Origin of the sequence: Bordetella trematum, from assembly GCF_900078335.1 — a bacterium.
GTDB classification, from domain to species: Bacteria; Pseudomonadota; Gammaproteobacteria; order Burkholderiales; family Burkholderiaceae_B; genus Bordetella; species Bordetella trematum.
Genome location: NZ_FKBR01000035.1, coordinates 154148 through 211818, shown reverse-complemented (window position 1 = coordinate 211818; position 57671 = coordinate 154148). Strand labels below are relative to the sequence as shown.

The following is a 57671-nucleotide window of genomic DNA, read 5'->3' as shown; positions in this document are numbered from 1 at the left end:
AGTGCCTGCGCACGTGATCGCCCAGATTGCGCCAATCGGTGCCGACCACGAAACGCAGCTGGCACCAGGCCGACGCCTGGCCCGGAATCGCATTGACCGGCTTGGCCGGATCGCCGGCGCCGAAGGTCAGGACATCCAGGCTGTTCCAGCCGAACACCTTCTGCGGGCCGCTCAGGCCCGGCTCGCCCCAGCCGGCGTCGATCGCCGGATCATCTTCGCCGCCGCCGACCTCCAGGCTCTCCAGGGCCTGCAATACCGGCCCCGGAATGGGTGGCGGGCGCAGGCCTTCGACCTGGATGCGCCCGCGCGCATCGACCAGGCTGGCGATGGCATGCGACAGCACGATGGCCGGATTGGACAGCAGACCGCCCCAATTGCCCGAATGATAGGCACGCTCGCGCGCGTGCAGGCGCAGCTCGAAATTGACCGCCCCGCGCGACCCCATGAACAGGGTCGGACGCCTCGCGTTCAGGCGCGGGCCGTCGCTGGCCAGAAAGACATCGGCGGCCAGCAGGTCACGCTGCGCCTCGCAGAAGGAGGCCAAGCCCGGCGAACCGGCCTCTTCGCCGGTTTCGATGAGCCAGGTGGCATTGAAGCCGAGCCGGCCTTGCCGGGCGCGCAGCACCTGGGCCAGCGCCATCAGGTTGATCGTGTGCTGCCCCTTGTTGTCGGCCGTGCCACGGCCATACCAGCGGTCGCCCTCGATCTGCAGCCGCCAGGGATCGCGTCCCCCGGCCCAGCGCTCGGCATTGCCGCGCACCACGTCGCCATGCCCGTACAGCAGCACCGTCGGCAAGGCCGGATCTTCGATGCGGCGCGCCACCAGGATGGGCAGGTCGACGCCGGCAGGATTGGCATGGATGTCACAGGAGAACCCCATCTCGCGCAACGCCGGGACCAGTTCCTGGTTCAGGTAGGCGTGCTGGGCCGGCGCCTGGGCAGGCACTTCGCTTTCGGTGGGATGGGCCACGCGGCGGGCCAGCACTGCCTGCAGCCCGCCGTTGTCGAATTCACTGGCGGCATAGGCCAGGGCTTGTTCTCGGGTCACGTCTGTCTCAAGGGGGAAAAGAAACAGGCACAACAGTATTACGCCCCATGCATTGCCACAATTAGCAAATTGACATACAACCATTGCCTATTTGGCACACCCTTGAAGAACCCGGATGCTGTCGCTGAGCCTGAAGTACTTCCTCGATGTCGCGCAACACGGATCGATCGCCTCGGCCGCGCAGGCCAGCCATGTCGCGGCCTCGGCCATCAGCCGCCAGATCGCCAAGCTGGAGGATGCCGTGGGCGCGCCGCTGTTCGAGCGCCAGGCGCGCGGCATGGTGCTCAGCCACGCCGGCCAGCAACTGGCCGCCTACGCCAACCTGGCCGCCCTGGAGGCCGAGCGCGTCATCGCCGCCATCCGGGAACGCCAGCAGCAGGGCGACGTGACCATCACGCTGGCCAGTACGGAGGGCTTTGCCCATCGTTTCCTGCCCGCCTGCATGGCCGACTTCCGACGTCGCCATCCCGAGGCGCGCTTTCATCTGAAAGTGCAGCATCCCGACGAGGTCAACCGCCTGGCGCTGGAAGGCCTGGTGCACCTGGCGCTGCGCTACACCACGGCCCAGGATGAGCGTCTGAAAACGGAGTTCCTGGGGCGGGCCCCTGTGTGCGCCATGATGTGCCGTCATCACCCGCTGGCCGGGCGCCGCAGCGTGGCCATGCGCGACCTGGCGCGCTGGCCGCTGTCGGTCAGCGACCCCGGCACGACCGCCCGACAACTGTTCGATGCCGCCTGCGCCAACGCCGGCTTGCATATCGAACCGGCCTACGTAGCCAACCAGTCGGCCGTCTTCCTGCCCATGCTGCCCGGCAGCGACATCGTGCTGCTGTCAGGCTACCTGGCCGTGATGGACCTGTTGGAGGGCGCCGGCCTGACCCTGCTGCCGATCACCAACCCCGAGATGCGCCAGCGCAGCATGCAGGTGGTGACGCTGCAGGGCCGCACCCTGCCGCCGCTGGCGCGCGAGTTCGTCGAATTCGTCTGTGAGCGGCTGTCGCAGGTGGCGCGCCTGCCGCCAGCCTGAGGCGCTCAGGCCGCGAGAATGGCCTGCACCGCCTGATTGGCGGCCGCCAGCCCCATGGCCGCCGTCACGGTCACGACCGAACCGTAACCGGCGCAGGACAGGCCTTGCGGTGCGCTGCCGTCACCGCCCCCGGCCCAGGCGGCCGGCAGGATGGCCGGCTGATCGAACCACAGGGCCTGCACGCCCATGCGCGGCACGCGCTTGAGCGCCCGGCCATGGGCATCGCTGGCGCGCGGGAAGCCGTGCTCGCGGCGCAGGATATTGCGCAATTTGGACAGCAGCGCATCATTGTGGGACTGCGACAGATCGCCCGCGCGCAGGGTCAGAGGATCCGTTTTCCCGCCCGCCCCCCCGCACAGCAGCATGGGAATGCCGCGCGCCCGCGCATGCAGCACCATGGCGATCTTGGCGGCGGCCTGGTCGGTGCAATCCAGCACCATGGCATAGCCATCGCCCAGCACGTCGGCCACGTTCTCGGGCGACACGAAGTCATCGACGCAATGCAGGCGACACGCCGGATTGATCGCCGCCACGCGTTGCGCCATGGCCTCGACCTTGGCCTGGCCCAGCGTCGGCGTCAGGGCGTGGATCTGGCGATTGATATTGGACTCGGCAATGTGATCCAGGTCGATCAGGGTCAGCGCACCAACGCCGCAGCGCGCCAGCGCCTCGGCCGCCCACGAGCCCACCCCGCCCAAGCCCGCCACCGCCACGTGGGCGTTGCGCAGGCGCTCGGGTCCTTGCGGGCCGTACAGGCGGGACAGGCCGCCGAAACGGCGATCCGCATCGATATCACAGGCGAGAGAAGCAGTCATGGGCGTTATTGTCCCACGACCGCATCGCCGCCCAGCGCCTGATAGACCTGGACCTGGTTGCGCAATCGCGCGAGCTGGTTCTCGTCGAGCGCCACTTCGGCCTGCCGGCGCCGCTCCTGGGCATCCAGCCAGACCCGCAATGCCACCGCACCGGCGCGATAACGGGTTTCATAGAGTTGCTCGGCCTGCCGCGCCGCCGCCAGCGCCTGCTGCAGCAAGGATGCCTGCTCGGCCAGGTACTGGCGGGCCGACAGGGCATTCTCGACATCGGCCATGGCCTGATAGAGCGTCTGGCGGAACTCGGTGACCAGGATCTCGTAGTCCTTGCGCGAAATACGGATATTGAGCGCCATCTGCTGCCATTGCAGAAAGGGCAGCGCCAGCCCCGCGCCGAGGGTGGCCACCGGATTGGCCAGCAGATTGCCCAGCGACTGGCTGGCGGTGCCCAGCGCGCCGGTCAGGGTCAAGGGCGGGTAATAGCTGGCGCGCGTGGCGTCGCTGCGGGCCAGGGCCGCGCGCAGGCGGGCCTCGGCTGCGCGCAGATCGGGGCGACGCGCCAGCAACTGCGCCGGCAGCCCGGCCTGTACGCCCGGAATGGGACCGTCCGGCAGACGCGGCGGGTCCGCCATGATGCGATCGGGCGGGCCGTCGAACAGGATGGCAAGGCCATTGATGGCCTCGACCCGCTGCTGCGCCAGATCGGTGCGTGCCGCCTGCTGGCTGGCCAGATTCTGGCGCGCTTCGGCAACCTCCAGGCCCGAGACGGCGCCGGCGGCATACTGCACCTCGACCAGCTCCAGCGTGCGGCGGGCGTAGGCCGTGCTCTCGTCGCTGTTGCGCAGGCGCTGATTAAGATACCCCGTCTGCCAATACAGCGTGGCGGTCGTGCCGATCAGGCTTAGGGCGGCAGCCTCGCGATCCTGCCCGGTGGCCTCGGCCTCCCATTGGGCGGCATCGCGAGTGCGCGCCAGCTTGCCCCACAGGTCGACCTCCCAGCTGGCGGCCAGCTCGGTCGTATTGTTGCGGGTGTGGCGGCGCTCGCCGCTCAGGTTGCGACTGCGGCTGGCCGAGACGTTGCCGGACAGCGTCGGATACAGATCGGCCTGGGCCAGGCCGGCCTGCAGACGGGCGCGCTGGACCCGCAGCGCGGCGGCAGCCAGATCATTGTTGCGGGCCAGCGCCGCTTCGATCAGACCATCGAGCACCGGATCCTGGAAGTTGCGCCACCAGGCCACGCCCTGCGGCGCGGCCGCCGGCTCGGGCGCCTGCCAACGCGACGGCGTACGCACCTCTGGCGCCTCATAGGGCGTGGTCAACAGACCGCAGCCCGCCAGCAGCGCCGGCAACAGCAGGGAGAAACGAAACAGGACCGACATCATTCGCGCGCCAGGGATTCGACCGGATCCAGCCGGGCGGCGTTGCGCGCCGGCAGGTAACCGAAGGCCACGCCGATGAGCGTGGAGCAGACAAAGGCGGCCACCATGGACGCCCCCGAGAACACCATCTGGAATGCGCCGCCTGTCAGCTGGGCGAAGGCCGCGCCGATGGCCAGCGACAGGCCGATGCCCAGCGCCCCGCCGATCAGGCACACCAGCACCGCCTCGATCAGGAACTGCTGCATGATGTCGCTGCGACGCGCGCCCACGGCCATGCGCACGCCGATCTCCCGGGTGCGTTCGGTCACGGACACCAGCATGATGTTCATCACGCCGATGCCGCCGACCACCAGCGAGATCACGGCGATCATGGAGACCAGCAGCGTCATGGTGCCCGTGGTGCGCTCGACGGTCTGGCGGATGGTATCGGTATTGAAGAGGAAGTAATCCTTGATGCCATGGCGCTGGCGCATCAGTTTTTCGATCGCCGCCTCGGCGGCCTTGATCGGCATGCCATCGTTGACCCGCACAGAGATCGAACGCAGGTGTTGCTGGCCCAGCAGGCGGCTCAGCACGGTGGTGTACGGCAGCCAGACCTGCAAGGCCTCGGAATTGCCGAAAAGCGAGCTCTTGGGCTGCGTCACGCCGATCACCCGCAGCGGCACGGACCCCAGAAAGATCACCTGCCCGATGGGGTCGGTATGGTTGCCGAACAGGGCCTTGCGCGCGTTGGGATCGATCACGGCATCCTGGCTGCGCCGCGCCACCGCCGTGGCATCGAAGAACTGCCCCTGCGCGATCTGCACACCGCGCACGCGGAAATACTGCTCTCCCACGCCCAGCACCGTTGCGTTGACCGACACATTGCGATAGCGCAGCGTGGTCGAGGTCGAGACTTCCGGCGACACACTGTCGGCGTAGGGCTGGCGCGCCAGGGCCTCGGCATCGGCCGGCACCAGCGTCCGGATGGAGGCCGCCTTTTCGTCGCCGAAATCCTTGCCGGGATAGATATCCACGGTATTGGTCCCCATCGCGCTGATGTCTTCGAGGATTTTCTGCCGCGAGCCGGTGCCCAGCGCCACCACCGACACCACCGCGGCGATGCCGATCACGATGCCCAGCATGGTGAGAAAGGTGCGCAGGCGATGCGCCTGCATAGCCAGCAAGGCCATGCGCAGAGCCTCGCTGCCGCGATCCAGCCAGGCACGCCAGGCCGGCGCCCCGGCGGGCTCGGCCATCTCGCCGGCGGCGGCTGGCTCCGCCTGACGCGGCGCGTCGGGATTCTCGCGATCGGCCACGATGCGCCCATCGCTGATCTCGATGATGCGGCGCGCATGGCGCGCCACATTCATGTCGTGCGTGACCAGCACCACGGTATGACCGGCCGCGTTCAGTTCTTCGAGGATGCGCAGCACCTCCTGGCCGGTCTGGGTGTCCAGCGCACCGGTGGGCTCGTCGGCCAGGATGATGCGCCCGCCATTCATCAGCGCCCGCGCAATACTCACGCGCTGCTGCTGGCCGCCGGACAGCTGCCCGGGCCGGTAATCCAGGCGCTCGCCCAGCCCCAGCCGGCGCAGCAGCGCCTCGGCCCGCATCCGGCGTGGCGCACGCGCCACCCCCGCATACACCGCGGGCATCTCGACATTGCCGCGCGCCGTCAGGTCGGCCAGCAAGTGGTAGCGCTGGAAAATGAAACCGAAGTGTTCGCGCCGCAGTTCTGCCAGCTCGTCCGGCCCCATGGCGGCCGTCTCGCGGCCATCGACGCGATAGACGCCGCGCGTGGGTCGATCCAGGCAACCCAGCAGGTTCATCAGCGTGGACTTGCCCGAGCCGGAGGCGCCGACGATGGCCACCATTTCGCCGGCCTGGATGCGCAGATTGACTTCGCGCAGCACGGCGACGACCTGGTCGCCCGCGCTGAATTCGCGCCAGACGTCCCGGAGTTCGATCAGCGGACCGTTCACGCCGGCTCCGCAGGGGTGTAGGCCGTATCGGCGGAAATCACTTGCTCGCCTTCCTGCAGGCCTTCGAGGACCTGGGCCATGACGTTGTTGTTCATGCCGATACGTACCTCGCGCGACTCGACCTTGCCGTCCGCGCTCACCACCCGCACCGTATAGCGCCCATCCCCCGCGCGTGCCCCCAGCGCCGAAGACGGGATCTGCAACACCTGGCTGGCCTCTCCCAGCACGATGAAGACCTGGGCCGTCATCGAGATGCGCAGCACGCCGTCCGGATTGGGCACGTCGAACAGGCCGTTGTAGTAGACCGCCGCCGAATTCGAGGCCGAGTTGCTCCCGCTCAGGGCGGCCGTGTTCTCGTCGCGCTGAATTGAATCGGGCGCCGGCTCGACGGCGCGCAGCGTGCCGTAATGACGCGCATCCGGCTCGGCGAGGATGGTGAAATAGACTTTCTGGCCGGGCCGCACGCGGGTCACGTCAGCCTCCGAAATCTGCGCCTTGACCGTCATGGTATCCATCTGCGCGACCTTGATGATGGTCGGCGCGCTCTGGATGGAGTTGACCGTCTGCCCCTCTTTGGTCACCACCGCCACCACCATCCCGTCCATGGGCGACAAGATACGGGTGTAGCCCAGGTTGACGCGCGCCTTGTCGACCTCGATTTCGGCCTGGGCGATCTGCGCCTGCAGGGCGCCGATCTCGGCCCGCGTGACCAGCAGCGTCGCCTCGGCATTGTCAAAGGCCTCGCGCGAACTGGCTTGCGCGGCAAGCATGCGGCGCTCGCGCGCGTAGGCCTGCTCGGCCTGGCGCAACGTCGCCTGGCGCGCCCGCAGCTCGGCGCGACGCGCATCCAGCACGGCCTGGGCATTGCGCAGGTCATTCTGCTGGGTCATGTCATCGATCTCGGCCACCAGCTGGTTCTGGTGCACCGTATCGCCCAGAGCCACCTTGAGCGACTTGAGCTGACCCGAGACCTGGGCGCCCACGCTGACCTGGCGCACGGCCTCCAGCGTCCCGCTGGCCAGCACGCTGTCTTCCATGTCGGCCCGCTTGACCGCCGTGGTGACATAGGTGGGCGCAGGCGCGGCCGGAAAGAACAGCCATTTGATCAACAGGACGGCAGCCAGCAGGGCGAGCGCCAGCCAGATGAAGCGTTTGATGCGGCCGGATTTGGTTTTCATGGACATCCTGCAGCCGGAGGCCGACAGATAAGAAACGTTTGCATTCAGGGCCTGGGCATTCTACGCGGACGCCCGCGCAAAGCGGAACCGGATCGCTCAGGACGCACTCAGGGAAAAATAGGGCTGCTCGCCCAGCACCTGCCGGGCAATGCGCAGCACGGCATCCAGCCCCGCCATCTCGGCCACGCGCGGATAGGCCGCGCACAGCCGCAGTGGCGTGAACGGTCGTTCCTGCTCGTAGCGCTGCACCCGGCCGCTGGCCAGGGCATCGGCCATCACGCTGACCGGCAGCGCGCTGATGCCCACGCCGGCGGCCACCATGCCGGCGATGATGGCCACGCTGGTGCAGGTATTGAACTCGGGCAGCGGCGCGCGCTCCTGGGCATACCAGGCCGACACCACCTCATGCAGCGGCGACGGCGCCGGCACCACGAAAAGTTTTTGCGCGGCCAGATCGGCGGCGCGCAGACGCCCACGCGGCGCCTGCCCCATCCAGGCAACCTCGGCCCAGGCCAGCGGCTCGACCTGGACATGGTGGCTCACCCCGGCATCGATGAGAAAGGCGATATCCAGCTGATTGGTGTTCAGGCGCTCGCTCAGCACCAGGCTGTTGGCGATCGTGAGCTCGATATGCAGACGCGGGTAGCGCTGCTCCAGCTGCTGCACGATGGCCGGCAGACAGACCATGGCGATGGTTTCCGACGAGCCGACCCGCAAGGTGCCCTGCAGGGGATCGCCGGTGCGCAGCCGCGTTTCCAGCTCATCCAGAACGCCGATGGCCTGCTCGGCATAGCGGCGCGCCAGCACGCCCTCCGCCGTCAGCGCAGCGCGCCGTCCTTCGCGCTCGAAGAGCGCCACCCCCAGCGCCGCCTCCAGCTCCCGGATACGCAGGGACACCGTTGGCTGGGTCACGTTCAGGTGTTCGGCGGCGGCCTGGAAAGAGCCCAGGCGGGCGATCGCCAGCAGGGCTTCCATTTGGGGGATGGAAAATCGTCTCATCAGTAAATTTTATATTAATAACGCCAAATGTTTAATTAGATAGCAAAAATTCTTATTGATACGATGGCTCCCATGAATACGCCATTCGATCTCCCCGCCGGTGCGGCCGACTGCCACGCCCATGTCCTGCGCACCGGTCTGCCCTTGATGCCCGGGCGCCACTCCGCCCCCTTGCGCGACGCCGAGGTCGCCGACTACCTGGGTGTGCTGGACGCCCACGGCGTGCGCTATGGCGTGCTGACCGCGCCGAGCTTCTACGGCGCCGACAATCAGCTGCTGCTGCAAGCCCTGGATGCCAGCGGCGGCCGCCTGCGAGGCACTGCCATCGTGGAGCCGGATATCGGAGATGCGGCGCTCGACGCCCTGCATGCCCGCGGCGTGCGGGGCATTCGTCTGAACTGGTTGCGCCGCGCCCCCCTGCCCGATAGCGGCACGCCCGCCTACCGCCGTCTGTATGCCCGGCTGCGCGAGCGCGACATGCATGTCGAGGTCTATACCGAAAGTGAGCAATTGGCCCAGGTCCTGCCCCCCATCCTGGACAGCGGCGTCAGGCTGGTGCTGGACCATTTCGCCAGCCTGACCCAGGGCGCGGCCTCGCCCGCGCTGGGGCTGCTGCGCCAGGCCCTGGATCAGGGCCGGACCTGGATCAAGCTGTCCGCCCCCTATCGCCTGGCCGGCCAGGATCCGGTAGCCCTGAGCGCGCTGCTGCTGCGCGAAGCCGGCCCGCAACGCCTGCTGTGGGGCACCGACTGGCCCTGGGTATCACATGAAGACCGCTTCCATTACGCACTGTGCCTGCGCTGGCTGCACCAATGGGTACCCGACGCGGCGCAACGCAACACCATTCTCAGCGACACCCCGCAGCAATTGTTCGGCTTTCAGGGCTGAACCCCTTCCGATATAAACCGAGGACCTGTGGCGTCCCGCCTGGGTCCCGATTCCACCACAGGAGACTGTCATGCCCCGTTCCCACCTTCTTGCCCGGGCTGCCGCCCTCGTTCTGGGGGCCGGCCTGCTGGCCGGCGCCCAGGCTGCCGACCCCCTGCGCCTGATCGTGCCCACCACTGCCGGCGGAGGCACCGACGGTTTCTTCCGCATGCTGGGCAAGGATGCCGAGCCGCATCTGGGCGCCCCTGTCGTGGTCGTCAACGTCGGGGGCGCAGGCGGCAGCATCGGCGTGACGCAGATGCTGCGCTCCACCGATGGCAACACCGTGGCCGGCGTCTGGCTGGGCCCGGTGACCGTGGCGCCGCACACCATGCCGGTAAGCTATACGCCGCAGGACTACATCCCAATCGCCCAGCTGACCAGCGCACCCTACGTCATGTGCGTGCAGAACGACTTCCCGGCCGCCGATGGCAAACAGCTGATGGAAGTCCTGCGCGCCCGGCCCAATCATTACGCCTTCGGCACCGATGGCGCAGGCGGGCCGGGCCAGCTGGCGACCCAGCGCATCTTCAACCGCCTGGGCATCAGCCAGCGCGACATCCCGTACAAGGGGGCAGGCGACACCCTGCTGGCGCTGCTGGGCGGCCACATCGATATCTACGTGGGCTCCATCCCGCCCGTGCTGCCTTACGTGAAGAACGACAAGGTGAAATGCCTGCAGCTGACGTCGGCCGAAAAGGTCGCGGCGCTGCCCACGGCCACCAGCCTGAATGAACTGGGCCTGGGCGAGGAACAGACGCTGTTGTGGCGCGGCATCCTGGCCCCCAAGAACACCCCGCCCGAGCGGGTCAAGGCGCTGGAGGCAGCTTTCACCGCCGCCGCCCGGTCACCGGCCACGCGCCGCTTCGTCGAAGACGCAGGTGAAGCCGTCAGCATCGTGACCGGCGAAGCCTTGCGCCAGCAGATCGACCAGGAGTATGCCGCCCTGGGCAAGGTGGCCCAGGGGCTGAATCTGTCCAAGTAAGGAAACCTCGCCGCGCCCAAGGGGCGCGGCAGCGTTGCAGCGGGGACACAAACCCGCCGCGCGCGCCCCGGCTGCAATTTCATCCCACACCACCAACTTACCCCCAATTACGCGCAATTGTCTGACAACCGGCCCCTTAAGGTCGCTATCTCCTCTCATCGTCCGAGAGAAAAAATACAGAAAATTCAAGACGTTGAACGCGCCTGCTCGACATTGGCAGAAGTTAAGGACAGAATCATTACTGTTACGCCGTGTCCAAGCCCTCCCCTGCCCCCTCGCCTTCATCGTCTGACCCTGGATTTAACGGGGCCATCTGGCTGTGCCTGCTGGCCATGCTCAACCATGTGGCGCTCACCGGCGGGCGCATCACCGTCTCCCTGACGGCGTTGCAGATCGGGCTGTCCACCTTCAAGGTCGGGACCCTCGTCGCCGTCTTCGCGGTGCTGCCGATGCTGTTCTCGGTTCATGCTGGACGCTGGGTCGACAAGGTCGGCATCCTGCGGCCCCTGGTGATCGGCACATCGCTGGTGACCTTCGGCACGCTGCTGCCCTTCGCCTCGCAGACCCAGGCGGCGCTGCTGGTGGCCTCCTGTTGCATCGGCATCGGCTTCATGCTGCATCAGGTCGCCACCCAGGACCTGCTGGGCCATGCCGAACCCAAGACGCGGCTGCGCAATTTCTCCTGGATGTCGCTGGCGATGGCCGGCTCGGGATTTTCCGGGCCCCTGATCGCCGGGTTGGCCATCGACCACCTGGGCAACCAGGCGGCCTTCGGCCTGCTCGCGCTGGCCCCGTTGTTCTCGGCCGTGGGCCTGTATCTCCTGCGCCATCGCCTGAAGGCCGTCAGCCAGCGGCTGGCCGGCGCCATCGCGCGCAGCGCCGAAAAACGCCGGGTCACGGAGTTGCTGGCCGTGCCGCCGCTGCGGCGCATTCTGATGGTCAACACCATCCTGTCCGGCGCCTGGGACACCCATCTGTTCGTGGTGCCGATCTACGGAGTGGCCATCGGCCTGTCGGCCACCACCATCGGTTTCATCCTGGCCGCCTTCGCCGCTGCCACCTTTGTGATCCGGCTGCTGCTGCCGCTGATCCAGACCCGTGTGCGCGCCTGGACGCTGGTGCGCGTGGCCATCGTAACGGCCGCGCTGGACTTCATGCTATACCCCTTCTTCACCGACGTGACAGCCCTGGTTGTCCTGTCGTTCCTGCTCGGCCTGGCCCTGGGTTGCTGCCAACCGAGTATGCTGTCCCTGCTGCACCAGTATTCGCCTTCGGGCCGGGTGGCAGAAGCGGTTGGTGTGCGCATGGCCTTGATCAACGGCTCCCAGGTCACCCTGCCGCTGCTGTTCGGCGCGCTGGGCGGCGTCATCGGTGTGGCGCCGCTGTTCTGGGCCTATTCGCTGGCCGCGCTGGCCGCCGGGTGGTTCAACCGCAACCCGCCCCACGAATCCGAAGCATCACCGTGACCTCGCCTGCTCCCACCGCCGTCTCCGGCGCCACCACGCCTTTCCGCCTCTGGACCCCCGAAGAACGCCAGGCCTCGCTGCGCCAGGCCCTGGCGCACTGGCAGCCCGGCCAGGACCTCTGGGTCTACGGCTATGGCTCGCTCATCTGGCGCCCCGATTTCGACTTTCAGGAGCGTCGGCTGGCGCTGCTGCGCGGCCATCATCGTGCCCTGTGCCTGTGGTCGCGCATCAACCGCGGCACCCCCGAATGTCCCGGACTGGTGTTCGGCCTGGATCGCGGCGGTTCCTGCCGGGGCGTGGTGTACCGCCTGGCGGGCGCGCAGGTCCCGGAATATTTCCCGGCTCTCTGGGAGCGCGAGATGGGTGCGGGCGCCTATCTGCCGCGCTGGCTGTCGTGCGAAACCGAACAAGGTCCGGTGCCGGCGCTGGTCTTCATCATGAACCGCGCCAACCCCGGCTATATCCGCCACCTGCCGGAGGACGAGGTGCTCGCCATCGTGCGGCGCGCCTCCGGCCGCTACGGCGCCTGCACCGACTATGTCGTGGAGACCGCCAGCGCCCTGCGCGCGGCCGGCATCCGCGACGCCCGCCTGGAAGCCCTGGCGCACCGCCTGCAGCAGCCGGCCGGGCCGGCCTGAGGCCCCTCCTTTCCCCGCCGCCCGCAAGTGCTTCAAGAGGCCCGGCCAGCCTGTCGCGAGGCGGTACACTGAAGGCCCGTACTCAACAGAGGTCCGACCGTCATGTCCGTCTCCGACCTGCGTCAAAGCTATGAAAAAGGCGTGCTGCTCGAGAGCGAGGCCGCCCGTTCTCCCCTGGACCAGTTTTCGCGCTGGTTCGACGAGGCCGTGGCCGCCAAGGTGCCCGAGCCCAACGCCATGACCCTGGCCACCGTGGACGCCACTGGCCAGCCCTCGGCGCGCATCGTGCTCATCAAGGGCTATGACGAGCGCGGCTTCACCTTCTTCACCAACTACGAGTCGCGCAAAGGCCAGGACCTGCTGGCCAACCCGCGTGCCGCGCTGCTGTTCTTCTGGCAGCCGCTGGAGCGCCAGATCCGCATCGAAGGCGTGGTCGAACGCGTGGCGGCCGCCGAGTCCGATGCCTATTTCGCGAGCCGCCCGGTCGGCTCGCGCATCGGCGCCTGGACGTCCCAACAAAGCCAGCCGGTCACCCGCGAGGCGCTCGAAGCCCGTGAGCGCGAATTCAAGGCGCGTTTCGGCGACGACCCGCCGCGCCCCGAACATTGGGGCGGCTACCGCCTGGTGCCGTCCACCCTGGAGTTCTGGCAGGGCCGGCCTTCCCGCCTGCATGACCGCCTGCGCTACCGCGCTGACGGCAAGCAGGGCTGGATCCTGGACCGTCTCTCGCCCTGATGCTTGCTCCGCATGTCCCAGCTACCTGCTTTTGATGCCGCGTTCTTCCGCTCCGCCCTGGGCCGCTTTGCCACCGGTGTCACCGTGGTCAGCACGGCCAGCCCGGCGGGCGGGCGCATCGGCCTGACCGTCAGCTCCTTCAACTCCGTTTCGCTCAATCCGCCGCTGGTGCTCTGGAGCCTGTCGATGGCCTCCTCCTCGCTGGAGATCTTCCAGCGCTGCGAAAGCTATGTGGTCAATGTGCTGTCCTCGGAACAGATCGCGCTGGCGCGTCGCTTCGCCACCGGCATCACCACGGAGCGCTTTGACGGCCTGCCCGAGGTCAACGCTCCTTTCGGCACGCCCCGGCTCGACGAGAGCAATGCGGCCTGGTTTGAATGCCGCAACCGCAGCCAGTACGCCGAAGGCGACCATCTCATCATGGTCGGCGAGGTCCTGGCCTGCGGTTTCAGCGCCCATGACCCGCTGGTGTTCCATGCCGGCGGCTTCGACCTTACCCCTGTGCGTCAATCCTGACCCATGACTACCGACATCGACTGCATCGTCATCGGCGCCGGCGTGGTCGGCCTGGCCATCGCCCGCGCGCTCGCCCTGTCTGGCCGTGAAGTGCTGCTGGCCGAGGCCTCCGAGGCCATCGGCACCGGCACCAGCTCGCGCAATTCCGAAGTCATCCACGCCGGCATCTACTATCCGGCCGGCAGCCTCAAGGCCGAGTTGTGCGTGCGCGGCAAACAGTTGCTGTACGCCTACTGCGCCGAACGCGGCATTGCCCACCAGCGCCTGGGCAAGCTCATCGTGGCCACCACGGACACAGAAGCCGCCAGCCTCGCGGGCATCGCAGCCAAGGCCGCCGCCAATGGCGTGCACGACCTGCGCGCCCTGAGTGGCGCCGAAGCCATGGCACTGGAGCCGGCGCTGCAATGCACGGCCGCGCTGCTGTCTCCCTCGACCGGCATCGTCGACAGCCACGGCCTCATGCTGGCCCTGCAGGGCGATGCCGAAAACGCCGGCGGACAATGCGTCTTCCATACGCCCATGCTGGCAGCCCGGGTGCGCCCGCAAGGCGGCTTCGAGGTCGATTTCGGCGGCGAACAGGCCATGACGCTGAGCTGCAACGTGCTGATCAACAGCGCCGGGCTGCACGCCCCCAGCCTGTCGCGCCGCATCGAGGGGCTGCCGGCCGGCAGCATCCCGGCCGAGTACCTCTGCAAAGGCAGTTATTTCACGCTGTCCGGGCGCGCGCCCTTCTCGCACCTGATCTATCCGGTACCGCAGCATGCCGGCCTGGGCGTGCACCTGACGCTGGATCTCGGCGGCCAGGCCAAGTTCGGCCCGGACACCGAATGGATCGAACACGAGGACTACACCCTGCATCCGCAACGCGCCGAGGTGTTCTATGACGCAGTGCGGCGCTATTGGCCGGCCTTGCCCGACGCTTCCCTGGCTCCCGGCTACACCGGAATCCGGCCTAAAATCTCCGGCCCGCAGGAAACGGCGGCCGATTTCATGATTTCCGGCCCGGCCCATCACGGGGTGCCCGGCTTTGTCGGCCTGTACGGCATAGAATCCCCCGGGCTGACCTCCAGCCTGGCCATCGCCGAAACCACCCTGGCGCGCCTGGCGCCTTAACCCACATCTGCTTTATTGCCCCTGAGAACATGCAGCAAAACGATCATATTCTGACCCTGTCCTGCCCTGACCGCACGGGTATCGTCTATCGCGTCAGCGGCCTGCTGTTCGAACAGGGTTGCAATATCCTCGACTCGCAACAATTCGGCGATGAAGAAACCGGGCGCTTTTTCCTGCGCGTGCACTTCAGCCTGCCCGCCGACGGCCAGCCCGATGCCCTGCGCGCCGCCTTTGCCAAGGTGGTCGACGGCTACGACATGGATTGGCAGATCCACGACGCGCACAAGAAGGCCCGCCTGCTCATCATGGTGAGCAAGCAGGGGCATTGCCTCAACGACCTGCTGTTCCGGGTGGGCAGCGGCCAACTGCAGGCCGAGATCGGCGCCATCGTCTCCAACCACAACGACTACGCCGGCCTGGCCGCCTCGTATGGCATTCCCTTTCATCACCTGCCGGTCACGCCTGATACCAAGGCCGACCAGGAACGCCAGGTGCTGGAGCTGGTCGAGCGCGAGGGCATCGACCTCGTGGTGCTGGCGCGCTACATGCAGATCCTGTCGGCCGACATGTGCCAGGCCCTGACCGGCCGCGCCATCAACATCCACCACAGCTTCCTGCCCAGCTTCAAAGGCGCGCGCCCCTACCACCAGGCCCATGCGCGCGGCGTCAAACTGATCGGCGCCACCGCGCACTACGTGACCTCGGACCTGGATGAAGGCCCCATCATCGAGCAGGACATCGAACGCGTGGACCACACCATGACCGCCCAGGACCTCACCCAGGTCGGCAGCGACATCGAGTCGCTGGTGCTCTCACGCGCCGTACGCAGCCACATCGAACACCGCATCCTGCTCAACCGCAACAAGACCGTGGTGTTCCGCTAGGGCCGCTGCCGCAACCTGACACGACTCTCGGGGTAAATCACCCGCGTTTCGCAATTCGGAACGGGCCGTGTCAGGTTGTTGGTAAACGAGGTCATATCGTCGCCCTGGAACACGCTGAAGCAGGAGCGGTTCTCGCGATCCTCACGCGGACGGATGCGACGAATGTCGTCAAAGCGCGCTTCCTCATCATCAGTGATCACCGGCAACTTCTGCTCTGCTGGCAGTTCGCCGGGAATCGAAGGGAAGACGAACTCGGATGCCTGCACCGTCAGGGGGCGTTGCGCAGGCTGCGGCTGCGCCACCGTGCCGCCGCTGGATACCCAATCCGCCGGCAATCCTGAGATCACAGGGGCCTGCGGCAACACGGGTATGCCCGCCAATACCGGCACTGCCGGCATGGGAGGCGCCGGCGGGCGCGCAGGACCTTCAAGCAACGGGGTGGTGGTGACCACTGCGGCCGCCGGCACCGCAGCCCCGACACTGATACTGGCCAGATCGACGGTTACCCCGGTGGCCCCGGGCAATGTAGCGGCCGTACGCGAACCCGCCGGCAAATCAACCGTAGGCGTCGGCGTGTTCGCCATGGCAACGGTTCTCAAGCCGCCGGTATGGCCCGTGGTAGAAGTCACGTCAGAATTTCTCAAGCCGTCCCTGCTGGAATTCTCTCTCCTAACGAACTTGTTGTTCCCGTTAGGATTGACGCAGGCCACGTCGGAATAGCAGTAGTAAATGTCAGTAAAGTAGGCCTTCTCGACCCGGGTAGTTTCGCCATAACTGTTATCGTTGACATGTGAATAACCTGTCTTCGATGCCGTGCCTCCTACATCCAAGGTAGCAGCATACGTGTCAAAGTACGATCCCGAGCCCTTCCCACTGGCATGAAGATTACCCCCCACGCGAATCGGCGCGTCACGATAGGTACTGCGGTTAATGCTGGTGGTGGTGGTGGTCACATTCGCGCCATTACGCCCAAGTATGCCGTATACGGGAATGGTACCCGCGCTGCCGTACCACACCAGCGACGCCTTGCCCACCACATTAACGTCATTTCGACACGAACCGATACCGCTCGACTTGCATGACCCATAGGTGCCCGATGCTGGAAACTCGGTCGTCGTCCTGCGTTCCGTTTGCGTCGAAAATGTAGCCTTGGAATCGAATTGGTCGACCCCTGCAATCAGGTTGCCACCGACCATTACGCTCCCCCCGCCGACCTGATTGCGAAAACTGACCGTGGCGGAATCCAACTCTCCCGCGCGCCTGCCCAGCGTCAAGTTGCCGTGCACTACAAGCGCGCCGGCGTTCTGCAAGGTTTGCCCCAGCAAATCGAGATCGCCACGCGACTCGATGCGCCCATGATTGATCAAGCTGCTGCCCTCTTTCCCCAGGGCGGTCAAAGTACCAGCACCGCCAATCGTCCCCGACGCCTGATTTGTCAAAGATGTGTAGGCAAGCACGGCATTTTCGCCGAGCAAAGTCGCCTGATTGTCCCAGCGCTGAAATGACATCTGACCACCATTCAGATACATTTTCCCGCGGTTCTCGACAGAGTCGTTACCCGTACCGCTCGTCTGCTTGGCGAAGAACTCACCGGTGTTGTTCAATGCCGTCACATTTGACATCACAGTGGTTTTAGCCGCCACAAGGCTGCCGCCATTGTCCAGCCGTGCAATCCGATTGAGAGTCAGGTCATCCGCACCCAGCACTCCAGCATTGGTCAAGGTCTGGACCCCGGAAATTTCCGCCTGCACGAACGAAAGCGTGGAGTCGGCCTTGGTGCTCAGGCTTTTGACATCACGGATATTCAACGCCTGCCCTCCCAGGTGATTCCCGGTCAGGTCCAGCGATGCCAGATCGCGGATATCCAGCGAAGCGCTTGCCTGCAAGTGCATGTTTTGGGCCTCCAGAGTGCTATGAGCATCCTGCCCATGCAAGGAGGCGTTACGCGCCCTGACATCCAAGTTGTCATAACGCTGCCGGGCGGCAAGCACCTGCAGCGAGTCCGCCTGCAAACTGCTGTTGCGGCTGACGGCCAAGCTGGGCGTTTCCATCGCCAAGAGGCCTTCGGACTGTATATGCGTCTGCTGCAAGTCGAGGGAAGTCTTCGCATTGACGGTCAACGCAGCGAGCTTGGCATTAAGCGTGCTCATGGCGACCGTCTTCGCCATAAGAGAAACCGTTGCGGCATCCAGATCACCGCTCAGATCGGCACGATCGACATCGACCGTCAGCGCCTGCCTTGCATACAGATTGCGTGTGCTGGAAAACGTATCGCCTTGCAGGCTGCCGCCACGCAACAACGACAACTCACTCTGATTATCAAACGTAACGACCCGCTCTCCCTCCAGCCGGCCAAGCACCATGCGCCCCTGGTTGCGCAAGGAAGTGAGACCGGACAAGGTCAGGACGTTGGTGGTCGACCATTGTCCGGCAACGGCATTGGTCAACTGCATCGCATTGCGTGCATCAAAATCTGTCGCTTCCAGGCGCCCTTGATTGTCCAAGCCCTGTCCGCCAGCGATCCGTATTTGCCGGCCGGTCAGGTCGCCACTGTTTACAAACTTGCCGCTCTCGTTGAGCGCGATGAGTTTTGAACTCCAACGCCCGCTATTGGTGCTCTCTCCCAGCCGGTTGAGATGCGCTTCGGCCGCATCGATATTGCCAGTGTTGCTTAGGCCATTGGTATTGCCATTGACCGTCAGCGATGCTGCAACAATGCCGCCGCTGTTGGTAATACGCTCCACATCCAGGAAGGTCGCTCCCCCGGTAAGGGCAATGTCGCTGCTATTATCGAAACTCGCCACATCCTTCAGGCCGGCGGTTGCGCTACCCTTCCCCACGGTTAGTGTGGCGGCCTGGATAATGCTTCGATTCACAAGGCGATTAACACCGGTCACATTCAGGCCCTGAACCAGCGCCATATTCCCGCTATTCTCGAAAGCAGCAGAATTACGTCGAACGGCGCTGTCCGAGCCATTATCGATATCGAGGAATTTGGCGCGCACACTGCTCTCCGTCTTGACATGCGCGACGCTGGACAGGGTCATGCCCTCTCGCAACGCGATAGCCCCCCGGGTTTCAAACAATGCCACGCCATCGTAACCCGCCACTGCTTCGCCTTTACCAACGGCTAAAGATCCGGCCTCGATGGTGCCGGCATTACTCACGCGGCTCAGACCAGTCAGTCGTATACCTTGATTTATCAGCACCTTGCCGTTGCTCTCGAAGTGCGCAGCATTGCGCAATGCTGCACTTTCGGTAGCGTTATCCAACAGCAGAGAATCAGCACGCAACGTGCCCGTAGTTTGAACCCGGGCCACGCCAGACAGCGACAATCGGGCGCCAAGCTGCAAATCACCGCGGTTCTCAAAAACAGGCCCCATGGGCGTGGTCAGTGCCTGACCAGCGTTGTTCACCGTCAGACCTTGTGCGCGCAGATTGCGCGTACTAAGCACGCTACCAACACCTGTCAGCAGCACATCACCCGTCAGGGCCATGTCTCCGTTATTCTCGAACACGGCGCCACTGCGCGCAGCCAAGCTCTCTGCCTGATTATCTAAGGTCAGTTCGGCTCCAAGAATCTTGCCATCATTCTGGAAACGGCTCAGGCCGACCAGTTGTATCTGGTCCCGCAAAGAGAACGAGTCTGCATTCGTCACTACCACCCCGACCGCATCGCCCTCGGAACCGCCTTTACGTATCTGTAATGATTTCCCCTCAAGCCTGGATCTATTTTCAACATGGCCAACCCCCGACACCTTAATATCTCCGGTCAGGACAAGGCTACCGGTGTTGATTACGGTCGCAGCGTTTCGCGTGGCAACGCTCTCGGAGAGGTTGTCCAGAGTCAGATTCGTGGCAAGGAGCCCGCCCCCATTCCGAAAGTCCTTAACGCCAACCACCTGCAGCCCGCCCCGCAAGTTCAGGCTGCCGGAATTGGTCATGGAAACCGGAGTGGCACCGCTCTCCGCTCCTCCCTTGGCGACATATACCGATGCCGCCTCAATCTTGCCACTGTTGTCAACCTGGGCAACACCAGCCAGACGCATATCGCCAGTCAGAATGATATTGTCGGAATTGACAAAGGCAGCGACGTTGCGCGCAGCAACATCTTCGGCCTGATTATCCAGAACCAAAGTCGAGGCTCGGATCTCCCCCTCACTCCGGAAACTGCTCAGGCCTGTCATGCGGAGATCGCCACGCAAGTCGAGCTTTCCGGTATTGAGCACTGCTACCGGTGTACGTGCGTCACCGCCCGCACGGCCACTGTCTACACTGGCGGAAGCCGCTGCAATGCTTCCGCTGTTCTCGATGCGGGCCACCCCTGACAATTGCAGACCATCGCGCAGCGAAATCACGCCGCCATTTTCGAAACGGTCAGCATTTTTCAATACGAGCTCGGGCGTCATCAGCGTCGTGCCCGCAGCCAGGCGCACGCTGGAACTGGAACTGCCGGTCGCCAGCGTAAGTTCATCGAAGCGCAAGGCACTGCCGCCAAAATCAAGCGTCGAAAACCCTTCTGCGCTCAAGGCCTTGTAAGTCAGCCCCCCGCCAGTCATGCGGAAAGACCCGGCGCGGATGCGTGCCTGCTGGCCTTCGGCACTCATCCCTTGCAAGATGGCCTGATCCGCCGAAACATCGAGACTACCTTTGATGTTCAAGGAAACTGCGTTCAGGTTATTTACGGCCAGATTGACGTGTTCGCCAGCGTCGAAAGAGCTCGCTTCCAGACGCCCATCGCGCGCCTTTACATCGAATTTATGCGCGACACCGAACCAACCGTAAGTTTGTAAATTATCCGCGTCTATCGACAACGAGCTGGAGTCTGTCGACGTCTTTCGCAATGCCACCGATTCCGCTTTGAGGGCCATGCCCTCATTCGCAATCAGTTTCCCCGAAACAATCTCAATTTTGCTGCCAGCGGATGTCACGGAGATACCACCAGTCGTCGACATAGTCAGATTCTTCATATCCAACTTGCGAGCATTGGTGTAAACGGTGATATCACCGTCGGCCAGAACATTGGGCACCCCGACATAATCACCCAATGTAGCATCGAAGGCCTCGCCCATATCTTCGCTGCGACGATCCTTCAATCCGTACAGACCACGGACAATTGTAAAAGCGACGTCCTTTCCATATACCGGAGCCAACAACTCGACCTGCTGAGCAACGAGGTTGATATTGCTGTCCGGCGCACTCAGACCCGCTCCGCGAATCTGGATGCCGTCTTTAGCCCCGCCGACTCGCAAACGATACGCGCCATACTCGTCTCGCTCGAGGTCGCCAGCACCCAAAGTAACATTGTTGGCATTAATAAACCCACAGCTGTTACAGGAAATTCCGTTGCGGCCGACCATCAACAAATCAGCATTAGCGCCCGCAATTCCGACCAGGCCGTTCAGTTTCGTGGGGGCATCCCCAATATTGTCGAGAATGATTGAGCGCGCCTCCCCCCCGGAAAGAGAGGGATTGCGCTTAACGCCGCCCAACAGCTGACTTTCCGTATTGTGCTTGGAATTATTGACCACCAGCCCGATTACATCGAACGATGAAAATCGATTGTAGGACGTGCCTTTATCGTCAGGCGTGAGGATATCGATCTGTGTAACCGAGCCCGTCTTGCTAACGCTGCTTCCATTTTCAGGGATCACATCAGCATAGACTGCCATTGAGCCGCTTAACGCCAATGCCAAACCGGACAGCTGATTCCAGGTGGGTTGTTTTCTTCGACGCTTCATATTTAAAGCTCCACGCGGGCAGCTCGATCACTGACCGTCCGTCAAGGATTATGGCGGAAACCCTGTCACCAATATCGACGCAGCCGGAAAAGGTCAGGATGCATTCCCCAGAGTCGGCTGCATTATCCGGACTTGACATATGCCTGCGCGTAGGATTTTTCGAAAATATAAAGAAGAAAAATCACTATTTATCCCAACCCGGGATAAATAAAACAAACCCAAAAAAACATTGAAAACCTCAACAAACAACAGAAGAACATTCTTTTTGTCTTATTTGGACTCGGGCGTCAGGTAGAGGTGAACGACTGATTAATCATTGCTTCTTAATTAACAACTGCCAGAGCATGACGCCACGGCCTCAATGACACCCTCCACGCATCGCGCACACCTCTCTTAAAGCGGTCGGCACACCACATCCTGCCTCATTGACCCGGTTTATCGGGTCCGTTGAGACCGCTCAGATCTTCCCCCCTTGGTCTGCGCCCGTTCACGCGTCTCTTCATTTATTTCTTCGCGCTTATGCGTTGTTTGGCTGTTTCGCCCGGCCCACCAGGAATCTGTCATCGCCCGCTATCGCCATGAAAATTCGTTGCGCACTTCTTGCTTGTCTGTCCATGACCACCTCCGCGACCTTGGCGCAACCCGTCGAGCAGAGCATCAGTGAAGCCATACAGAACGCGGCCAGAAGCAGCGTCAACCGGAGCCAGCAAGCCAACGACTTAGCGGAAGCAACCTATCGGAGCGCCCCGGCCGATACCCTGGCCAACCTTGATCCGACGACGCTCTACACCATTGAAAACAGCTATCGAGGGCCTTGGACCGCGCCGGCGTTCGGGCCGCGCATCCTTGGCTTGCTGGGCTCGGATTGGCTTGACGAGCAGACGGGCCTGTCCCGCGATCTGCTGATCCGCGCCATCGCGGATCGCATGGTGTCTCAGGGCTACCTGTTCTTTCGGATCCAGATCAGCCCCCGCTCTGCCGCCGTCGGGCCTGAATTCGAACTCCAGCCACTGCCAGTCAAAGTGCTGGGCAACGGCCTCCAGCTCAAAAATATCCTGTATATCCGGGAGGGGGATTTTTTCCGTTTAAACCAGTTGCGGCTAGCGCTTTTCCAGCTCAATAACAAAGGCGAGTCGACTTACAAGGCTGACGTAGCCAATGTAAACAACACCATCTATCTGTCATTTTCCGAGCTACCACGCTCCCGGATTACGACTATTATCAATTTAAACAATTTCAACAAACAGGACTTGTTCGGCTATAACGGTAGCATTTCAGTCCTGGCCAGTGATCTGCTCAAGTTGAACGAGAGTATCGGCCTGACCTACAGCAACAACCTGGCGGCGGTAAAGGCACGCAATTTCTCCGCCTACAACGGCTATTTCTCGGTGCCGATTCTGGGCATGGATCTTTCCCTGGATTACAACCAGTCCAGTGACCATAGTTTCATCGAGCTGGGAAAATCCGTGTTGCAGGCCCAGCGTTTCACTGAAAATTACGGTCTGGGGCTCAAGAGTAACTACGTCAACGGTGACACGCTGATCTATTACGGACTGCGCATCGGACGCAACAATTCACGTTTCCAGATCAACAACAACCGTATCCTGGCGCAAACCTATCGTTACGGACTGGCCGAGCTTTCTAGCGGGTTCTCGCAGCGCCGGAACAGTTTTTATGCCAGCGGCGCGGTCACCTTGAGTCGTGCTTTTCAGTATGACCGCGGCAATATCTTCAATACGCTGCGCACCCATGCCGAGCTGGGAGACCGTCTCTTCAAGCACTGGCGCTACCGTCTCAGCCTGAACACGCAGCATCGCCTGGGCCAGGCGCGCCTGCCGTCCGCCGAACTGTTCTATCCGGGCTCGTCCACCCGGACCCGGCTGCCGTTCAATGCCGCCCCCCTGTCGGGCGAGCATGGCCTGAATCTCTCCAGCACGCTGTCCTACGACATCAGCACATCCGGCCTGCACCGCGGCTGGGTCGCAGTCGGCACGCTCTCGCCGTTTGTGGGCCTGGACCATGGGCGCGCCGACGGCCGCTACATCAGCAGCCTGACCCTGGGCGTAAACCTTGCGATCGGCCAGAACCGGCTGCAACTCTACTGGCCGAAGATCATCGGCAGTAACGTCGGCTACCAGGCCGACGGCGGCGTCTTCCTGGCCCTGCAAGCCCAGTTCTGAGCGCGCCTACTCGGCTTCGGCGTCCGCGCCGATGCCCAGGGAGGCGAAATGGCGGCGCACGATCTCCAGCGTGCGCGCCGCCAGCGGCGTGGCCTGCTGGGCCGGCCAGATGAGCTGGCTGCGCGAACGCGCCTCGTGGTCGAAGTTCAGAAAGCGGGTGCCGGCCAGCCGGCTGCGGATCATGCAGGCCGGCACGATGGAAACCCCCAGACCCTGCGACACCAGTGCGCACACGCTGAGCCAATGCCGCACCTCGTGACGCACCGCGGGATAGAAGCCCGCGCCCACGCACAGCGAAAGCACGGTTTCGTAGTAACTGGGCGAGGCTTCGCGGGCAAAGAAAATAAAGTCTTCCTTGGCCAGCTCGCGCAGATCGACCTTGCGCCGCCCCGCCATGGGATGCGATTGCGGCAGGCAGACCACGAAGGGCTCGGCCATCAGGTCCAGGCCGCGCACCTCCGGCGGCAAGGGATTGGCGTGCACGAAGCCCAGGTCCAGCTCGCCGCGCCGCAAGGCCTCGATCTGATCGTTGGAGTTCAGTTCCTGCAGCACCTGCTCCACGCCCGGCATGGCCGCGCGCAAGGCGGCCAGCACATCGGGCAGCCCGCGATACAGCATCGAGCCGACGAAGCCGATGCGGCAACGCCCCTGCAACCCGGCATCGACCCGCTGCACCAGCAGGCCGACCTCTTCGGCCTGGCGCAGCAAGGCCAGCGCCTGGCCGTACAGCACCTGCCCTGCCGGAGTCAGCGCAACGTGGCGGCTGCTGCGTTCCAGCAGACGCACGCCAAGCTGATCCTCCAGCTGGCGGATGGCGTATGACAACGGAGGCTGAGAGATATGCAGGCGCTGCGCCGCCCGACTGAAATGCCGCTCCTCGGCAACGGCAATGAAATAGCGCAGCAGACGGAGTTCCATGCGTGTATTGATATTTAATTTGGATAGTTCAACATTAAAACAGTATTTTGTCGAATAGATAAGAGGTAGGAAGATGGGCGCGCATTCATGCTGGAGGGAATCGCCATGCAAACCATCACCGCCGTCCCCGACTCCCGGGGCCAGAACCTCTTTGACGCCGATCCCTATGCCGCCCCCATGGCGGCGCGGTATCTGCCTCAGCCGCTCTTTGCCCACCTGCAGCCGCACCTGAGCCGGCTGGGCGCGCTGGCGGGCGGCCTGATGGATGAGCTGGCGATGGTGGCGGACCACCATGCTCCCACGCTGTCGGTGCGGCATCGCAGCGGCGTGGATGAGTCGCGCATTGAGAAACACCCCGCCTATGTCGAACTGGAGCGGCTGGCCTATAGCGAGTTCGGGCTGGCGGCGCTGTCGCATCGCGGGGGAGTGCTGGGCTGGCCCGAGCCGATGCCGGCTGCCGCCAAGTATGCGCTGAGCCATCTTTTCGTGCAGGCCGAATTCGGGCTGTGCTGCCCGGTCAGCATGACCGATTCGCTGGCCCGCACACTCAAGCGCTACGGCGATCCGGCCCTGGTGGACCAGGTGGTGCCGCAAGTGACCAGCCTGGATTTCGACACCCTGCGCCAGGGCGCCATGTTCATGACCGAACAGGGCGCCGGCTCCGACGTGAGCGCCACCGCCACCGAAGCCGAGCCGGGCGAGGACGGCATGTGGCGCCTGAGCGGCGACAAATGGTTCTGTTCCAACCCGGACGCCGGCTTCGCCATGGTATTGGCGCGCAGCGAGGACGACCCCGGCCTGAAGGGCGTGTCGCTGTTTCTGCTGCCGCGCGAACTGCCCGACGGCAGCCTCAACAGCTATCGCATCCTGCGCCTGAAGGACAAGCTGGGCACGCGCTCGATGGCCAGCGGAGAAATCCGCCTGGAAGGCGCGCGCGCCTGGCTGGTCGGCGAGCGCGGCAAAGGCTTCAAGCAGATGGCCGACATGATCAACAACTCGCGCCTGTCCAACGGGATGCGTGCCGCCGGCCTGATGCGTCGCGCCCTTACCGAGGCGCTGTTCGTGGCGCGCGAACGCCGCGCCTTCGGCCGCGCCCTGATCGACATGCCGCTCATGCGCCGACAGCTGGCCAAGATGATGCTCTGGACCGAACAGGCCCGCAGCGTCATGTACCAGACCGCCCAGGCGCTGGCGCGGGCCGAAGCCGGCCAGGCCTCGCCCGCGCTGGCGCGCATCCTCACGCCGTTGATCAAGTTCCGTGCCTGCCGGGATGCCCGCAAGGTCACCGGCGATGCCATGGAAGTTCGCGGCGGCTGCGGCTACATCGAAGAGTGGGTCGAGCCGCGCCTGATGCGCGATGCGCACCTGGGCTCGATCTGGGAAGGCACCAGCAATATCGTCGCCCTGGACGTGTTGCGCGCCATCCGCCGCGAAGCCGCCCTGCCGGCCCTGCGCGAACATGTCCAGTCGCTGCTGGCCGAGGGCCAGCCCTGCCCGGCCGAACTGGCCGACGCCCAGCATCGCGCCATCGACGCCGCCTTTGCGCTGGCCGCACGCGCCGCCGACGATCAGCGCGACGAACTGGCGCGCCAGGCAGCCTCGGCGCTCTATCACGTCGTCTCCCTGGCCGCCATGCGCTGGGAAGCCAAAACAGATACCCTTGCCGGCCGCAACCTGCTGGCCGACCAGGTCCTGCGTCATCGTCTGCTGCCACGCGATCCGTGTGCCGCCGAAGACGACGACGATGCGCGCAACCTGCGCGTCATTCAGGCGCAAGCCTGATTTTGAAAACCACGCAGCGGCTCGATCCGCTGCGGGTTGCACAACAACGGAGACAACCATGCCCTCATCCTTCTTCACCTGCCTGCGCCGTCTCGGCCTGACCACGGCGCTGGGCGCCAGCCTGCTGGGCGGCGCCGCGCATGCGGCCTTTCCGGACAAACCGGTCACGCTGGTGGTGCCCTTTCCGCCCGGCGGCCCGACCGACGCCATGGCGCGCCGCCTGGCCGAAGGCCTCAAGGACGAACTCGGGCAGACCGTGGTGGTGGAAAACCGGGGTGGCGCCGGCGGCAACATCGGCTCGGAGTACGTCGCGCGCGCCAAGCCCGATGGCTATACCTTGCTGTTCGGCACGTCCGGCCCGCTGGCCATCAACGTCAGCCTCTACAAAGACCAGGGCTACGACCCGCGCACCAGTTTCACGCCCATCACCCGCATCGGCCACCTGCCCAACATCCTGGTGGTGCATCCGTCGGTGGCGGCCAGCAATGTGCAGGAACTCATCGCCGAAGCGAAAAAAAAGCCGGATGCGCTCAGCTACGCTTCCTCGGGCAATGGCGCCTCGTCGCATCTGGCGGGCGTGCTGTTCAACCGCATGGCCAACACGCAGCTGCTGCACATCCCTTACAAAGGCACCGGCCCGGCACTCAACGATCTGGTGGGCGGCCAGGTCTCGATGTCATTTACGGATATCCTGACCGCGCTGCCTTTCGTGGAATCCGGCAAGCTGCGTCCCATCGGGCTGGCCAGCGCCGAGAGATCGGCCTCCTTGCCTGACCTGCCCACCCTGTCCGAACAAGGCCTGTCCGGCTACGACGTCAGCGTGTTCTTCGGCATCGTGGCGCCCAAGAACACGCCGCCCGAGGTCGTCGAGCGCCTGAACAAGGCCTTCGTCAAGGCCATGGATGCCCCCGCGGTGAATGAAACCCTGACCCGCCAGGGTATCGTGCCGGCCAGCGACCGCAGCCCGCAAGGGCTGCAGCAATTCATCGAGGCCGAGGTCGACAAGTGGGGCAAGCTCATCCGCGAAGCGGATATCTCGATCGACTGATCGCGGGCGCGGCCGCCCGCCTCAACGCCCCAGGGCCACGCCCTCGCGGCGCGGGTCGGCCCCGCCCTCCAGGCGGCCGTGGCGCATCATGATGCCCTGCAGGCCGCTGGGAAACTCCTGCAGCTTCACCTCATGGCCCAGCGCCTGCAGCCCGGGCACCAGCGCCTGCAGGGCGCTGCCACGCTCCAGTTCGGTCGGGCCATTGCGGCTGCCCAGATTGGGCAGCGAGATGGCCTGCTGGATGTCCAGGCCGCCATCGATCACACCCACCAGCGTCTTGGCCACGTAGTTGATGATGGCACTGCCGCCGGGCGAGCCCAGCGCCAGCCAGGGCCGACCCGACTGGAACACGATCATCGGCGCCATGGAGCTGCGCGGGCGCTTGCCCGGCTCGATCCGGTTGGCGACCAGACGGCCCTGCGCATCGCGATCGCGCAGGGAAAAATCGGTCATTTCATTGTTGAGCAGGAACCCGCGCACCATGATCTTGCTGCCGAAGGCAGACTCGATGGTGGAGGTCATGGAGACCACATTGCCCTCGGCATCCACGGCCACCAGCTGGGTGGTCGAGGGCAGATCGAGGGACGCGCCGGCGCCGCGCTGCCCGCGCAGACGGGCCGGGTCGCCCGGTTCGGCGCGGCCCATGCTGCGCGCCGGGTCGATCAGAGCGCCGCGCTGGCGCAGATAAGCCGGCGCCAGCAGGTCCGCCACCGGGACCTCGACGTAACGGGGGTCCGCCACATAGAAGTCGCGGTCAGCGAACGCCAGCCGGCCGCTCTCGGCAAAACCGTGGACGGCGCGCAGCGACATCGGATCCCCCAGATAGGGATAGGCCTCCAGCTGGCCAAGGATCTGCAGCACCGCCAGCGCGCCGCTGCTGGGCGGCGGCGCGCCACAGAGCAGATAGGCGCGATACCGGCCGCAGAGCGGTTCACGGCGCTCGGCATGGTAAGCGGCCAGGTCCGCCAGGCTGAGATCGCCCGGCTGAGGATGCGCGGCGACCGCCGCGACGATATCGCGCGCCACGTCCCCCTGATAGAAAACATCCGGCCCGCCCACGGCGATCTGCCTGAGCAGATCGGCGAAGGCCGGATTGCGCAGCACGTGCCCGACCGGCCAGGGCTGCCCGTCAGGGCCGTAAAAATAGGCCGCGGCGGCCGGCTGCCGGGCCAGCTCGGGGGTCGCCCCGATCATGGCGTGCAAGCGCGGCGACACGGCGAACCCCGACTCCGCGAGCGTGATGGCAGGCGTGAAAAGCTCGGCCCAGGGCAGACGGCCATGATCGGCGTGTGCCATCGCCAGCCCGCGCAGCAGCCCCGGCGTGGCCACCGACAGCCCATTGTTGACCGCCTGCCGGAAAGCGACGGGCTTGCCCGCCTGCTGAAAGCGTTGCGGCGTGGCGGCCGCCGGCGCGGTTTCGCGGCTGTCGTAGACGATCAGCCCATGATCGGCGGCGTCGTAATGGAGCATGAAGGCCCCTCCGCCGATGCCCGACGATTGCGGCTCGACCAGGTTCAACACCAGTTGGGCGGCGATCACCGCATCCACGGCGCTGCCGCCGCGCGCCAGAATGGCCTCGCCGGCCTGGCTGGCCAGCGGATTGGCGGTGGCGATCATGTAGCGCTGCGCCAGCGCCAGCGGCTTGGCCTGGTAGCCGCTGCCGGCTTCGGGGTTGGGATCCTGCGCCAGGGCTGGCGCAGCGACCAGCAGCAGGGTGGCCGCCAGGCCGCTTGCCAGCGCACGCCGGCAATCCGGCAGAAAAGAAAGAAACGCCATGATGCCCTCGCCAAGAGTCGTACCAGCGCCCATCTTATCCCGCAGGCCTGCCGGCCCCGGGAAAGAGCCCGGCGCATTCCGGCATAGAATCCATCATTTGCTTCCCGTGTCTGCCATGCGCCTGCGCCATATCGAGGTTTTCGAAGCCATCCGCCGCACCGGTTCGCTCACGGAGGCCGCGGCCGCCCTGCATATCTCGCAGCCCGCCGCCAGCAAACTGCTGGCACATGCCGAAGCCCAGCTGGGTTTCAAGCTCTTCGAGCGCATCAAAGGCAGGCTCATCGCCACGCGCGAGGCCGAGATACTGGCCCCCGAGGTCGGCCGCGTCAGCCAGAACCTCAACAGCGTGCGGCGCCTGGCCGCATCGCTGCGCGAGAACCCCAACGGGCACCTGCGGGTCGGCTGCGCGCCGGCCCTGGGCCTGGGGCTGCTGCCCGCCGCGGTGCGCGCCAGCCGCGAGGATCACCCAGGCCTGACCTTCGACATTCATACCTATCACCGCGCCGAACTGCTGCAAGGGCTGCTGGCGCGCGAACTCGATCTGGCCATCACATTCGACACCGGCGAAGACCTCCCGGGCCTGACACGCAGCGAACTCGGCCACACCCAGCTGGTGCACCTGAGCCGCGAACCCGGCCAGGGGCCGATCGGCCTGGAGGCGCTCAGCAACGACACCCTCATCGTGCTGGATGCGCGCGACGCCTCGGGCGCGGCGCTGCAGATGGCGCTGGATGCCCAGGCGCTGTCGCTGCCGGTGGCCATCCAGGTACAGACCCACTACGTGGCCTGCGCCCTGGTCGAGGCTGGCTGCGGACAGGCCATCGTGGATGCCATCACGGCGCGCGTGATGCTGCGTCCCGGCATGAGCCTGCGCCCCCTGAAGCCGGCGCTGCGCGTGCCCATCGCGCTGCTGACCCGCAGCCGCGACCCCCTGCCGGCGCTGTGCCACGATTTCATCGAACGCCTGCGGCGGCAATGCCGCGACCTGGATCATTGACCCGCGCCCGATGCAAACGGCCCGCGCCTCCTTTGCAGGGGGGCGCGGGCCGTTCGTGCATTCAGGCCGCCGGCGACGGCGGGATCAGCTGACGTCGCCCAGGCGGGCCAGCGGCGGATTGGCCGTGAAATAGCGCTGGATGCCGGTCAGCATGGCCTGGGCCAGCTTGTCCTGGTGCGCCGTGCTGCGCAGCCGCGCCTCTTCCTGCGGGTTGCTGATGAAGGCCGTCTCGACCAGGATGGACGGGATGTCAGGCGCCTTGAGCACCGCAAAGCCAGCCTGCTCGACCCGGTTCTTGTGCAGCCGGTTGATCTTCTTGATTTCGTCCAGGAAGGCCGTGCCGACCTTGAGCGAATCATTGATCTGCGCGGTGGTCGACAGATCCAGCAGCACCTTGGCGACCTGACGGTCATGGCTGCCCAGGTTGACGCCGCCGATCAGGTCGGCTGCGTTTTCCTTGTCGGCCATCCAGCGCGCCTGGGTGCTGGAGGCGCCGCGCTCGGACAGCGCAAACACCGACGAACCATTGGCGCTGGGCTTGATCCAGGCATCCGCGTGAATGGAAATGAAGAGGTCGGCCCGCACCCGGCGCGCCTTCTGGACCCGCACATGCAGCGGCACGAAATAATCGTCGTCGCGCGTCAGATAGGCACGCATGGCCGGTTGCGCGTCGATCAGCGTTTTCAGGCGCCGTGCGATGCGCAGCACCACGTCTTTTTCGCGCAGGCCGGACGCGCCGATGGCGCCCGGATCTTCGCCGCCATGCCCCGGATCCAGGGCGATGGTAAGCATGCGGCGGCGGGCGCGCCCGGGCGCAGGCGTGGACGGCTTGGGCGCCGGCGTGGGCAACACGGGGGCCGGCTGCTGGCCGCGCGCCAGCGGCGCCGGCGCGGGCACGGGCTGGTTGCGCGAGATTTCATCCAGCACGCGGGCCAACGGGTCATCGACGTCAGCGCCGGCGGATTTGTTCAGGATGGCGACCAGCGGATCCTGGGCCACCTTGGGATACAGGTCCAGCACCATGCGGTACTGGTAATCGCCCACCGGCTTGAGGGTGAAGAGCTGCGGCGCGACGGCCTGCTTCAGATCGAACACCAGGCGCACCACATTGGGCCGGTTCTGCGCCACGCGCAGGCCCTGGATGTAGGGGTCGTCGGGACGCACCTTGCCGATCAGCTCGTTCAGGGCGGCATTGGTGGTCAGACCCTCGATATCCACCACCAGGCGGTGCGGCGCTTCGAGGGTGAAATGCTCGGCTTTGAGTTCCCGGTCGAGTTCGAGCGTGACCCGGGTGTATTCATCGGCCGGCCAGGTCCGCACTGCCAGAATGCTCGCTGCCTGCGCCAGGCGCGGGATGACGGGCAGAACGAGCAGCGTGGCTGCGACGCTGATCAGGCGTCGGCGCGTGGCGGCACGCGGCGCGAGGGGCGCGCCGCTGTCGGAGGGACAATCGCGTTTAACCATGTTTGTCCTCTGGCAGTATGGGCAATCAGCGTTGCGTCGCGTCCAGGGTCGGTATGGATGAGGCAGATTTCCAGATCAGGGGGGGGCAAAAGTGTCCCTGCCCGCTCCGGCCATTCGATGAGAATGACCGCGTCGTCACGCAGTAAATCACGGAAACCGGCGTCCAACCATTCGCGCGGATCGCTAAGTCTATAAAAATCAAAGTGATAGAAGTATAAGTTAGAAACTTTATAGCTTTCAAGCAGCGCGTACGTTGGACTCTTGATTCGTCCCTCTACGCCGCTGGCGCGCAACAGTGCCCGGGTGAAGGCGGTTTTGCCCACGCCCAGGTCGCCGCGCAGGTGGATCCGGCCCCCGGCCGGACCGCTATGGCCATCCAGCAGGGGGGCCAGTTGAGCCGCCAACGCATCGGTGGCGTGTTCGTCAGGCAGATGCAGATCGAGCTGGGCAAGGGGTTCGGACATGAGCGGCGGGCCGGTGGTAAAACAATCGATAAGCTGGATTATAGAAAGCGGCGGCTTTCTGCTACGCTTTCGGGTTAATAGTGATTCTCATTGCCGTTTGAGCCCTCCTGGCTCGAAGGGCATCGTTGCCGTTACGGAGCCGTGACCATGAAGACCCGCACCGAAAAAGATACTTTCGGCCCCATCGATGTGCCCGCCGATCATCTGTGGGGCGCGCAGACGCAGCGTTCGCTGCATTTCTTCGCCATTTCCACCGAAAGGATGCCTGTGCCGCTGGTCACCGCGATGGCTCAGCTCAAGCGCGCCGCCGCCCAGGTCAATGCCGAACTGGGCGAACTGGACCCGGAGGTGGCCAAGGGCATCATCGCCGCCGCCGACGAGGTCATCGCCGGAAAGTGGCCCGACGAATTCCCCCTGTCGGTCTGGCAGACGGGGTCGGGCACCCAGAGCAACATGAACATGAACGAGGTGCTCGCCAACCGCGCCTCGGAGATCCTGGGCGGCGAACGCGGCGAAGGCCGCAAGGTGCATCCCAACGATCAGGTCAACCGGGGCCAGTCGTCCAATGACACCTTCCCCACCGCCATGCACGTGGCGGCCGCCGTGCAGCTCGAGCAGCATCTGCTGCCTGCCCTCAAGACGCTGCGCGCCACCCTGGCGCGGAAAAGCGCCGAGTTCTTCGACATCGTGAAGATCGGCCGCACCCACCTGCAGGACGCAACGCCGCTGACGCTGGGCCAGGAAATCTCCGGCTGGGTCGCCCAGCTGGATCTGGCCGAATCGCAGATCCTCGCCACGCTGCCGGCGCTGCATCAGCTCGCCATCGGCGGCACGGCCGTGGGCACGGGCCTGAACGCCCATCCGGAATTCGGCACCCGCGTGGCGGCTGCGCTGGCCAAGGCGACCGGCGTGGCCTTTGTGTCGGCGCCCAACAAATTCCAGGCCCTGGCCTCGCACGAGGGGCTGTTGTTCGCCCACGGCGCGCTCAAGACCCTGGCGGCCGGCGCCATGAAGATCGCCAATGACGTGCGCTGGCTGGCCAGCGGCCCGCGTTCTGGCCTGGGCGAGATCAGCATCCCGGAAAACGAACCGGGCAGCTCCATCATGCCGGGCAAGGTGAACCCCACCCAGTGCGAGGCGCTCACCATGCTGTCGGCGCAGGTCATGGGCAACGACGTGGCGATCAACATCGGCGGCGCGAGCGGCAACTTCGAACTCAACGTCTACAAGCCGCTGGTGATCCACAACTTCCTGCAATCGGTGCGCCTGCTGACCGACGGGCTGGCCAGCTTCGATGCGCACTGCGCGCAGGGGATCGAACCCAACCGCGAACGCATCGCCGAACTGGTGGATCGCTCGCTGATGCTGGTGACCGCGCTCAATCCGCATATCGGCTACGACAAGGCCGCCCAGATCGCCAAGAAGGCCCACAAGGAAGGCCTCTCGCTCAAGGAAGCGGCGCTGGCGCTGGGGCATGTCACCGAGACCCAGTTTGCCCAATGGGTCGTGCCTGCCGACATGACCAACGCCAAGCCGGCCAGGTAAGCCGGCGGCCGGGCGCGCCTCAGGGCGCGCTCACCAGCAGCCACACGGGAATGGAGACGGCCGACAACAGGGTGCCCAGCGAGATCAGCAGGGCCACCATGCGACCGTCGCCCCCCATCCTCATGGCCAGCACGTAGGCCGCCGAGGCGGTCGGCACGGCCGAGAAAATCAACAGCATGCGCGCCTCCAGCGCAGGCAGGCCCAGCACCTGCGCCACGCCCAGCCCGACTGCGGGCAAGAGCAACAGCTTCACGACCAGCATCCAGGAAATCAGGCGTCCATGGCCTCGGCCGCCCTCCCAGGCCAGACCCGCGCCGACGCAGATGATGCCCAGCGCGATGGCCGCTGCGCCCAGCCGGGCCAGCAGCGTGTCCACCGGACCCGGCAGCGTGAAGCCGGCCAGATTGCAGGCCAGCCCCGTCAGCGTGGACAGCACCAGGGGATTGCGGGCCAGCTCGCGCAGCAGACTGTTGCCGCTGTGACGCGCCAGCCCGTAAACCGCCGCCACATTGGTCATGGGCACGGCGAAACCGATGATGAGCGCCATCACCGTCTGGCCGGCCGGCCCGCCCAGACTGGCCGCCAGCGCCAGGCTGATGTAGGTGTTGAAGCGATAGCCGCACTGGGCCGCCGAGGCGAGCGCGACCGGATCGGGCCGCAAGAGCGGCGCGGCCAGCCAGGACAGCGCCAGCCCGATGACGATCACTGCCGCCGTGGCCTGCAACAGCAGCACCGCATTGCCGGCGGTGATGGGCGTGCTGAGAATCGACTGGAACAGCAAGGCCGGAAACAGCACGAAATACACCAGCCGCTCGCAGCCCGCGAAGAACTCCCGCGAAAATCCCAGCCGGTGGCGCAAGGCCCAGCCGAGGGCGACCAGCAGGAAATCCGGCAAAACCAGTAAAGCGACGGACATGACGCAGCGCAAAAAAATTGTAAATAGGGGGGAGTCCGAATGCTACCGCGCTGCGGGTGTTTACTGCTATTCTGCGCAGTCAGGCGCACGCCGCCAAATCAGGGAAATGCCGTCAGCAACGGTCGTTCCCGCCATCAATAAGCTCCACCCGCCTACAGGCGGAAAATCAAAAAATCAAAGCCCCCTACGCGGAGGCGCTCTTCAGGAGGAAGTCAATGATGATCAAACTACGTCCCCTGGCCCAGGCTGTCGCCCTGGCCGCAGGCCTGGCCAGCGTGGCCGGCGTTCAAGCCGCGGGTTACCCCGAGAAACCCATCCGCGTGATCGTGCCGTTCGCGCCCGGCGGTTCCACCGACATCATCGCCCGCATCGTGACGCAGCGCATGAGCCAGGAACTGGGCCAGCCCATGGTGGTCGAGAACAAGGGTGGCGCAGGCGGCGCCATCGGTGCGGCCGAAGCCGCACGCGCGGCCCCGGATGGCTACACGCTGTCGATCGCCACGGTGTCGACCATGGCCGTCAACCCGGCCTGCCGCCCGAACGACCTGCCCTACGACCCGCTCAAGGACTTCCAGCCGGTCACCAATTTCGCCAATACCGCCAACGTGGTGGCGATCAATCCCAAGTTCCCGGCCAAGGACTTTGCCAGCTTCCTCGAAGAACTGAAGAAGAACCCGGGCAAGTACTCCTATGGCAGCTCGGGCACCTGCAGCGTGCTGCACCTGATGGGCGAGTCGTTCAAGATGGCGACCGACACCGATATCGTCCACGTGCCCTACAAAGGCGCCGGCCCGGCCGTGGCCGATGCGGTGGGCGGCCAGATCGAACTGATCTTCGACAACCTGCCTTCCTCGATGCCGCAGATCCAGGCCGACAAGCTGCGCGCCATGGCCATTGCGTGGCCCGAGCGCATCGACGCCATCAAGGATGTCCCGACCTTTGCCGAAGCCGGTTTCCCGGTGCTGAACCAACCCGTGTGGTATGGCCTGCTGGCACCCAAGGGCACCCCGCCTGAAGTCGTGACCAAGCTGCGCGACGCGGCCGTGATCGCCCTGAAGGACCCCAAGGTGCTCAAGACGCTGGCCGACCAGGGCTCGGCGCCGTCGGGCAACACGCCTGAAGAGTTCGCCAAGGAGATCAAGGAACAGTACGACTGGGCCGCCGATGTCGTGAAAAAGCGCAACATCAAGCTCGACTGATCCCGCATCCCCAGCAGCCGGCCAGCGATCAGCCGATCGACTGCCGGCCCCGCGGGGAAACTTGAGCGCCGTTCGTATTTCAGGGCCGCCCCCGGCGCTCGCCGGCAGGCATGCCCTGAAATACGAACCTTGTCCGGCCGGACAGCTTATTGCAGCGCTCTGATAGAAACAGCATCAAACCCCTCCTGCCGCTGCGCCGACGAGACCCGCCGCAAGATGCGCAGGCCCGCGGTGTGAACGCCCCCCCTGCCGGAGATCGTCCTGAAACAGGGCAACCGGACAATCCCGCTCCCCTGACGACAGCTGCGCCCCGGCTATTTCGGCGACCGCGCAAACACCCGTTTGCGGGCCGACGCCAAGGCCGGCACAGCCATTTCGCAGCCGCGTCGCCTGTCAATCGTCCGCGCAAAAACCGGGCCGCTCCAGCCCGCCTTGCGCGCTTGCAAACAAGCGATGTCTCGCGCCCTTTGCGCAGGCGGCCCCGGCGGCTTGCGTGGCCGCGCGCGGCCCCTTCCCGTCTCTGGCAGAGTGCTCGTTCCTGAGGCCTGTCGTCCGCCGGCGACCACGCCGCCAGCGTTTGCGGCACAGGATATTTCCAACACGGAGACAGACTACAGCCAAACCACATCCCCGAACGTAATGTGATCGCCTTCAACCGGCCCACTCTCCTCGCAGTGCTCGATGGCCGGCGGTCCCGTCCACATCGCTCGAACCATGAATCGCAATTGCTACCGCTTGCGCCTGCATATCCATACCGGACAGATGGTGCCGGTGGCCGAAATTCACGCAGCCCGTGGCCGGGCTCCAGCAGGAGCAGCACGCCGCGCCCGCCGTCGCAACCGGCTGACCCTGACCCTGGCGCTCTCCTCCTTGGCATTGCTGGCGCAAGCGCAGGCCCGGCAGACCGCCGCCAACGGCGTGCCGGTCTACGACATCGCGCCCGCCGATGCGCAAGGCCTGTCGCACAACCGCTATCCCGATCTGCAGGTGGCTGCCCCAGGAGCGGTCTTCAACAACAGCCTGGACGACGGCCGCTCGCAGCTGGCCGGCTATATCACCAGAAACCCCCGGCTCGGACCCGACACGCAGGCCAGCACCATCCTGGCCGAGGTCCTGGCCGGCGGCGCGGTGTCCCGGCTGGCTGGCGCACTGGAAGTTTTCGGCCCCAAGGCCGCGCTCATCATTGCAAATCCCAACGGCATTTACGCCAATGGCGTGTCCACCATCAATATCAGCAATCTGAGCCTGGTGGCCGGGGCCAGCCAGCCAGGTCGGCCTGACCTGTACCTGCGCACCGGCCCCGGCGCCATCGAAGTCGGCCCGGCCGGCGTCAATACCGACGGGCTGCGCACCTTTGATCTCATCGCCCGGCAAGTACGGCTGCACGGCCCGGTCGGCCCCGGCTCGACAGCCGGGCAATCCGGAGCGCGTCTGGGCGTCTACGCCGGCTCTTATGCCTGGGAACCGCTTGAAAATCGCCTCACCGCCTTACCCGGCCAAGCCCCTGCCGCACAAATCAGCGGCTCGGCTGTGGGCGCCATGCACGGCAGTCACATCACGCTGGTGGCCAGCGGCAGCGGCGCGGGCGTGCGACTGCCCGGCGCCTTGCTCTCGGCCAGCGATGTGCTGATACAGGCCGACGGCGATATCACCCTCGCCTCAGCCCATGCAGCAGGCGGCATCAACGTACAGGCCGGCCGCAGTCTGCAACTGGAGGCGCCGATCCGCCCCGGCCCGGCGCTCTTGAGCGGAACTGCCATCGCGCTGCAGGCCGGCGAGCACATTCTGATGCGGGGCGATGCCATCGCGGTGCAAGGCCCTGTCAGGATCCTGGCCAGCCGTTTGAACAACGACGCCCGTATCGATGCCGCGCAAGGCAGCCTCTTTCTCAGGCTGGGCGACGGACTGCGCAACACCGGCACGATCCACGCGGCGCAACACCTGGACCTGCAAGCCGGGGGGCTGGAGAACGCCGGCAGCCTGCAGACCGAAGGCACACTGCAAGCCCACCTCGGAACGGCCCTCGTCAACGACGGCAGCCTGGATGCCCGCGCCGGCATGGCGCTCGCAGCCGGCGCGCTCACCAATCGCGGCACCATCTCGGGCGGCACGCTGAATGCGCGCAGCCGTGTCCTGGCCAACGCGGTGCAGCTGCAGAGTCGCGGCGCGATGCGGGTTCAGGTGGCGCAGACGCTGATCAACGAGGGCCGCATCGAAACGGGCGGACAACTCGACCTGCAATTGCAGCAGTTGCAAAACCAGGGCCGCCTCCAGGCGCACACGCTGCGGCTGCAGGGCATGGACGCACGGAATGCCGGCGATATGCGCAGCCAGGGCGATATGCTCCTGAACGTGGCGCAATCGCTGGATAACACCGGATCGCTGGCGGCGGGCCAGGATTTCTTCATCTACAGCGCGCAGCTGCTCAACAGCGGCCAGCTTGACGCGGGCCGCGATTTCGCCTTTCTGGATGGGGCGCTGAAAAACAGCGGCAACATCCACGCAAAGCAGCGGGCGCAGCTGCGCCTGACGTCCTATCGCAACAGCGGCGGGATTGCGGCGGCCGACCTGACCCTGAACTCCGCCCAGCCCCTGGAGCTCGCCGGCCAGGCGCCCGAGGGCAGGGAACGGCTGTCGATTTCCGCGCCCAGCCTGGTCTTGCGACAAGGACTGTCCACGCCCGGCAAACTGATTCTGCTCGCCACGCAGGGCGACCTGGACAATCACGATGCCATTCTGGCCGGCGGCACGCTGCAGGCCTCAGCCGCGCGAAATCTGCGCAACCACGATCGCGCGCTGCTCTGGAGCGCCGAGGGCATCGGCCTGCAGGTGCAAGAGACATTGGACAACGGCATCCACAGCCTGATCGCCTCCAGCGGCGCGCTGGCGATCGAGGCCAACGGGCAACTGCTCAATCGCCAGGGCCGCATCGAGGCCGACGGCGACCTGCGCATCGACACTCCGCGCCTGTTGAACCGCGCCACGCTCTCGGGCCAGGTGTGGGTCGACCCGGGCCAGGGCGCCATCCTGGACAAGCGCCGCTACTCCCACTATCGGGACCTGCGCTGGGTACACCTGGAGATCGCCGGCTTTACCGCCGGGCGTCTGCTCTCGACCCTGCGCGCCGACCCGGGGGTGATCCTCGCCGGCGGCAATCTGGATATCAACCAGCACCGCCGCCGCCAGCAGCACAACCAGGTCCTGAACCAGGGCCGCATAGAGGCCGGCGGCCAGTTGCGCATCGATGCCGACGTCGACAACCAGAGCCTCTCGCGCAGGATGTCCACGCGTGACTACCTGCGTGCAGTCGGCCCCTTGACCAGCCAGGTCTGGGACTCACTGGCTTCGGCCAGTTGGGAGGACCGCCGCTACGCGTCACTCTATGATCTGCTGGATTATTCGCTGGCCGGCACCGACAACTGGACCACGCTTTTTGTAGCCTACAACTACAACCACACCTGGTTGAGCGATGCACTCGCCTTGTTTGACCTGAGCACCGCGCCCGAACTGGCCGGTGTGCTTGCCCAGGCCCTGGGCGATGACTGGCGCGGCATCTCGCGCGAAGAGCGCTCTGCGCGATGGCAGGCATTCAAGCGCGGCGAGCGCGGCGCTTCCCTGGCCTATTACCCCCAACAGCGCACGGTACTGGGCGCCTTCGGCGGCGTGACCGTGCACGGCCGCTTGCGCAATGGCGATCACGTCCAAGGCACGCCCGCGCCCCGGCTTCCCGACGCCCCCCTGTCCGCAACCATCGAACAGATCCGCGCGAACTGGCCAGGCCAACTTGCCGCGCCACCCTCGCACCCGCAAACGCCCGCGCCGCTGCCGCCCGCCGATCCTGCCCGGAATCGCCTTCCGGACGACACCGCCGACAACACCCCCGCCGAGCGCGATGACTTTACGGGCAAGCCCCTGCGCCGCCCCGAGAGCCTGCGCACGGACGCCCTGCTCGATGCATTGCACGACACGCTCGCCAACCCGCATCTCTTTGCGCACGGCACGATGACCGGCCAGGCACCTGAGCCCTACTACGAAACGCGCCTGAAATTCATCGATCCGCAGCGCTTTTATGGTTCTGCCTATTTCTTCGAGCAGATCGGCTACAAACCCCATGCACGCCAGTATGTCGGCGGCGACGACGTCTTTGACACCACGCTCATCAACCGTCAGGCCGAGCGCCAGCTGGGCGCGCAGTCCGCGCGCCAGGCGCAGCACGGTTCGACACGCGCCAAGCAATACCTGGACAACGCCGCCCAGGTACATGCGCGTCTGGGCCTGGTGGTGGGCCAGCCCCTGACTCGCCACCAACTCGACCAGCTCGACCGCGACATCGTGTGGTACGTAAAGGTCGAGCACCAAGGCCAGACCCTGCTCATGCCACGCCTGTATCTCGGCGCTGCCTCGCGCTCCGCTGCGCAAGACATCCGCGCAGCCGGCGGCGCAGCCATCGCCAGCGCGGGTCTGCTGGACATCGATACCGGCGACGGCGCCGCCCGGGACATCGAGCAGCACAATGCGCTGCTGCTGGGTCGGGACGTCCGTTTGCGGGCCGGCGGCGGGCTGAGCCTGACGCAAGACGACAGTGTCCACGGCGGCATCCTGACAGATGGCCGGCTCGATGCACAAGCCAACGATCTGCTCATCCGCGGCGCGCGCATCGCCGGCCGCAACCTCGTCCTGCGGGCCGACCGGGACATGGAAATCGTCACCGGCATGCAAGCCGGCCCCGATGGCGCACGACGCAAGGACGCGTACAGCGGCCTGTACGCCCAGTCGGGCCTGACACTGCAGGCCGGCCGGACGCTGTTGACGCGCGGCGCCACCCTGCAGGCGCGCCACGTCACGCTGGAGGCGCAACGGCTGCTGCTCGACGAGGTGCGCGAACAATCCGGCGCTCTCGTGCAGGAGGGTCATATCGGCACCTTCTCGTACTCGGCCGCGACCACCCGCCATACCTTGGACCAGGGGGCAGGCAGCACCGTACACGCCAATTCCCTGCGCGTGCGCGTCCAGGGCGACATGGGCATGCGGGGAGGCCTTCTGCAGGCCGAGCGCAGCGACGTGCGTATCGGCGGCAACCTCACAACCGTGGCCTCGGCCACCCATCGCACGCAGGATCGCGCGCAACACACCCTGGCCTGGAGCGCCAGCGGGCGTGCCGGCGCGGGCGGCCAGGAGGTCAGTTTCAACAGCAGCAGTGCGGCTGGCGTGAGCACACAGCACGGCCAGGGCAGCATGGCCGGCGCAGAGCTCAAGACCGGCCTGCAGCTCGCCTCAAGCACTCAACGACACCGCAGTCTGATACACAGCAACAGCCAGTTGAACCTGGGCGAGGGGCAGCTGCTGGCGCACGGCGTCTTTGACCTGGGCGGCGCCGACCTGAACGCCGACCGCGCCCAATCCCAGGCCCGCCACGCCGGCCTCCTGCAGGTGCAGGCCGCCCACATCCTCACCACCCGATACGAAAACACCACCGAGGAAGAGAGTTCTGGCTGGAGTTTCTTTGCGGGCAACAAGTTCACCGCGCGCTCTTCGCTGCTCGATACCGCGAGCAACCTCGCCACGCTGGCCCAGCAGGCGGCCGAAGGCCGCGAGGTGGACCCCGCCCTGACCGCCCTGCAAGTCGCCGGCAATGTCAACAATCTGCTGCTCAACGATACCGGCGAAGTGGCCAGCGGCATGGGCATGGAGGGGAGCTATCAACGCTCGCAATATCGCCGCTACGCAGACAATACGCACCTGATCGGCGGCAGCGTACGCCTGCGCAGCACTCAGGGCGACATCGATCTGGCGGGCACCACCTTTGCCGGCGGCGCCACCGTAGCGCTGCAGGCCCGGGGCAACCTCACGCTGCGCAGCGCACAGGAACGGGAGTACCGCTCCGGCGAACAGCACAACGTCTCCGCCTACGTCAATGGCACGGCAAGTTGCAATGCCTTCCAGGCCTCCTGCGGCACAGGCGTAAACGTCAGCGTGGCGGGGAGCTCCACCCTGGACCAAAGCGAACGCCTCACCCAATTGCACAGCCGGCTCCAGGCAGGTCAGGTGCAACTTGTGGCAGGCCAGGACCTGAACCTGCTTGGCGCGCAGGCCGACGCGGCCGGCCAGCTCTTCGCCCAGGTCGGCGGCAACCTCAATCTCATTACACGCCGGGACACGCAGCGCAGCAAGACAGAGGGTGGCGACTGGAACGCTTCCCTGGGTGTCGCGGCCAACACCCGCACCCTCGGTACGCCCACCGCTTCGCTGGGCGCCACCGTGCGCCTCGAACACGACAACGCCGCCATCGCCAGTCAGGCGTCGGGCTTGCAGGCCGCCCGTCTGCAACTGGCGGTGCGCGGCGACGCCCGTCTGCGCGGCGGCCTCATCACGGCCAGCGGCACGGGCTCGACGGTCGCCATCCAGGGCCGCACTACCGTCAGCGACCTGCAAGACTGGCGTGATCATGACGGGGGTTATTTCGGCGCTTCGATCGGGATCTCGGCCACCACCAGCATGCCAAGCGGCTCGGTGTCGGGCGGACGCATCGCTGGCGAACGCTACGCCGCCACGCGGCGGGCCACCATCGATGTCGGGCAGACGCGCGGCCAGGGCCGGCTGCAAACCCGAGGCGGCGTCAGCGGCACGCTCAATCAGGCAGCCGGACAGGCTTTGCGGGTCGAAACCGATCGCCAATGGGCCCGGAACAACATCAGCTTCACCCTATCGAGCGCCGACCCGCTGGGCCGCAAAGCGCGCCAGCAGAAACACCAGCAAGCGGCTGCCTCGCCGCCCGCGGCCACCGGTTGGGCAAGCGTGCCGCCGGCGCCCTCCGCGCCGCGCACGAAGGCGAAGAAAACCGAAGCGGCAGCCGCCGCCGCTTACGGCCAACGCATTGTCGTTCTGGCCGATGCCGACCCGCAGGCGCGTCAGGCTGCCGAGCGCCTGACGGCCAAGCATGCCGATACCACCACCCTGATGCAGCGCGGATCCGACGGCACGCTGCAAACCATGCTGGCCGCGCCACAGCCCCGGCCCGGCCCGATCAAGGTGCAAGTGGTGGGCCATGGCGACAATACGCCGTCCGGCCAGGCGACCCTGGGCGGACACAACGCAAGCGAACTGGCCGCCACGCTCAGGCAATTGCCCTCGGCGGACATCCGCAAGATTGCCTTGGTCTCCTGCGGCTCGGGAAGCTGCCCCGGCCAGGACTTGAGCAGCCAGCTGCAACAGACGCTGGGCCCGGACGCCCCTGCAATCAAGGGCTATGCCACACGCCTGGACGTCACTGCCGAGGGCCGTAAATACAGCGTCGTCGATGGCGGGCTGGGCCCCAAGCGGGATCGCGGCCGCCCGGCGGCAGGCGCTCCCGCGCCCGCCCCGCCGGCCGCCTCGGGAACCCGTCGCAGCCCGACGAAAACAGCGCAGGCCGCAGCCGCCGCCACGCCCGGCGCCAAGACGAAGAAAGCCCCCGCTCAGGCGCCCGATGTGCTGGCGCACTATCTGTCCGATCCGGTCAACAAGGCGCGCTTTGATTTCGTGCTGGGCGACGACATGGAAAATATCGATCGCACGCATGATCCCGCCTTCGCCGTCAAAGGGATGCAGGTCTATCAGACAGGCGACCCGTATCCCAAGCACATCTATACCAACAGCATCGGGCCGCAAGCATGGCATGTCCGGCAACCGGCTCTGCGAGCCACCCCTGAACCACGCTTCACCACCACCGACACGGTCATCGCCACGTATATCAAGGCGGCGCAGGCGGGCGGTTTCTACAACCAGCAGCCTCGGCAACTGACTCTGACCGTGGCCTCCCACGAGGTGCCCCGTCTGGAAAGGCTCGGCCCGGATGCTCCCGCCACGCAGTTTCTGGCCAGCGCGCCGACCGGCACCCGTGCCAAGCGCATCATGCAGGCCATCGGCGTGGAGACGACCGGCCTGGAGTTCGAGAAAAGCACCCGCCGTCTCACGCTGGCGCTCAAACCCAAGCCAGGCGCCTCGGAGGGCGGCGACATTCTGGCGGACTACCTGGCCCAGCCCGAGCGCAAGCAGGCCATCGAACACTTGCTGGACCCATCGGCGTTCTATTGGCGCAAACCCGATGACACATCGCCCGACACCTATGAGTTGTCTGACCGCGACCTGCCTCTGCCCAGAAACCTGTTCGTGAATGCCTATTCTCCCGACACCTGGATCATGCAGAGCATTGCGCGCCCGAACCGGCAGCGCCCCTATTTCGCCAATGATGTCGTGCTGGCCCAATACGCTCGGGTCAGCAAGCAATACGGCTACTACGGGAAGCTGCCAAGCCGGATCGTGAGCGAGAACATCAGCAATGCCCAAACCCTGGCCTTTCTCGAGGCGGGCGGCAGTGCGCCCGACCTGCAAGGCTATTTGAACGAAACGCCCAACGGCAAGCACACGCAGCGCTTTCTCGAAAACCTGCAGATGCATGCCACGCGACTGGAATGGGACCCTGCAACCTCCAACTCCGTCGTCCACGTGAGGCCGAACGCCTCTGCCGCAGCGCGGCCCGCCGCCTCGCACACCGCCACAGCAGGCACGGCCGCTGCCGGCACACAAGCATCGCGCTACGGCGCGCGCATCGTGATGCTGAGCGAAGACGATCCCGCCGCGCGGCAGGCTGCAAAAAGGCTGGCGGCCAAGCACCCCCGCCAGACCACCTTGATGCGCCGCCTGCCCGACGGCCGCCTGCGGACACTGGGCCCGGGCGCGACTGCCGCATCCGGGCCGGTCAAGATCCAGGTGGTCGGCCATGGCGGCGGACAGGACGGCGCGCCAACGCTGGGCGGTCTGCGTCCGGATCAACTGGCGCGCACGCTGCGCCCCGTGATGGGAGGCGGCACGGGACACAAGATCTCGCTGGTGTCCTGCGCCAGCGGCGCCTGCCCCGGGCAGGATTTTGGCAGCCTGCTGCAGGCCGAGCTGCCGCAAGCCAGCGTCAAAGGGTACGCACAGCGCGTCGACGTCGGCCCCGATGGCCGCAAGCATCTCGTCGCCGAAGGAGGCCTGGGCCCCAAGCGGGACCGCAGCCGCCCAGGGGACGCCCCCCGCAGGCCGGGCATGCTTCCAATGCCCAAAGCCGGCGCGACCGGAACGAAGTCCAGCAAGGCAGAAACGCCTGCGCCCGCCAGGGACGTCCTGGCGCATTATCTGTCCGACCCGGTAAACAAGGCCCGTTTTGATTTCGTCCTGGGCAGCGACATGGACAACACCGACAGAAGCCAGGACCCGGCCTTCGCCGTCAAAGGCATGCAGGTCTACCAGACCAGCGACCCCTACCCCGCCCACCTCTACACCAACAGCATCACGCCCGAGCAGTGGATCATCCGCCGACCGGACAGGCGCAAGCGCCCCGAACCGCGCTTCAACACCACGGACGTGGCCATCGCCAGCTACATCAAGGCGGCCCGCGACGGGGATTTCTACAACCAGCGCCCACAAAAGCTGACCCTGGGCCTGGAGTCCCAGGAGTTCCGCCAGCTCAACCAGCTGGGGCCCAGCCTGTCGCTGGCGGACTTCCTCGCGACGGCGCCAAGCGGCACGCGCGCCGGCAGGATCATGCAGGCCATCGGCGTCGAACCCACAGGCCTGGACTTCGAAAGAAGCAACTACCGCGTCACGCTTGACCTTGAGACGATGCCTCAGGCCAGCCCGGACGGCGACATCCTGGCCGGCTACCTGGCCCAGCCCGAGCGCAGACAAGCCGTCGAACAATTGCTCGACTCGCCCGGCTTCCACTGGAAAAAAAGCGGCGAAGGCTCGCAGAACACCTACGAGCTGGCCGATCGCGACACGGCGCGGCCCCTGAACGTGTTCATCAATGCCTATTCGCCGGACACCTGGCTCATGCAGAGCAATGCACGCCTGAACCCGCAACGCCCCTACTTCGCCAATGACGTCGTGCTGGCCCAGTACGCCACGGTCAGCAAGGCGCATGGCTACTACGGCAAGCTGCCCACCACCATCGTGCGCGACAACATCATCAACGCCCATACCCTGGCGTTCTTCGAAAAGGCGGGTGAAACGCCGGACCTGCAAGGCTTTCTGACCGAAACCCCCAACGGCAAGCATACGCAACGCATTCTGCAAAACCTGCAGATGCACGCCACACAGCTGGATTGGAATGCCCGAACCGCCACCGCCGTGATCCATGTGCGCCCCGATGCCGGCACGACAGCGCAAGCCGGCGCCACTGCCTCCCGCCCAGACACCGCCCGCCCGCAGGCCGCTCCTGCCGGCAAGCACACGCTCCCGGCCCGGCCGACGACCGTCCGTCCCCGGCAGGCGCACACCGCCGACGTCAGCGCTGCGCCTGCCGCGGCAGGCACGTCACAGCAGCGGCGCGTCGTGCTGCTGAGCGAAGACAGCGCCGCTGCGCGGCAGGCTGCGGCAGGACTGGTTTCCCAATCTCCCAGCCATACCACGCTGATGCGCCGTTTACCCGACGACCGTCTGCGGATACTGGGACCGGTCATCGGGCCCGCTTCCGGGCCGCTCCAGATCCAGGTGGTCGGCCGTGGCGGCCAACGAGACGGCGCGCCCACACTGGGCGGACAGCATCCGGCGCAACTGGCGCAAACGCTTCGGCCCTTGCTGGGCAGCGGCAGTGCTCACACCGTGGCGCTGATATTCTGCGCCAGCGGCGCCTGCCCCGGACGGGACTTCGGCAGTCTGCTGCAAGCCGAATTGCCGCAGGTGGTCGTCAAGGAGGCGGCGCCGCAGGCCGATGCCGGGTCCCGCGCAGCTCAAGGCCTGGCCGGGAACGAAGCCGATGCCGGCGACCGCGCAGCGCCTTAGCGCTCAGTCTTCGCGATTGGCGGGCGAGGCAGTGTCGCTGCTGCGGCTCATGCCGCGCCGGCGGCGGCGCACCATGCGCAGGCCGCCGGCCAGCACCAGCGGCACGATGGCAGCGGCCAGACCCAGCAGCACGATGGTGTTGAGGTGATCCTTGACGATGGGAATGTTGCCGAAGAAGTAGCCGGCCGCGATCAGGCTCACCACCCACAGCAGCGCGCCGGAGATATTGAAGAACTGGAATCGTCCCTGCGCCATCCGGGCCACGCCCGCCACGAAGGGCGCGAAGGTGCGCACCACCGGGATGAAGCGCGACATGACGATGGTCTTGCCGCCGTGCTTCTCGTAGAACAGGCTGGTCTTGAGCAGTGCGCCACGGTCCAGGAAGCGCACGTTCATGGTGAACACGCGCGGCCCCAGCGCCCGCCCGATCAGGTAGTTGACGGTGTTGCCGCTGACGGCGGCCACCACCAGCAGGCCGGCCAGCAGCACCGGATCGATGGCGCCAGAAGCGCCGAAGGCGCCGGCAATGAAAAGCAGCGAATCGCCCGGCAGAAAGGGCATCACCACCAGCCCGGTCTCGGCAAACACGATCAGGAACAACACCAGGTACACCCACACGCCGTACTGCTCGATCCACACACCGAAAGTCTGATCGATGTGCAGGATCATGTTGAGGAAATCCATTGCTTGTGCGCGCCCGGCGTCCCGCTGATGAAAGGGCTTTCAATATAGCGCACCCGGGGCAAGGGCTAAAATCAGCCTGCCCTGCTTTTTTTCGAGTCGCCCCATGTCAGATCGCCGTTCCATCGCGCCCCTGCCCGACCTGCTGATCAGCCAGATCGCCGCCGGCGAAGTCATCGAACGCCCGGCATCCGTGCTCAAGGAAATCCTCGAGAACGCCATCGATGCGGGTGCCAACGCCATCGAGATCCGGCTGGAAGGCGGCGGCATCCGCCGCATTGCGGTCAGCGACGACGGCCTGGGCATTCCGCCCGAGGAATTGCCGCTGGCCGTCGCGCGCCACGCCACCAGCAAGATCCGCTCACTCTCGGAACTGGAGTCGGTGGCGTCGATGGGGTTTCGTGGCGAAGCGCTTGCCTCCATTGCCTCGGTGGCGCGCCTGAGCATCATCTCGCGCGTGCGCAACGGCGAGCATGCCTGGCAGATCGATGCTTCCAGCGGCGAAGTCAGCCCGGCCTCCGGCCCGCAAGGCACCACGGTGGACGTGCGCCAGCTGTTCGACAGCGTGCCGGCGCGGCGCAAGTTCCTGCGTTCCGAAGCCACCGAGTTCGGCCACTGCCTGGATGCCCTGGAGCGCATCGCGCTGGCCAACCCGCAGATTGCCTTTCGCCTCTTTCACAATGACAAGGCGCAGCGCCAGTGGCTGCCGGCCGACCCCGGCCAGCGCATCCGCGACGTGCTGGGTCCGGACTTCGCCGGGCACGCCCTGCCGGTGGATACCCAATACGGCGCCATCGGCCTGAGCGGCATGGTGACCCGGCCCACGGCCGCGCGCGCCCGCGCCGACCGGCAATACCTGTACGTCAATGGCCGCTATGTGCGCGACCGCACGGTCAGCCATGCCCTGCGCAGCGCCTATGCCGATGTGTTGCATGGCGACCGTCAGCCCGCCTATGTGCTGTACCTGGAGATCGATCCGGGCGCGGTCGATGTCAACGTGCATCCGGCCAAGCACGAGGTGCGCTTTCGCGATAGCGGCGCGGTGCACCGCTTCGTCTCCCAGGTGGTCGGCCAGGCGCTGGCGCAGACCGGCGGCGCCCAGGCGGTCAGCGCCGACGAGGGCGCCGACCCCGCGCCGATGCCCGAGGCACCGGCCGCCCCCGTCCTGCCGGCCAGTCTGGACCTCGCGCGCCCGGCCGCGCCCGCCCCCATGCGCACCCATACCCAATCGGCCTTCCGCCTGCACGAGCCGGCCGCCGTGACGGCGCGCGACTGGCAGACGCTCTACCGGCCGCTGGCCGAACCCCGACCGGCCACGCCGCCCACCGGCACGCCCCGGGAGGAACCGCCGGCGCCGCCCGCCGAAAGCCCCGAGGAGCATCCGCTGGGCATGGCGCTGGGGCAGTTGCACGGCATCTACATCCTGGCCCAGAACACGCGCGGCCTGGTGCTGGTCGACATGCACGCCGCCCATGAGCGCGTGGTCTACGAACAACTCAAGCGCGCCCTGGACAATCGCAGCCTGCCGCGCCAGGACCTGCTCGTGCCGGTGGTCTTTCACGCCCAGGAGAAAGACGTGGCCGTGGTCGAGGAACATGTCGAGCAACTGAGCGAGCTGGGTTTCGAGATGCGACCCGGCGGCCCCAATTCGATCGCGGTGCGCAGCGTGCCCGCGCTGCTGGCGCGCGGCGACATCGAGTCCCTGGCGCGCGCGGTCTTGCGCGACCTGGCCAGCGTGGGCGAGTCGCGTCTGCTGACCGAACAGCGCAACGAGCTGCTCTCGACCATGGCCTGCCACGGTTCGGTGCGTGCCAACCGCCGCCTGACGATCGAGGAAATGAATGGCCTGTTGCGCCAGATGGAAGCCACCGAACGCGCCGATCAATGCAATCATGGCCGGCCCACCTGGGTGCAGTGGGGCCTGGCCGACCTGGACAAACTGTTTCTGCGCGGCCAATGACCCCCTCTCCCCTGCCCCTGATCTGCCTGGCCGGCCCGACCGCCGCCGGCAAGAGCGCCGCCACGCTGGCGCTGGCGCAACGCTGGCCGCTGGAAATCATCAATGTGGACTCGGCCACCATCTACCGCGGCATGGACATCGGCACGGCCAAGCCGTCGCCGGCCGAGCAGGCGCGCACGCCTCAGCACCTGCTCGATATCCGCGATCCGACCCAGGCTTATTCAGCCGCCGAGTTCCGTGACGATGCGCTGCGCCTGATCGGCGAGATCCAGGCGCGCGGACGCATCCCGCTGCTGGCCGGCGGCACCATGCTGTACTACAAGGCGCTGCGCGACGGCCTGGATGAGCTGCCTTCGGCCGACCCGGCGCTGCGCGCCGAACTGGAAGCCCGCGCAGCCGAGCTGGGCTGGCCGGCGATGCACGCCGAGCTCGCGCAGCACGATCCGGTGACCGCCGCGCGCCTGTCGCCCAATGACAGCCAGCGGATTCAGCGTGCGCTGGAAATCTGCCTGCTGTCAGGCCAGCCCATGTCGGCCCTGCTCAAGGGGCCGCGCACGCCGGCCCCGGATGCGCCGCGCTTCGTCACGCTGAGCCTGGAGCCCTCCGAACGGGCCGGCCTGCACGCCCGCATCGCGCAGCGCTTTGACGCCATGCTGGAGCAGGGTTTCGAGCAGGAAGTGCGTCGGCTGCATGCCCGCCCCGATCTGCATCCCGGCCTGCCGTCGGTGCGTTGCGTGGGCTATCGCCAGATGTGGGCCTGCCTGGACGGCGAGATCACGCTCGCCCTGGCCCGCGAACAAGGCATCGCCGCCACCCGCCAGCTTGCCAAGCGCCAGCTCACCTGGTTGCGCGCCCAACCCGAGCGCGTGGTCGTCGATTGCCTGGGCGCCGACAGCGCCGCGCGCATCGTGGATGCGGCTGCGAAACTGCTGCCGCCGGCCTGAAAAGCAAAACGCCCGCCTCCCGGCCAATGCCGGGAGGCGGGCGTTGCCAGACAACGAATGCGTCAGACCACGAAGGTGCGGGCCATGCCTTCCTGCTGGGCCACGACTTCGCCGATGACGCTGACGTCTTCGCCCTGGGCGCGCAGGGTGGCGGACACGGCGTCGGCCTGCTCGGGCGCAACCACCAGCACCATGCCGATGCCGCAGTTGAACACGCGGTACATCTCGTTGTCGGCCACGGCGCCCTGCTGCTGCAGCCACTGGAACAGCTTGGGCATCTGCCAGCCGTCACGATGCAGACGGGCCGACAGGCCGGCCTGCAGGATGCGCGGCACGTTCTCCAGCAGACCGCCGCCGGTGATGTGGGCCAGGCCCTTGATGGCCGTGCCGTGCTGCTCCAGCGCGGCCAGCACCTGCTTGACGTAGATACGGGTCGGGGCCATGACGACGTCGACCAGCGGCTGGCCGTGGAAGTCCTGGTCCGGGCGGGCGCCGGCGCGCTCGAGGATCTTGCGCACCAGCGAGTAACCGTTGGAGTGCGCACCGCTGGAGGCCAGGCCCAGGATCACGTCGCCCGGGCGGATCGACTTGCCGTCGATGATGGCGGATTTTTCGACCGCGCCGACCGCGAAGCCGGCCAGGTCGTATTCCCCTTCCGGGTACATGCCCGGCATTTCGGCGGTTTCACCGCCGATCAGGGCGCAACCGGACAGCTCGCAGCCGCGGGCGATCCCGCCCACCACGGCGGCAGCGGTGTCCACCGACAGTTTGCCGCAGGCGAAGTAGTCGAGGAAGTACAGCGGCTCGGCGCCCTGCACCAGAATGTCGTTGACGCTCATGGCGACCAGGTCGATGCCGACCGTGTCGTGGCGGTTCCAGTCGAACGCCAGGCGCAGCTTGGTGCCCACGCCGTCGGTGCCGGACACCAGCACCGGCTCGCGATATTTCTTGGGCAGCTCGAAAAGGGCGCCGAACCCGCCGATGCCGGCCAGCACCCCCGGGCGCATGGTGCGCGCTGCCAGCGGCTTGATCCGATCGACCAGCGCATCGCCGGCGTCGATGTCGACCCCGGCGTCGCGGTAGGTCAGAGGGGCGGAGTGTTCATTCGTCATGAGGAAAACCGTGGGATATGTAACAATTGCGGGTTTTGGGGGATTAGCCGGGGATTTTAGACGAAGCGCCCGGCAACGCGGCAATTCGGCCTGTAAACCCCGCAGCCCGGGCGCTTGCCGCCCCGGCGAATCCGCCGCTTCGGGCCTGAAACCGCATTTCCCCGGCACGCTGCGGGACGGAACAGGCGATCGTGGTTTAAAGTTCGGGCTTGGCTGTAAGCAGGGCCGAAACGCCCGTGACCGCGGGCCCGACCGCCCCCGACACAGGATCCGACCCGATACCGCGAACGGCCCCAAGCCCGTTTTATCGCCATTTCCATGAACCGCCAGCTGCTGCTTGATGTACTTCCTGCGCCAGCGCCTTCGCTGAACAATTTCATTGCCGGCTCCAACAGCGAGGCTCTGGCGGCCGCGCGCGCGCTCGCGGCAGGCCGCGCCATCTATCTGTGGGGCCAGGCCGGCTGCGGCCGCAGCCATCTGCTGCGCGGCCTGGCTGCGCGCAGCGGCGCCGTCTACATCGACGCGGCCAGCGGCCCGCAGATGCTGCGCCAGCTGGCCCAGACCGACTCCACCGCCGCCATGCCGGCCCTGGTGGCGGTCGATGACGTGCACCTGATGGACAAGGCCCGCCAGGCCGCCTTGTTCGCCCTGTACAATCGCTGGCGCGAGTCCGCCGCGACGGATCGCGCCTTCGCCCTGGCCGTGGCCGGCGACCGCGCCCCGATGTCGCTGCCCTTGCGCGAAGACCTGCGCACCCGGCTGGGCTGGGATCTGGTATTCCGCCTGGAGTCCCTCTCCGACGCCGACAAGCTGTCGGCCCTGTCTGCGCAGGCCGCCGACCGCGGCTTGCAACTGGCGCCCGAAGTCATCACCTGGATGCTCACGCACCACGAGCGCGACATCCGCAAGCTGGCTTCGCTGCTGGACGCGCTGGACCGCTATTCCCTGGCCACGGGCCGCCCCATTACCACTGCGCTGTTACGCGCCATGCTTGCCGAATCCCAATCCTCATGACCACCCGCCGTCTCGCCCTGTTCGACCTGGATCACACGCTGCTGCCGCTGGACAGCGACTATCAATGGGCCGACTTCCTGGCACGCACCGGGCGCGCTGGAGACCCCGAGCAGGCCAGGCGCCTGAACGACGAACTGATGGAGCGCTACAACCGGGGGGAGCTCACCGCCGAGCAGGCCGCCGAGTTCATGCTGGGCCTGCTGGCCGCGCACTCGCCCTTCGACCTGGCCGCCTGGCATGAAGCCTTCATGGCCGAAGTGATCCGCCCGGCCATGCACGCCTGCGCCCGCGACCTGGTGGACGAACACCTGCGCGCCGGCGATCTGTGCGCCATCGTCACGGCCACCAACACCTTCGTGACCGCGCCGATCGCGCGTGCCTTCGGCATCCCGCATCTGATCGCCACCGACCCCGAATACCGCAACGGGCGCTACACTGGCCGTATCGAAGGCACGCCGAGTTTCCGCGAAGGCAAGGTGCTGCGCGTGAACGCCTGGCTGGCCAGCCGGCAGCTGACGCTCGGCGATTTTTCCGAGTCGTATTTCTACAGCGACTCGTCCAACGACATTCCCCTGCTCGACGTCGTCAGCCATCCGGTGGCCGCCAACCCCAGTCCCAGCCTGCGCGCCACCGCGCAGGAGCGTGGCTGGCGCGTGCTGGACCTGTTCGACCACATGGAAGACGCCAAGTCCTGATGATTACCGACACCATCCGCAAATTCGTCGGACGCCTGTTCGGGCCCGCCCTCTCGCGCGGCCCGCAGCGCATCCCGAGCGAGCGCCACGGCATCGATCGCCGCAATGTGTCGCGCCATGCGATCAAGGTCTGCGAAGTGCTGCGCCAGCATGGCTATGAAGCCTATGTCGTGGGCGGCGCGGTGCGCGACCTGATCCTGGGCCTGGAGCCCAAGGACTTCGACGTCGCCACCAACGCAACGCCGGAGCAGATCCGCCCGCTGTTCCGCCGCGCCCGCATCATCGGCCGGCGCTTTCAGCTGGTTCACGTGGTGTTCGGCCAGGAGATCATCGAGACCTCCACCTTCCGTGCGCCGGCCTCGGCCGACCAGGAAACCGACGAACACGGCCGCATCCTGCGCGACAACGTATTCGGCTCGCAGGAAGAAGACGCCGCACGGCGCGACTTCACCATGAACGCGCTCTATTACGATCCCCACACCGAGGAAGTCATCGACTACCACAACGGCGTACAGGATCTGAAAAAGCGCCAGATCCGCATGATCGGCGATCCGGTCAAGCGCTACCGCGAAGACCCCGTGCGCATGCTGCGCGCCGTGCGCTTTGCGGCCAAACTCAACGGCACGCTGGATCCGGCCACGCGCCAACCCATCAGCACCATGGCCGGCCTGATCGAAAACGTGCCCGCCTCGCGGCTGTTCGACGAAATGCTCAAGCTGCTGACCTGCGGCCATGCCATGGACTGCCTGCGCCAGCTGCGCGCCGACGGCCTGCACCACGGCCTGCTGCCGCTGCTGGACGTGGTCCTGGAGCAACCCGGCGGCGAGCACTTCGTCGAACTGGCCCTGGAGCGCACCGATGCCCGCGTGCGCGCCGGCAAGACCATCAGCCCCAGCTTCCTGTTCGCGGCCCTGTTGTGGCAACAGGTCGAGTCGCGCTGGAAGGAACTGCGCGCCCAGGGCGAACACAGCATGCCGGCGCTGCTGCAGGCTGCCGACTCGGTGCTCGATGAGCAGACCGAGAAACTCGCCATCCAGCGCCGTTTCTCTTCCGACATGCGCGAGATCTGGTTCATGCAGCCGCGCTTCGAGCGACGCGCCGGCAAGACCATCTATCGCATGATCGAGCAGCCGCGCTTTCGCGCCGCCTGCGACTTCCTGCAACTGCGCGCGGCCGCCGGCGAGTTCGACAGCGTGCTGGCGCAGTGGTGGATGGATCTGGCCAACGGCAATGACGAAACCCGCGCCGAGATGATCGAAGAACTCGCCCACCTGCCGCGCGAGGAGCACCGCGACGATACCGCTGCCGGCAGCGGCGCGGCCGCCTCCACGCGCCGGCGTCGCCGCCGCCGCTCGCGCAGCAGCCAGAGGCCCGAATGACGGTGCGCGCCTACGTTGGCCTGGGCGCCAACCTGGGCGACGGCCCGGCCACGCTGCGAGCCGTGGCCGCCGAACTGGCCGCCCTGCCCGGGGTGCAGGCCTGCGAGGTTTCTCCCTTCTACCGCACCGCGCCCTTCGAAGCCGACGGACCCGACTTCACCAATGCGGTGGCGGCGCTGGACACGACCCTGACGCCCTTGGCGCTGCTCGATGCCCTGCAAGGGCTGGAGACGCGCCACGGCCGCGAGCGCCCCTACCGCAACGCCCCGCGCACACTCGACCTGGACCTGCTGCTGCATGGCGACACGGTCATGGACACCCCGCGCCTGACCCTGCCCCATCCGCGCATGCAGCAACGCGCCTTCGTGCTGGCCCCCCTGCATGACCTGGCCCCCGGTCTGCAACTGTCTTCGGGATCTGTCGCCGCGCTGCTGCGGGCCGCCGCCGACCAGGCCATCGAAAGGCTCTGATCGGCCCGCCCGCGACGCGGGCGCGCGCAGCGGGCGCGCGCAGCGGGCGCGCGCAGCAGCCTGACCCTCACACCCCGATCTTGCCCCCATCGACGCGCTGGATGACCACCGTGGCCGAGCGCGGCCGCACCTTGCCCTGCGCCGCGACGGTCGCATCGTCGCTGTCGTAAGCCGGCCAGTTCGAGGGATGCTGCACGTTGAGGAAAATCGTGGTGTAGTCGGGCGAGAAGGCGAAGCCGGTGATTTCCGCCTCGTTGGGGCCCACGAAAAAGCGCCGCAAGGCGGCCTGCTCGGCCGGCCCGATCGCCGGTCCGCTGCCCTGCCGATCGGACAGGGCCTGCGGCACCACGGCCAGCATCTGATCATTGATGCGGCGCGCCACCTCATTCTTGCGTCCGCCATCGATCCCGTTGTCGGTCTGGATCCACAGGATGCCGCGCGGGTCGAAGGCCAGGCCGTCGGGGCTGGCGAACTGGTTCAGTTCGGTCAGGCCAGAGCGGTTGACGTCGGCCGGTGCACCGGCCGGCGAGCCGAACAGGAAAAGATCCCAGGCGAAGGCGTCGCTGCCGCTGTCGTCGTGCCAGCGCACGATATGGCCGTTGACGTTGTCCAGGCGCGGATTGGCGGGGTTGGCGCCGCGCGCCGCATCGCGCTTGCTGTTGTTGGTCAGGCTCAGATAGATGTCGCCATTGATGGGATGGGTGGCCGTCCATTCGGGCCGGTCCATGGGAGTTGCGCCCACCTGGTCGGCAGCCTCGCGGCTGTTCAGGATGATGCCGTCCAGGCCGCCGAAGATCTCGCCCAGGCGGCGCCCGTCCTTGCCCACTGCCTGCGGCGTCAGGGGCAGCCAGCGGCCGCTGCCGTCCTCGTCAAAGCGCGCGGCGTACAGCGTGCCGCGGTCCAGATACTTGGCGCCCACCGCCAGCCGGTCGCTGCGCCTGGCGTCGGCCGGGTCCCAGGGTTCGTCCGAGACGAAACGGTACAGGTATTCAAAGCGCGCATCGTCGCCCATGTAAAAGGCCAGGGGCTTGCCGGCCTGGGGCGTGCCGAAGCTGCAACCCTCGTGCGCAAAACGACCCATGGCGCTGCGCTTGACGGCAACGCTGTCCGGGTCGTAGGGATCGATTTCCACCAGATAACCGAAGCCGTTGATTTCATTGCGCCAGTCCTGGCTGGCATCGGAACCGCGCGCAGTGATGTCGAAACGGGCGAACTCGCCTTGCTGCTCGCTCGGATCTCCCGCGGCGCTCTCCCAGTGGTAACGGCTCTCCTTGTCGCTGACTCCCATGCGGCGCTGATGCGCCGCACGCTCGCCGCGGTTGACGAAGCAGTTGGCCCAGTTTTCCTCGGCGGTCAGATAGCTGCCCCAGGGCGTGGTGCCATTGCCGCAATTGTTGTTGGTGCCGCGCACCTGAGTGCCGTCGGGCGAGAACGGTGTGCGCACCCAGGCGCTGCCGGCCATGGGGCCGGCCAGCATCATGGGCGTCGCCGACGTGAAGCGGCGGTTATAGCGCGAGTTGGGCACGATCTCCCAGCGCCCCTGCTGCCTGCGGATGTGCAGGATCGACACGCCGTGGGCATTGATCTCCTTGCGCACCTCCTCGGCCGGGCGGCGGCCATCCGGTTGCGTGGGGCCTTGGGGATGCAGCGCCTGCTGGTCGATGTATTCATGGTTCACCGCCAGCAGACCTTCGCTGGCGCTGTCGTCCAGCGCAAAGAAGTGCATGCCGTCGTGATGCATGCCGGTGGCGTTCAGGCCATCCTGGGCGCTGTTGCCGCCGTCCGGATCCCAGGGGCGCGCCTGATCGTTGAGCGGCGTGCCCCAGGCGCCCAGGACCTGCGCCACGTAGCCCGGCGGCACCACACAGGCGTCGGTCATCGAGGCGGGCAGCGATGCAAAGCCCAGCGTCACGCCGCTTTCCGCCTGCCCCGCCCTCGCGGCCCAGGGGGCAAGGCTGGCTGCGCCCAGCCCGGCCAGCGCGCACAGACCGCCGCGCATCACGGCGCGACGCGACAGATTGCGTTCAAGAATGCTTCCGAAGGCGGGAGTGTCGCTGGGATTGCGGACCGTCTGGTCGGAGGTGGACTTGCTCATCTCGGCTCCTGGGATGACGCGAAAGCGCCAGGGAAAACCCAGATGCTGGGCAAGCAATGTGAATCAATCATGACAGCGCCGGCGTCAGCCGGGCTTGGCGGCGCGGGACCTAGCGCGGCACCGCCGCCACCAGATGATGCAGCTTGGGCCACCACTGCTGGATCCAGGGGTGAAAGACCTCGGAGGCCAGATAGGGCCCCGCGCCCCAGACCAGCGTCCAGGCCAGCGCCCCCACCATGTTGGCCGCCAGGAAACGCCCGAAGGGCATGCCGCCCGAGCCGGCCAGCAGACCATTGAGCTGACGCAACACCACCACAAAGCGCGCGCCCATCACGATATACACGCCACGCTTGCTGAACTGCGCTTGCAGGGTGTCCAGGCGTTGCGGCGTGAGCTTGACCAGGTGGCCGTAGCGGCGCAGCAGGCGCTGGCCCCCGAAGCGGCCGATGGCATAGCCGGTGCAATCGCCCAGCACCGCGCCGCAGAATACCGCCAGCAGCAACACCGGCAGCGACATCTCGCCGTGGCTGGCCAGCAAGGAGGCCAGCACCACTGCGGACTCTCCCGGCACGGGCGCTCCCATGGACTCCAGGTAGAGGCAGGCGAACAGCGCCCAGGCGCCATAGGCCAGCAAGAGGTGGTGCAAGGTCTCCATGGCCTAGCCGACGCGCTCGGCCAGCCTCTGGCGGATCGCGGCGACATCCTCCTGCGTGGGCAGGCCGGCTTCATTGCCCAGGAAATGCAGTTTGTGTGCCGAGGCCGCACGCGCGAACAGAAAATGCTCGCGCCAGGGCAGATCGGGCCGGGCCGCATACGA

At 66.2% G+C, this 57671-nt stretch carries 38 protein-coding genes and 1 pseudogene (1 of these 39 cut by a window edge); 22 read left to right on the top strand and 17 right to left on the bottom strand.

Going from position 1 to position 57671, the window contains the following annotated elements:
* Nucleotides 1-1048: the 5' portion of a M20 family metallopeptidase gene (locus A7V84_RS15630; RefSeq protein WP_025516937.1), read on the bottom strand. 359 nt of this gene lie to the left of the window's left edge; only the first 1048 of its 1407 coding nucleotides appear in the window; the start codon lies at nucleotides 1046-1048; its stop codon lies beyond the left edge, outside the window.
* 115 nt (nucleotides 1049-1163) lie between these two features.
* Here A7V84_RS15630 and A7V84_RS15625 point away from each other — a divergent pair, with 115 nt between their 5' ends.
* A complete protein-coding gene (locus A7V84_RS15625; RefSeq protein WP_025516939.1) occupies nucleotides 1164-2075 on the top strand; it encodes a LysR family transcriptional regulator in 912 nt (303 codons plus the stop codon).
* A gap of 5 nt (nucleotides 2076-2080) precedes the next feature.
* On the opposite strand, the gene A7V84_RS15620 is transcribed toward A7V84_RS15625, so the two are convergent.
* The 5 genes from A7V84_RS15620 to A7V84_RS15600 form a co-directional block, all read right to left on the bottom strand.
* Entirely contained in the window at nucleotides 2081-2890 is an 810-nt protein-coding gene (locus A7V84_RS15620; RefSeq protein ID WP_025516941.1) for a tRNA threonylcarbamoyladenosine dehydratase, read from the bottom strand.
* 5 nt (nucleotides 2891-2895) lie between these two features.
* A complete protein-coding gene (locus A7V84_RS15615) occupies nucleotides 2896-4269 on the bottom strand; it encodes an efflux transporter outer membrane subunit (protein WP_101605061.1) in 1374 nt (457 codons plus the stop codon).
* Nucleotides 4266-6230: a MacB family efflux pump subunit gene (locus A7V84_RS15610; RefSeq protein WP_063491491.1), complete on the bottom strand. Its 1965-nt coding sequence runs from the start codon at nucleotides 6228-6230 to the stop codon at nucleotides 4266-4268. Before A7V84_RS15610 ends, A7V84_RS15615 begins: the two co-directional genes overlap by 4 nt.
* Entirely contained in the window at nucleotides 6227-7408 is a 1182-nt protein-coding gene (macA, locus tag A7V84_RS15605) for a macrolide transporter subunit MacA (RefSeq protein ID WP_033535297.1), read from the bottom strand. Before macA ends, A7V84_RS15610 begins: the two co-directional genes overlap by 4 nt.
* A 96-nt stretch (nucleotides 7409-7504) precedes the next feature.
* Nucleotides 7505-8407, bottom strand: a complete 903-nt coding sequence (locus A7V84_RS15600) for a LysR family transcriptional regulator (protein WP_081695099.1) — start codon at nucleotides 8405-8407, stop codon at nucleotides 7505-7507.
* 72 nt (nucleotides 8408-8479) lie between these two features.
* On the opposite strand from A7V84_RS15600, the gene A7V84_RS15595 reads away from it, so the two are divergent.
* The 8 genes from A7V84_RS15595 (at nucleotide 8480) to purU (ending at nucleotide 15671) form a co-directional block, all read left to right on the top strand.
* Nucleotides 8480-9295: an amidohydrolase family protein gene (locus A7V84_RS15595; protein ID WP_115638853.1), complete on the top strand. Its 816-nt coding sequence runs from the start codon at nucleotides 8480-8482 to the stop codon at nucleotides 9293-9295.
* A gap of 70 nt (nucleotides 9296-9365) precedes the next feature.
* Entirely contained in the window at nucleotides 9366-10319 is a 954-nt protein-coding gene (locus A7V84_RS15590) for a tripartite tricarboxylate transporter substrate binding protein (RefSeq protein ID WP_033535298.1), read from the top strand.
* A 332-nt stretch (nucleotides 10320-10651) separates the two neighbouring features.
* Nucleotides 10652-11785, top strand: a complete 1134-nt coding sequence (locus tag A7V84_RS15585; RefSeq protein WP_033535299.1) for an MFS transporter — start codon at nucleotides 10652-10654, stop codon at nucleotides 11783-11785.
* Nucleotides 11782-12423 (top strand): gamma-glutamylcyclotransferase, encoded by a 642-nt coding sequence (locus A7V84_RS15580; protein ID WP_231886822.1) that lies wholly within the window; start codon nucleotides 11782-11784, stop codon nucleotides 12421-12423. Before A7V84_RS15585 ends, A7V84_RS15580 begins: the two co-directional genes overlap by 4 nt.
* 102 nt (nucleotides 12424-12525) lie before the next feature.
* Entirely contained in the window at nucleotides 12526-13158 is a 633-nt protein-coding gene (gene pdxH, locus A7V84_RS15575) for a pyridoxamine 5'-phosphate oxidase (protein WP_025516955.1), read from the top strand.
* Between the two features lie 12 nt (nucleotides 13159-13170).
* A complete protein-coding gene (locus A7V84_RS15570) occupies nucleotides 13171-13674 on the top strand; it encodes a flavin reductase family protein (protein WP_025516957.1) in 504 nt (167 codons plus the stop codon).
* Nucleotides 13675-13677: 3 nt separating this feature from the next.
* Nucleotides 13678-14787 (top strand): NAD(P)/FAD-dependent oxidoreductase, encoded by a 1110-nt coding sequence (locus A7V84_RS15565; RefSeq protein WP_033535300.1) that lies wholly within the window; start codon nucleotides 13678-13680, stop codon nucleotides 14785-14787.
* A 29-nt stretch (nucleotides 14788-14816) separates the two neighbouring features.
* On the top strand, nucleotides 14817-15671 hold the full coding sequence (purU, locus tag A7V84_RS15560; RefSeq protein WP_025516961.1) for a formyltetrahydrofolate deformylase: 855 nt from the start codon (nucleotides 14817-14819) through the stop codon (nucleotides 15669-15671).
* Here purU and A7V84_RS15555 read toward each other — a convergent pair.
* The gene (locus tag A7V84_RS15555) at nucleotides 15668-21412 is read right to left on the bottom strand and encodes a two-partner secretion domain-containing protein (RefSeq protein WP_082832919.1); all 5745 of its coding nucleotides are present in this window, start codon (nucleotides 21410-21412) and stop codon (nucleotides 15668-15670) included. The two genes, purU and A7V84_RS15555, sit on opposite strands and share 4 nt — an antisense overlap.
* Nucleotides 21413-22026: 614 nt before the next feature.
* On the opposite strand from A7V84_RS15555, the gene A7V84_RS15550 reads away from it, so the two are divergent.
* Nucleotides 22027-23592, top strand: a complete 1566-nt coding sequence (locus A7V84_RS15550; protein WP_063491494.1) for a ShlB/FhaC/HecB family hemolysin secretion/activation protein — start codon at nucleotides 22027-22029, stop codon at nucleotides 23590-23592.
* Nucleotides 23593-23598: 6 nt separating this feature from the next.
* Here A7V84_RS15550 and A7V84_RS15545 read toward each other — a convergent pair whose 3' ends face one another.
* Nucleotides 23599-24510: a LysR family transcriptional regulator gene (locus tag A7V84_RS15545; RefSeq protein ID WP_025516965.1), complete on the bottom strand. Its 912-nt coding sequence runs from the start codon at nucleotides 24508-24510 to the stop codon at nucleotides 23599-23601.
* Between the two features lie 105 nt (nucleotides 24511-24615).
* On the opposite strand from A7V84_RS15545, the gene A7V84_RS15540 reads away from it, so the two are divergent.
* Together A7V84_RS15540 and A7V84_RS15535 are read left to right on the top strand one after the other, a co-directional pair.
* Nucleotides 24616-26292, top strand: coding sequence for an acyl-CoA dehydrogenase family protein (locus A7V84_RS15540; RefSeq protein ID WP_033535375.1), 1677 nt, complete (start codon nucleotides 24616-24618; stop codon nucleotides 26290-26292).
* A gap of 58 nt (nucleotides 26293-26350) precedes the next feature.
* Nucleotides 26351-27340 (top strand): Bug family tripartite tricarboxylate transporter substrate binding protein, encoded by a 990-nt coding sequence (locus tag A7V84_RS15535; protein ID WP_063491495.1) that lies wholly within the window; start codon nucleotides 26351-26353, stop codon nucleotides 27338-27340.
* 21 nt (nucleotides 27341-27361) lie between these two features.
* Here the strand turns inward: A7V84_RS15535 and ggt are convergent, their stop codons facing one another.
* Nucleotides 27362-29116: a gamma-glutamyltransferase gene (ggt, locus tag A7V84_RS15530; protein ID WP_025516971.1), complete on the bottom strand. Its 1755-nt coding sequence runs from the start codon at nucleotides 29114-29116 to the stop codon at nucleotides 27362-27364.
* Between the two features lie 115 nt (nucleotides 29117-29231).
* On the opposite strand from ggt, the gene A7V84_RS15525 reads away from it, so the two are divergent.
* On the top strand, nucleotides 29232-30113 hold the full coding sequence (locus tag A7V84_RS15525; RefSeq protein ID WP_038855037.1) for a LysR family transcriptional regulator: 882 nt from the start codon (nucleotides 29232-29234) through the stop codon (nucleotides 30111-30113).
* An 84-nt stretch (nucleotides 30114-30197) separates the two neighbouring features.
* Here the strand turns inward: A7V84_RS15525 and A7V84_RS15520 are convergent, their stop codons facing one another.
* Both A7V84_RS15520 and tsaE read right to left on the bottom strand, forming a co-directional pair.
* Entirely contained in the window at nucleotides 30198-31577 is a 1380-nt protein-coding gene (locus A7V84_RS15520) for an N-acetylmuramoyl-L-alanine amidase (RefSeq protein WP_025516972.1), read from the bottom strand.
* Nucleotides 31505-32041: a tRNA (adenosine(37)-N6)-threonylcarbamoyltransferase complex ATPase subunit type 1 TsaE gene (gene tsaE, locus A7V84_RS20820; protein ID WP_082832921.1), complete on the bottom strand. Its 537-nt coding sequence runs from the start codon at nucleotides 32039-32041 to the stop codon at nucleotides 31505-31507. Before tsaE ends, A7V84_RS15520 begins: the two co-directional genes overlap by 73 nt.
* Before the next feature lie 147 nt (nucleotides 32042-32188).
* Between tsaE and fumC the strand changes: the two genes are divergently transcribed.
* Nucleotides 32189-33586 carry a class II fumarate hydratase gene (fumC, locus tag A7V84_RS15515; RefSeq protein ID WP_025516973.1) on the top strand — a complete coding sequence of 466 codons (1398 nt, stop codon included), beginning with the start codon at nucleotides 32189-32191 and terminating at the stop codon, nucleotides 33584-33586.
* Between the two features lie 19 nt (nucleotides 33587-33605).
* Here the strand turns inward: fumC and A7V84_RS15510 are convergent, their stop codons facing one another.
* On the bottom strand, nucleotides 33606-34502 hold the full coding sequence (locus A7V84_RS15510; protein WP_025516974.1) for an AEC family transporter: 897 nt from the start codon (nucleotides 34500-34502) through the stop codon (nucleotides 33606-33608).
* A gap of 218 nt (nucleotides 34503-34720) precedes the next feature.
* Here A7V84_RS15510 and A7V84_RS15505 point away from each other — a divergent pair, with 218 nt between their 5' ends.
* Both A7V84_RS15505 and A7V84_RS15500 read left to right on the top strand, forming a co-directional pair.
* A complete protein-coding gene (locus A7V84_RS15505) occupies nucleotides 34721-35701 on the top strand; it encodes a tripartite tricarboxylate transporter substrate binding protein BugE (protein WP_025516976.1) in 981 nt (326 codons plus the stop codon).
* A gap of 714 nt (nucleotides 35702-36415) precedes the next feature.
* Nucleotides 36416-46504: a C80 family cysteine peptidase gene (locus tag A7V84_RS15500; protein WP_162269649.1), complete on the top strand. Its 10089-nt coding sequence runs from the start codon at nucleotides 36416-36418 to the stop codon at nucleotides 46502-46504.
* A gap of 3 nt (nucleotides 46505-46507) precedes the next feature.
* On the opposite strand, the gene A7V84_RS15495 is transcribed toward A7V84_RS15500, so the two are convergent.
* Entirely contained in the window at nucleotides 46508-47173 is a 666-nt protein-coding gene (locus A7V84_RS15495; RefSeq protein WP_052125822.1) for a VTT domain-containing protein, read from the bottom strand.
* A gap of 118 nt (nucleotides 47174-47291) precedes the next feature.
* Between A7V84_RS15495 and mutL the strand changes: the two genes are divergently transcribed.
* The gene (gene mutL / locus A7V84_RS15490; protein ID WP_033535307.1) at nucleotides 47292-49145 is read left to right on the top strand and encodes a DNA mismatch repair endonuclease MutL; all 1854 of its coding nucleotides are present in this window, start codon (nucleotides 47292-47294) and stop codon (nucleotides 49143-49145) included.
* A complete protein-coding gene (gene miaA / locus A7V84_RS15485) occupies nucleotides 49142-50089 on the top strand; it encodes a tRNA (adenosine(37)-N6)-dimethylallyltransferase MiaA (protein ID WP_025516984.1) in 948 nt (315 codons plus the stop codon). The genes mutL and miaA overlap by 4 nt, the downstream gene beginning before the upstream one ends.
* Nucleotides 50090-50151: 62 nt before the next feature.
* On the opposite strand, the gene purM is transcribed toward miaA, so the two are convergent.
* Complete coding sequence (purM, locus tag A7V84_RS15480; protein ID WP_033535308.1) at nucleotides 50152-51201, bottom strand: phosphoribosylformylglycinamidine cyclo-ligase; 1050 nt, start codon at nucleotides 51199-51201, stop codon at nucleotides 50152-50154.
* Between the two features lie 318 nt (nucleotides 51202-51519).
* Here purM and hda point away from each other — a divergent pair, with 318 nt between their 5' ends.
* From hda to A7V84_RS15460, 4 genes are read left to right on the top strand one after another with little or no spacing between them, the layout of a single operon-like run.
* A complete protein-coding gene (gene hda, locus A7V84_RS15475; RefSeq protein WP_025516993.1) occupies nucleotides 51520-52215 on the top strand; it encodes a DnaA regulatory inactivator Hda in 696 nt (231 codons plus the stop codon).
* Nucleotides 52212-52910 carry an HAD family hydrolase gene (locus tag A7V84_RS15470; protein WP_063491498.1) on the top strand — a complete coding sequence of 233 codons (699 nt, stop codon included), beginning with the start codon at nucleotides 52212-52214 and terminating at the stop codon, nucleotides 52908-52910. Before hda ends, A7V84_RS15470 begins: the two co-directional genes overlap by 4 nt.
* Entirely contained in the window at nucleotides 52910-54289 is a 1380-nt protein-coding gene (pcnB, locus tag A7V84_RS15465; RefSeq protein WP_025516995.1) for a polynucleotide adenylyltransferase PcnB, read from the top strand. Before A7V84_RS15470 ends, pcnB begins: the two co-directional genes overlap by 1 nt.
* Nucleotides 54286-54759, top strand: coding sequence for a 2-amino-4-hydroxy-6-hydroxymethyldihydropteridine diphosphokinase (locus A7V84_RS15460; RefSeq protein ID WP_025516996.1), 474 nt, complete (start codon nucleotides 54286-54288; stop codon nucleotides 54757-54759). The genes pcnB and A7V84_RS15460 overlap by 4 nt, the downstream gene beginning before the upstream one ends.
* Nucleotides 54760-54826: 67 nt before the next feature.
* Here the strand turns inward: A7V84_RS15460 and A7V84_RS15455 are convergent, their stop codons facing one another.
* The 3 genes and pseudogenes from A7V84_RS15455 to A7V84_RS21710 form a co-directional block, all read right to left on the bottom strand.
* The gene (locus tag A7V84_RS15455) at nucleotides 54827-56854 is read right to left on the bottom strand and encodes a PhoX family protein (RefSeq protein ID WP_063491499.1); all 2028 of its coding nucleotides are present in this window, start codon (nucleotides 56852-56854) and stop codon (nucleotides 54827-54829) included.
* Nucleotides 56855-56963: 109 nt separating this feature from the next.
* The gene (locus A7V84_RS15450) at nucleotides 56964-57509 is read right to left on the bottom strand and encodes a DedA family protein (RefSeq protein ID WP_025516999.1); all 546 of its coding nucleotides are present in this window, start codon (nucleotides 57507-57509) and stop codon (nucleotides 56964-56966) included.
* Nucleotides 57510-57512: 3 nt separating this feature from the next.
* A pseudogene (locus tag A7V84_RS21710) lies at nucleotides 57513-57671 on the bottom strand (sugar kinase); the annotation flags it as partial.

Coding starts and splice junctions, on each gene's coding strand:
- A7V84_RS15505 (WP_025516976.1), top strand. CDS start 34,721: ATGATCAAACTACGTCCCCTGGCCCAGGCTGTCGCCCTGGCCGCAGGC.
- A7V84_RS15555 (WP_082832919.1), bottom strand. CDS start 21,412: ATGAAGCGTCGAAGAAAACAACCCACCTGGAATCAGCTGTCCGGTTTG.
- A7V84_RS15600 (WP_081695099.1), bottom strand. CDS start 8,407: ATGAGACGATTTTCCATCCCCCAAATGGAAGCCCTGCTGGCGATCGCC.
- miaA (WP_025516984.1), top strand. CDS start 49,142: ATGACCCCCTCTCCCCTGCCCCTGATCTGCCTGGCCGGCCCGACCGCC.
- A7V84_RS15595 (WP_115638853.1), top strand. CDS start 8,480: ATGAATACGCCATTCGATCTCCCCGCCGGTGCGGCCGACTGCCACGCC.
- fumC (WP_025516973.1), top strand. CDS start 32,189: ATGAAGACCCGCACCGAAAAAGATACTTTCGGCCCCATCGATGTGCCC.
- A7V84_RS15525 (WP_038855037.1), top strand. CDS start 29,232: ATGCGCCTGCGCCATATCGAGGTTTTCGAAGCCATCCGCCGCACCGGT.
- A7V84_RS15500 (WP_162269649.1), top strand. CDS start 36,416: ATGAATCGCAATTGCTACCGCTTGCGCCTGCATATCCATACCGGACAG.
- A7V84_RS15520 (WP_025516972.1), bottom strand. CDS start 31,577: ATGGTTAAACGCGATTGTCCCTCCGACAGCGGCGCGCCCCTCGCGCCG.
- pdxH (WP_025516955.1), top strand. CDS start 12,526: ATGTCCGTCTCCGACCTGCGTCAAAGCTATGAAAAAGGCGTGCTGCTC.
- tsaE (WP_082832921.1), bottom strand. CDS start 32,041: ATGTCCGAACCCCTTGCCCAGCTCGATCTGCATCTGCCTGACGAACAC.
- A7V84_RS15470 (WP_063491498.1), top strand. CDS start 52,212: ATGACCACCCGCCGTCTCGCCCTGTTCGACCTGGATCACACGCTGCTG.
- macA (WP_033535297.1), bottom strand. CDS start 7,408: ATGAAAACCAAATCCGGCCGCATCAAACGCTTCATCTGGCTGGCGCTC.
- A7V84_RS15510 (WP_025516974.1), bottom strand. CDS start 34,502: ATGTCCGTCGCTTTACTGGTTTTGCCGGATTTCCTGCTGGTCGCCCTC.
- pcnB (WP_025516995.1), top strand. CDS start 52,910: ATGATTACCGACACCATCCGCAAATTCGTCGGACGCCTGTTCGGGCCC.
- hda (WP_025516993.1), top strand. CDS start 51,520: ATGAACCGCCAGCTGCTGCTTGATGTACTTCCTGCGCCAGCGCCTTCG.
- A7V84_RS15455 (WP_063491499.1), bottom strand. CDS start 56,854: ATGAGCAAGTCCACCTCCGACCAGACGGTCCGCAATCCCAGCGACACT.
- ggt (WP_025516971.1), bottom strand. CDS start 29,116: ATGGCGTTTCTTTCTTTTCTGCCGGATTGCCGGCGTGCGCTGGCAAGC.
- A7V84_RS15495 (WP_052125822.1), bottom strand. CDS start 47,173: ATGATCCTGCACATCGATCAGACTTTCGGTGTGTGGATCGAGCAGTAC.
- purM (WP_033535308.1), bottom strand. CDS start 51,201: ATGACGAATGAACACTCCGCCCCTCTGACCTACCGCGACGCCGGGGTC.
- A7V84_RS15625 (WP_025516939.1), top strand. CDS start 1,164: ATGCTGTCGCTGAGCCTGAAGTACTTCCTCGATGTCGCGCAACACGGA.
- A7V84_RS15545 (WP_025516965.1), bottom strand. CDS start 24,510: ATGGAACTCCGTCTGCTGCGCTATTTCATTGCCGTTGCCGAGGAGCGG.
- purU (WP_025516961.1), top strand. CDS start 14,817: ATGCAGCAAAACGATCATATTCTGACCCTGTCCTGCCCTGACCGCACG.
- A7V84_RS15565 (WP_033535300.1), top strand. CDS start 13,678: ATGACTACCGACATCGACTGCATCGTCATCGGCGCCGGCGTGGTCGGC.
- A7V84_RS15570 (WP_025516957.1), top strand. CDS start 13,171: ATGTCCCAGCTACCTGCTTTTGATGCCGCGTTCTTCCGCTCCGCCCTG.
- A7V84_RS15590 (WP_033535298.1), top strand. CDS start 9,366: ATGCCCCGTTCCCACCTTCTTGCCCGGGCTGCCGCCCTCGTTCTGGGG.
- A7V84_RS15550 (WP_063491494.1), top strand. CDS start 22,027: ATGACCACCTCCGCGACCTTGGCGCAACCCGTCGAGCAGAGCATCAGT.
- A7V84_RS15535 (WP_063491495.1), top strand. CDS start 26,351: ATGCCCTCATCCTTCTTCACCTGCCTGCGCCGTCTCGGCCTGACCACG.
- A7V84_RS15540 (WP_033535375.1), top strand. CDS start 24,616: ATGCAAACCATCACCGCCGTCCCCGACTCCCGGGGCCAGAACCTCTTT.
- A7V84_RS15620 (WP_025516941.1), bottom strand. CDS start 2,890: ATGACTGCTTCTCTCGCCTGTGATATCGATGCGGATCGCCGTTTCGGC.
- A7V84_RS15615 (WP_101605061.1), bottom strand. CDS start 4,269: ATGATGTCGGTCCTGTTTCGTTTCTCCCTGCTGTTGCCGGCGCTGCTG.
- A7V84_RS15450 (WP_025516999.1), bottom strand. CDS start 57,509: ATGGAGACCTTGCACCACCTCTTGCTGGCCTATGGCGCCTGGGCGCTG.
- mutL (WP_033535307.1), top strand. CDS start 47,292: ATGTCAGATCGCCGTTCCATCGCGCCCCTGCCCGACCTGCTGATCAGC.
- A7V84_RS15460 (WP_025516996.1), top strand. CDS start 54,286: ATGACGGTGCGCGCCTACGTTGGCCTGGGCGCCAACCTGGGCGACGGC.
- A7V84_RS15585 (WP_033535299.1), top strand. CDS start 10,652: ATGCTCAACCATGTGGCGCTCACCGGCGGGCGCATCACCGTCTCCCTG.